The organism is Streptomyces olivoverticillatus, from assembly GCF_014203555.1.
Lineage (GTDB): Bacteria > Actinomycetota > Actinomycetes > Streptomycetales > Streptomycetaceae > Streptomyces > Streptomyces olivoverticillatus.
This window is the reverse complement of record NZ_JACHJH010000002.1, coordinates 387,477-445,147: the sequence shown is the minus strand read 5'-3', so window position 1 is coordinate 445,147 and position 57,671 is coordinate 387,477. Positions and strand designations below refer to the sequence as shown.

General features: G+C 71.9%; 45 protein-coding genes and 2 tRNA genes (2 of these 47 cut by a window edge). 27 read left to right on the top strand and 20 right to left on the bottom strand.

The annotated features are described in order from the left end of the window. The 5 genes from clpX to FHS39_RS07260 all read right to left on the bottom strand — a co-directional run. On the bottom strand, nucleotides 1-1,236 hold the 5' portion of the coding sequence (gene clpX, locus FHS39_RS07280) for an ATP-dependent Clp protease ATP-binding subunit ClpX (protein ID WP_086566545.1). It extends 51 nt beyond the left edge of the window; 1,236 of the gene's 1,287 nt are visible here — the first part of the coding sequence; it begins with the start codon at nucleotides 1,234-1,236; its stop codon lies off the left edge, out of view. A 186-nt stretch (nucleotides 1,237-1,422) separates the two neighbouring features. Continuing rightward, complete coding sequence (locus FHS39_RS07275) at nucleotides 1,423-2,091, bottom strand: ATP-dependent Clp protease proteolytic subunit (RefSeq protein ID WP_184347458.1); 669 nt, start codon at nucleotides 2,089-2,091, stop codon at nucleotides 1,423-1,425. 54 nt (nucleotides 2,092-2,145) lie between these two features. After that, a complete protein-coding gene (locus FHS39_RS07270; protein ID WP_184348741.1) occupies nucleotides 2,146-2,751 on the bottom strand; it encodes an ATP-dependent Clp protease proteolytic subunit in 606 nt (201 codons plus the stop codon). Between the two features lie 353 nt (nucleotides 2,752-3,104). Continuing rightward, nucleotides 3,105-4,478, bottom strand: a complete 1,374-nt coding sequence (tig, locus tag FHS39_RS07265) for a trigger factor (RefSeq protein ID WP_184347456.1) — start codon at nucleotides 4,476-4,478, stop codon at nucleotides 3,105-3,107. Nucleotides 4,479-4,679: 201 nt separating this feature from the next. Then, nucleotides 4,680-4,756, bottom strand: a tRNA-Pro gene (locus tag FHS39_RS07260). A 175-nt stretch (nucleotides 4,757-4,931) separates the two neighbouring features. Between FHS39_RS07260 and FHS39_RS07255 the strand changes: the two genes are divergently transcribed. Beyond that, a tRNA-Gly gene (locus tag FHS39_RS07255) sits at nucleotides 4,932-5,005 on the top strand. A 63-nt stretch (nucleotides 5,006-5,068) separates the two neighbouring features. Here the strand turns inward: FHS39_RS07255 and FHS39_RS07250 are convergent. Then, entirely contained in the window at nucleotides 5,069-5,263 is a 195-nt protein-coding gene (locus FHS39_RS07250) for a hypothetical protein (protein ID WP_184347454.1), read from the bottom strand. 266 nt (nucleotides 5,264-5,529) lie between these two features. Between FHS39_RS07250 and FHS39_RS07245 the strand changes: the two genes are divergently transcribed. After that, nucleotides 5,530-6,615: an acyltransferase family protein gene (locus FHS39_RS07245; protein ID WP_184347452.1), complete on the top strand. Its 1,086-nt coding sequence runs from the start codon at nucleotides 5,530-5,532 to the stop codon at nucleotides 6,613-6,615. 3 nt (nucleotides 6,616-6,618) lie between these two features. Here FHS39_RS07245 and FHS39_RS07240 read toward each other — a convergent pair whose 3' ends face one another. Both FHS39_RS07240 and FHS39_RS07235 read right to left on the bottom strand, forming a co-directional pair. After that, nucleotides 6,619-7,188 carry a hypothetical protein gene (locus tag FHS39_RS07240; protein ID WP_246469981.1) on the bottom strand — a complete coding sequence of 190 codons (570 nt, stop codon included), beginning with the start codon at nucleotides 7,186-7,188 and terminating at the stop codon, nucleotides 6,619-6,621. Between the two features lie 93 nt (nucleotides 7,189-7,281). Beyond that, entirely contained in the window at nucleotides 7,282-8,421 is a 1,140-nt protein-coding gene (locus FHS39_RS07235) for a PP2C family protein-serine/threonine phosphatase (protein ID WP_184347450.1), read from the bottom strand. Between the two features lie 148 nt (nucleotides 8,422-8,569). On the opposite strand from FHS39_RS07235, the gene FHS39_RS07230 reads away from it, so the two are divergent. After that, nucleotides 8,570-9,817: a GNAT family N-acetyltransferase gene (locus FHS39_RS07230; RefSeq protein WP_184347448.1), complete on the top strand. Its 1,248-nt coding sequence runs from the start codon at nucleotides 8,570-8,572 to the stop codon at nucleotides 9,815-9,817. Nucleotides 9,818-9,837: 20 nt separating this feature from the next. On the opposite strand, the gene FHS39_RS07225 is transcribed toward FHS39_RS07230, so the two are convergent. Continuing rightward, nucleotides 9,838-10,647, bottom strand: a complete 810-nt coding sequence (locus tag FHS39_RS07225; RefSeq protein ID WP_184347446.1) for an Fpg/Nei family DNA glycosylase — start codon at nucleotides 10,645-10,647, stop codon at nucleotides 9,838-9,840. An 85-nt stretch (nucleotides 10,648-10,732) separates the two neighbouring features. Continuing rightward, nucleotides 10,733-11,221: a ribose-5-phosphate isomerase gene (locus tag FHS39_RS07220; protein WP_184347444.1), complete on the bottom strand. Its 489-nt coding sequence runs from the start codon at nucleotides 11,219-11,221 to the stop codon at nucleotides 10,733-10,735. 167 nt (nucleotides 11,222-11,388) lie between these two features. On the opposite strand from FHS39_RS07220, the gene FHS39_RS07215 reads away from it, so the two are divergent. Then, on the top strand, nucleotides 11,389-12,822 hold the full coding sequence (locus FHS39_RS07215) for an amino acid permease (RefSeq protein ID WP_184347442.1): 1,434 nt from the start codon (nucleotides 11,389-11,391) through the stop codon (nucleotides 12,820-12,822). An 89-nt stretch (nucleotides 12,823-12,911) separates the two neighbouring features. Here FHS39_RS07215 and FHS39_RS07210 read toward each other — a convergent pair whose 3' ends face one another. Next, the gene (locus FHS39_RS07210; protein ID WP_184347440.1) at nucleotides 12,912-13,514 is read right to left on the bottom strand and encodes a biotin transporter BioY; all 603 of its coding nucleotides are present in this window, start codon (nucleotides 13,512-13,514) and stop codon (nucleotides 12,912-12,914) included. A 286-nt stretch (nucleotides 13,515-13,800) separates the two neighbouring features. Between FHS39_RS07210 and FHS39_RS07205 the strand changes: the two genes are divergently transcribed. The 3 genes from FHS39_RS07205 (at nucleotide 13,801) to FHS39_RS07195 (ending at nucleotide 17,650) form a co-directional block, all read left to right on the top strand. Next, nucleotides 13,801-15,198 (top strand): amino acid permease, encoded by a 1,398-nt coding sequence (locus FHS39_RS07205; protein WP_184347438.1) that lies wholly within the window; start codon nucleotides 13,801-13,803, stop codon nucleotides 15,196-15,198. Between the two features lie 230 nt (nucleotides 15,199-15,428). Next, nucleotides 15,429-16,844, top strand: coding sequence for an amino acid permease (locus FHS39_RS07200; protein WP_045934499.1), 1,416 nt, complete (start codon nucleotides 15,429-15,431; stop codon nucleotides 16,842-16,844). A gap of 164 nt (nucleotides 16,845-17,008) precedes the next feature. Further along, on the top strand, nucleotides 17,009-17,650 hold the full coding sequence (locus FHS39_RS07195) for a superoxide dismutase (protein ID WP_184347436.1): 642 nt from the start codon (nucleotides 17,009-17,011) through the stop codon (nucleotides 17,648-17,650). A 118-nt stretch (nucleotides 17,651-17,768) separates the two neighbouring features. Here the strand turns inward: FHS39_RS07195 and FHS39_RS07190 are convergent, their stop codons facing one another. Together FHS39_RS07190 and FHS39_RS07185 are read right to left on the bottom strand one after the other, a co-directional pair. Next, nucleotides 17,769-18,395 carry a hypothetical protein gene (locus tag FHS39_RS07190; RefSeq protein ID WP_184347434.1) on the bottom strand — a complete coding sequence of 209 codons (627 nt, stop codon included), beginning with the start codon at nucleotides 18,393-18,395 and terminating at the stop codon, nucleotides 17,769-17,771. Between the two features lie 92 nt (nucleotides 18,396-18,487). After that, nucleotides 18,488-19,126 (bottom strand): mycothiol-dependent nitroreductase Rv2466c family protein, encoded by a 639-nt coding sequence (locus tag FHS39_RS07185; protein ID WP_184347432.1) that lies wholly within the window; start codon nucleotides 19,124-19,126, stop codon nucleotides 18,488-18,490. A 129-nt stretch (nucleotides 19,127-19,255) separates the two neighbouring features. On the opposite strand from FHS39_RS07185, the gene pepN (FHS39_RS07180) reads away from it, so the two are divergent. Together pepN (FHS39_RS07180) and FHS39_RS07175 are read left to right on the top strand one after the other, a co-directional pair. Then, nucleotides 19,256-21,841 (top strand): aminopeptidase N, encoded by a 2,586-nt coding sequence (gene pepN / locus FHS39_RS07180; protein WP_184347424.1) that lies wholly within the window; start codon nucleotides 19,256-19,258, stop codon nucleotides 21,839-21,841. 120 nt (nucleotides 21,842-21,961) lie between these two features. Beyond that, on the top strand, nucleotides 21,962-23,005 hold the full coding sequence (locus FHS39_RS07175; protein ID WP_184347422.1) for a hypothetical protein: 1,044 nt from the start codon (nucleotides 21,962-21,964) through the stop codon (nucleotides 23,003-23,005). Between the two features lie 4 nt (nucleotides 23,006-23,009). Here the strand turns inward: FHS39_RS07175 and FHS39_RS07170 are convergent, their stop codons facing one another. Then, on the bottom strand, nucleotides 23,010-24,743 hold the full coding sequence (locus FHS39_RS07170) for a TIGR03767 family metallophosphoesterase (RefSeq protein WP_184347420.1): 1,734 nt from the start codon (nucleotides 24,741-24,743) through the stop codon (nucleotides 23,010-23,012). Between the two features lie 477 nt (nucleotides 24,744-25,220). Between FHS39_RS07170 and FHS39_RS07165 the strand changes: the two genes are divergently transcribed. From FHS39_RS07165 to pepN (FHS39_RS07155), 3 genes are all read left to right on the top strand, one after another. Then, nucleotides 25,221-27,926: a S8 family serine peptidase gene (locus FHS39_RS07165; RefSeq protein WP_425507746.1), complete on the top strand. Its 2,706-nt coding sequence runs from the start codon at nucleotides 25,221-25,223 to the stop codon at nucleotides 27,924-27,926. Between the two features lie 138 nt (nucleotides 27,927-28,064). After that, a complete protein-coding gene (locus FHS39_RS07160) occupies nucleotides 28,065-29,093 on the top strand; it encodes an aspartate-semialdehyde dehydrogenase (RefSeq protein WP_184347418.1) in 1,029 nt (342 codons plus the stop codon). Between the two features lie 173 nt (nucleotides 29,094-29,266). Further along, complete coding sequence (pepN, locus tag FHS39_RS07155; RefSeq protein ID WP_184347409.1) at nucleotides 29,267-31,873, top strand: aminopeptidase N; 2,607 nt, start codon at nucleotides 29,267-29,269, stop codon at nucleotides 31,871-31,873. Nucleotides 31,874-31,954: 81 nt separating this feature from the next. On the opposite strand, the gene FHS39_RS07150 is transcribed toward pepN (FHS39_RS07155), so the two are convergent. After that, the gene (locus FHS39_RS07150; protein ID WP_184347407.1) at nucleotides 31,955-32,932 is read right to left on the bottom strand and encodes an acyl-ACP desaturase; all 978 of its coding nucleotides are present in this window, start codon (nucleotides 32,930-32,932) and stop codon (nucleotides 31,955-31,957) included. 106 nt (nucleotides 32,933-33,038) lie between these two features. Then, nucleotides 33,039-33,428, bottom strand: coding sequence for a winged helix-turn-helix transcriptional regulator (locus tag FHS39_RS07145; protein WP_184347405.1), 390 nt, complete (start codon nucleotides 33,426-33,428; stop codon nucleotides 33,039-33,041). 117 nt (nucleotides 33,429-33,545) lie between these two features. On the opposite strand from FHS39_RS07145, the gene FHS39_RS07140 reads away from it, so the two are divergent. Then, nucleotides 33,546-34,481, top strand: coding sequence for an NADP-dependent oxidoreductase (locus tag FHS39_RS07140; RefSeq protein WP_184347403.1), 936 nt, complete (start codon nucleotides 33,546-33,548; stop codon nucleotides 34,479-34,481). Nucleotides 34,482-34,568: 87 nt separating this feature from the next. Here the strand turns inward: FHS39_RS07140 and FHS39_RS07135 are convergent, their stop codons facing one another. Continuing rightward, nucleotides 34,569-34,841, bottom strand: coding sequence for a hypothetical protein (locus FHS39_RS07135; protein ID WP_045933534.1), 273 nt, complete (start codon nucleotides 34,839-34,841; stop codon nucleotides 34,569-34,571). A gap of 47 nt (nucleotides 34,842-34,888) precedes the next feature. After that, nucleotides 34,889-36,949: a 4-alpha-glucanotransferase gene (gene malQ, locus FHS39_RS07130; RefSeq protein ID WP_184347401.1), complete on the bottom strand. Its 2,061-nt coding sequence runs from the start codon at nucleotides 36,947-36,949 to the stop codon at nucleotides 34,889-34,891. Between the two features lie 351 nt (nucleotides 36,950-37,300). Here malQ and FHS39_RS07125 point away from each other — a divergent pair, with 351 nt between their 5' ends. Next, nucleotides 37,301-40,300 carry a beta-N-acetylglucosaminidase domain-containing protein gene (locus FHS39_RS07125; protein ID WP_246470044.1) on the top strand — a complete coding sequence of 1,000 codons (3,000 nt, stop codon included), beginning with the start codon at nucleotides 37,301-37,303 and terminating at the stop codon, nucleotides 40,298-40,300. Between the two features lie 69 nt (nucleotides 40,301-40,369). On the opposite strand, the gene FHS39_RS07120 is transcribed toward FHS39_RS07125, so the two are convergent. After that, a complete protein-coding gene (locus FHS39_RS07120; protein WP_045933532.1) occupies nucleotides 40,370-40,906 on the bottom strand; it encodes an HNH endonuclease in 537 nt (178 codons plus the stop codon). Between the two features lie 259 nt (nucleotides 40,907-41,165). On the opposite strand from FHS39_RS07120, the gene FHS39_RS07115 reads away from it, so the two are divergent. Beyond that, entirely contained in the window at nucleotides 41,166-42,233 is a 1,068-nt protein-coding gene (locus FHS39_RS07115) for a mechanosensitive ion channel domain-containing protein (protein WP_184347391.1), read from the top strand. Between the two features lie 60 nt (nucleotides 42,234-42,293). Here FHS39_RS07115 and FHS39_RS07110 read toward each other — a convergent pair whose 3' ends face one another. Continuing rightward, nucleotides 42,294-42,809, bottom strand: coding sequence for an FBP domain-containing protein (locus FHS39_RS07110; protein WP_184347389.1), 516 nt, complete (start codon nucleotides 42,807-42,809; stop codon nucleotides 42,294-42,296). A 190-nt stretch (nucleotides 42,810-42,999) separates the two neighbouring features. Here FHS39_RS07110 and FHS39_RS07105 point away from each other — a divergent pair, with 190 nt between their 5' ends. The 12 genes from FHS39_RS07105 to FHS39_RS07050 form a co-directional block, all read left to right on the top strand. Beyond that, nucleotides 43,000-44,196 (top strand): ROK family protein, encoded by a 1,197-nt coding sequence (locus FHS39_RS07105; protein WP_246469980.1) that lies wholly within the window; start codon nucleotides 43,000-43,002, stop codon nucleotides 44,194-44,196. Nucleotides 44,197-44,299: 103 nt separating this feature from the next. Then, complete coding sequence (locus FHS39_RS07100) at nucleotides 44,300-45,625, top strand: family 4 glycosyl hydrolase (RefSeq protein ID WP_184347387.1); 1,326 nt, start codon at nucleotides 44,300-44,302, stop codon at nucleotides 45,623-45,625. After that, nucleotides 45,616-46,626 carry a BadF/BadG/BcrA/BcrD ATPase family protein gene (locus FHS39_RS07095; RefSeq protein ID WP_184347385.1) on the top strand — a complete coding sequence of 337 codons (1,011 nt, stop codon included), beginning with the start codon at nucleotides 45,616-45,618 and terminating at the stop codon, nucleotides 46,624-46,626. Before FHS39_RS07100 ends, FHS39_RS07095 begins: the two co-directional genes overlap by 10 nt. 378 nt (nucleotides 46,627-47,004) lie before the next feature. After that, the gene (gene melC1 / locus FHS39_RS07090; protein WP_045933526.1) at nucleotides 47,005-47,427 is read left to right on the top strand and encodes an apotyrosinase chaperone MelC1; all 423 of its coding nucleotides are present in this window, start codon (nucleotides 47,005-47,007) and stop codon (nucleotides 47,425-47,427) included. Between the two features lie 51 nt (nucleotides 47,428-47,478). Beyond that, the gene (melC2, locus tag FHS39_RS07085; RefSeq protein WP_184347383.1) at nucleotides 47,479-48,300 is read left to right on the top strand and encodes a tyrosinase MelC2; all 822 of its coding nucleotides are present in this window, start codon (nucleotides 47,479-47,481) and stop codon (nucleotides 48,298-48,300) included. Between the two features lie 254 nt (nucleotides 48,301-48,554). Then, nucleotides 48,555-49,931 (top strand): hypothetical protein, encoded by a 1,377-nt coding sequence (locus FHS39_RS07080; protein WP_184347381.1) that lies wholly within the window; start codon nucleotides 48,555-48,557, stop codon nucleotides 49,929-49,931. Between the two features lie 38 nt (nucleotides 49,932-49,969). After that, nucleotides 49,970-50,917: a glutamate ABC transporter substrate-binding protein gene (locus FHS39_RS07075; protein ID WP_425507745.1), complete on the top strand. Its 948-nt coding sequence runs from the start codon at nucleotides 49,970-49,972 to the stop codon at nucleotides 50,915-50,917. A 51-nt stretch (nucleotides 50,918-50,968) separates the two neighbouring features. Then, nucleotides 50,969-52,291 (top strand): coiled-coil domain-containing protein, encoded by a 1,323-nt coding sequence (locus tag FHS39_RS07070; RefSeq protein WP_184347377.1) that lies wholly within the window; start codon nucleotides 50,969-50,971, stop codon nucleotides 52,289-52,291. Further along, a complete protein-coding gene (locus FHS39_RS07065) occupies nucleotides 52,288-54,822 on the top strand; it encodes a serine/threonine-protein kinase (RefSeq protein WP_184347375.1) in 2,535 nt (844 codons plus the stop codon). Before FHS39_RS07070 ends, FHS39_RS07065 begins: the two co-directional genes overlap by 4 nt. A gap of 3 nt (nucleotides 54,823-54,825) precedes the next feature. After that, nucleotides 54,826-55,977, top strand: a complete 1,152-nt coding sequence (locus FHS39_RS07060; protein WP_184347373.1) for a protein phosphatase 2C domain-containing protein — start codon at nucleotides 54,826-54,828, stop codon at nucleotides 55,975-55,977. Between the two features lie 111 nt (nucleotides 55,978-56,088). Beyond that, nucleotides 56,089-57,447 carry a vWA domain-containing protein gene (locus FHS39_RS07055; RefSeq protein ID WP_184347370.1) on the top strand — a complete coding sequence of 453 codons (1,359 nt, stop codon included), beginning with the start codon at nucleotides 56,089-56,091 and terminating at the stop codon, nucleotides 57,445-57,447. A gap of 23 nt (nucleotides 57,448-57,470) precedes the next feature. Beyond that, nucleotides 57,471-57,671 carry the 5' end (the start) of an FHA domain-containing protein gene (locus FHS39_RS07050; RefSeq protein WP_184347368.1) on the top strand. It continues 768 nt past the right edge of the window, so the window shows 201 of its 969 coding nt (coding positions 1-201); the start codon lies at nucleotides 57,471-57,473; its stop codon lies beyond the right edge, outside the window.

The following is a 57,671-nucleotide window of genomic DNA, read 5'->3' as shown; positions in this document are numbered from 1 at the left end:
GACGAGGGTGGGGTTCACATTCGACTGGACGACGTCCGCCGTGATGACGACGCGGGCCACGTCCTTGCGGGACGGCACCTCGTACATCACGGACATCAGGACCTCTTCCATGATGGCGCGCAGGCCGCGCGCGCCCGTGCCGCGCAGGATCGCCTGGTCGGCGATGGCCTCCAGGGCGGGGCGGTCGAAGTCGAGCTCGACACCGTCGAGTTCGAACAGCCGCTGGTACTGCTTCACCAGGGCGTTACGCGGCTCGACCAGGATCTGCAGCAGCGCCTCGCGGTCGAGGTTGTGGACGCTGGTGATGACGGGGAGGCGGCCGATGAACTCGGGGATCATGCCGAACTTGACCAGGTCCTCCGGCATGACCTCCTGGAACTGGTCGCTCGCCTCGATCTCGCGCTTGGAGCGGATCGTCGCGCCGAAGCCGATGCCCTTCGCGCCCGCCCGGGACTCGATGATCTTCTCCAGGCCGGAGAAGGCGCCGCCCACGATGAACAGGACGTTCGTCGTGTCGATCTGGATGAACTCCTGGTGCGGGTGCTTGCGGCCGCCCTGGGGCGGGACGGAGGCCGTGGTGCCCTCGAGGATCTTGAGCAGGGCCTGCTGGACGCCCTCGCCCGACACGTCCCGTGTGATCGACGGATTTTCGCTCTTACGGGCGACCTTGTCGATCTCGTCGATGTAGATGATCCCGGTCTCGGCCTTCTTGACGTCGTAGTCGGCGGCCTGGATCAGCTTGAGCAGGATGTTCTCGACGTCCTCGCCGACGTAGCCGGCCTCGGTCAGCGCCGTGGCGTCCGCGATGGCGAAGGGGACGTTCAGCATGCGGGCCAGCGTCTGGGCCAGCAGCGTCTTGCCGGAGCCCGTGGGGCCGAGCAGCAGGATGTTGGACTTGGCCAGCTCGATGCCGTCGTCGCGGTTGTGGCCGCCGTTCTCACCGGCCTGGACGCGCTTGTAGTGGTTGTACACGGCGACGGAGAGCGCCTTCTTGGCTGCCTCCTGGCCGACCACATAGCCCTCGAGGAACTCGTAGATCTCCCGGGGCTTGGGGAGCTCTTCCCAGCGGACCTCGGAGGTCTCCGCCAGCTCTTCCTCGATGATCTCGTTGCAGAGGTCGATGCACTCGTCGCAGATGTACACACCAGGACCCGCGATGAGCTTCTTCACCTGCTTCTGGCTCTTGCCGCAGAACGAGCACTTGAGCAGGTCGCCGCCGTCACCGATGCGTGCCACGAGGTGCTTCCCCTTCGCCTGGGATCCGCCTTGCTCTGCGAACCCGGGTGCTTGCCTATCGACGGTACCTTGCCGTGCCCCCCGCGCGGGCCCCCCTTGGCCCTACTCGGCCAAGGAGGGACCGCCGGCGTGCGCGGTGGCCGGGACCGGCCGGGGGCAGGCCCCGGACCGGTCGGAAGACCGGTCTCAGACCGCTACGGACGACTTGCGCGTGGAGACGATCTGGTCGACCAGACCGTACGCCAGCGCGTCCTCGGCGGTGAGGATCTTGTCACGCTCGATGTCGTCGCGGATCTTCTCGATCGGCTGGGTGGAGTGCTTGGCCAGCATCTCCTCCAGCTGCGTGCGCATCCGCATGATCTCCTTGGCGGCGATCTCCAGGTCGGAGAGCTGCTCGCGGCCCGTCTGGCTGGAGGGCTGGTGGATCAGCACACGGGCGTTGGGCAGGGCCATCCGCTTGCCGGGCGTGCCGGCCGCCAGCAGGATGGCCGCGGCGGAGGCCGCCTGGCCCATGCAGACCGTCTGGATGTCCGGCTTCACGAACTGCATCGTGTCGTAGATCGCGGTCAGCGCGGTGAACGAGCCGCCGGGCGAGTTGATGTAGATCGAGATGTCCCGGTCGGGGTCCATCGACTCCAGGCACAGCAGCTGCGCCATGACGTCGTTGGCGGAGGCGTCGTCGATCTGGACGCCGAGGAAGATCACGCGCTCTTCGAAGAGCTTCGCGTACGGGTCGTACTCGCGCACGCCCTGCGAGGTGCGCTCGACGAAGCGCGGCACCACGTAGCGGGCTTCGGCCTGGGGGCCGGTGTAGAGGCCGCTGGGGGACGAGATGTTCATGCGGGTGTTCACCATCCTGATGGCGGTCGGTGGGCTGGAATGCGGCTGGCTGACGGTGCTGCCGGGGTCTTAGGCCCCGGTGCCGCCACCGCCCGGAACGCCGGAGGCGTGCGTGATGATCTCGTCGATGATCCCGTACTCCTTGGCCTCCTCCGCGGTGAACCAGCGGTCACGGTCACCGTCGCGGATGATCGTCTCCACGGACTGGCCGGTGTGCTCGGCGGTGATCTTCGCCATGCGCTCCTTGGTGCGGAGCAGCTGCTCGGCCTGGATCTTGATGTCCGAGGCGGTGCCACCGAGGCCCGCAGAGCCCTGGTGCATGAGGATGTCGGTGTTGGGCAGCGCGAAGCGCTTGCCCGCGGTGCCGCCGGTCAGCAGGAACTGGCCCATCGAGGCGGCGAGGCCCATGCCGATGGTGACCACGTCGTTCGGGATGTACTGCATGGTGTCGTAGACCGCCATGCCGGCCGTCACCGAACCGCCGGGGCTGTTGATGTAGAGGTAGATGTCCTTGTCCGGGTCGGCGGCCAGGAGGAGCATCTGCGCGGTGATCTTGTTGGCGATCTCGTCGTCGACCTGCTGGCCCAGGAAGATGATCCGCTCCCCGAGCAGCCGGTTGTAGACCTGGTCGCCGAGGCCACCACCGATGGCGATCTCACCGGCGGCGGAAGGCATCAGATTCGTCACGTATCCACCTGCTCGTCTCTGACGGCAACGGGCCGTCTCCGCGTCTTCTCTGGGGACCGGGGCCGGCAAGGCCGGAACCTCTTCCGGCACGCTGCCAAGTCTTCCCCTGCCCTCGTATCTACGGACCCTAACGCGCTGGTAGGCAGGCGCCATCCCGCATCAGGAACTGTTCGCTCTGAGCGCAGGTTCGGCCACCCTCCCCAGTGGCCCCGGGGACGCGGCGGGCCCGGCCGGGGACCGCCGCCGGGAAAGCGGCGGGGGTTCTCCGTCCGGGCCCGTGCGTCAGGGCTCCGTACGGGCCGCGTACGGATTTCCGTACGGGGCCCGCGTCAGGGTGAGGCTCAGGCCTCGGTGGTGCCCTCTTCGGCGGCCTCGACCGTCTCCACGGCGGTCTCGGTCTCGTCCTCGTCCTCGAGGTCGACGACCTCGCCGTTGGAGTCCTTGACCGTGGCGGCCTCGACGACCGTCGCGAGCGCCTTGCCGCGGGCGACCTCACCGACGAGCATCGGGACCTGGCCCTGCTCGACGACGGCCTGCGCGAACTGGTCGGGGCTCATGCCGGAGGACTGGGCACGGCGCATGAGGTGCTCGGTGAGCTCCTCCTGGCCGACCGAGACCTTCTCCTTGTTGACGATCTCGTCGAGGACGAACTGGGTCTTGATGCCCTTCTCGGCCTGCTCCTTGAGCTCGGCGTCGAACTCCTCGGCGGACTTGCCCTGCATCTCGAGGTACTTCTCGAGGGTCATGCCGATCTGGCCGAGCTGGTGGTGCTCGAGGTTGTGCTTGCGGGTGTTGACCTCGTCCTCGAGCAGCTTCTCGGGCATCGGGACCTCGACCAGCTTGAGCAGCTCGTCCAGGACCTTCTCCTGAGCCTGGGTGGCCTGGTCGAACTTCTTCATCCGCGCGAGGCGCTTGCGGCTGTCCGCCTTGAGCTCCTCGAGGGTGTCGAACTCGCTGGCCATCTGGGCGAAGTCGTCGTCCAGCTCGGGCAGTTCGCGGGCCTTGACGGCCTTGACGACGACCTTGATCTCGGCGTCCTTGCCCTCGGCGGAGCCGCCCTTGAGCTGCGAGGTGAAGGTGGCGGTGGCACCGGCCTCCAGGCCCGTCACGGCGTCGTCGATGCCGTCCAGCAGCTGGCCGGAGCCGATGGTGTAGTCGACGTCGGACGCGACGCCGTCCTCCAGGACCTCGCCCTCGACCTTGGCCTCGAGGTCGACGGTGACGATGTCACCCTCGGCCGCGGCGCGCTCGACCGGAGCGGTGGTGGCGAAGCGCTCGCGCAGCTGCTCGACCGACTTCTCGACGTCCTCGTCGGTGACCTCGGTGGCGTCGACGGTGACCTCGATGCCGGAGTAGTCCGGGATCTCCAGGGCCGGGCGGATGTCGACCTCGGCGGTGAAGGCCAGCAGCTCGCCGTCCTTCAGCTCGGTGATGTCGACCTCGGGCTGGCCCAGCGGGTTGAGCTCGGCCTCGTTGACGGCCTCGGTGTAGAACTTCGGAAGCGCGTCGTTGACGGCCTCCTCGAGGACCGCACCGCGGCCGAACCGCTGGTCGATGACACGGGCCGGGATCTTGCCCTGGCGGAAGCCCTTCACCGTGACCTGCTGGTTGATCTTCTTGTACGCCGCGTCGAGGCTGGCCTTGAGCTCCTCGAAGGGCACCTCGACAGTGAGCCGAACCCGAGTCGGGTTCAGGGTCTCCACGGCGCTCTTCACGGTTCGGTCTCCTTGGGGCTGACTTTGGGTTTCTGCTGTTCAGCGGATGCTGACGTCCAGCGGACCGCGCCCGGTACGAAGACACACAGACGCGCAGCTTGCATAGTAACCGCAAGCAGGATGAGCCCCACAACGTGACCTTGGTGGTCGACGGGTGGTCGTGCGATGTGACCGTGATGAATGACCGTGACGGCCGAGTGATGGTCGGGGTGGCCGGATTCGAACCGACGACCTTCCGCTCCCAAAGCGGACGCGCTACCAAGCTGCGCCACACCCCGTAAGTGCGAGACGTAGGGTACATGCCCGCAGGGGTCCCGGCTGCCGGTTTCACCGGGTCGCATCACCGCCGGAGGGGTGGTGTGCGGGCCGGGCGGGAGGGGATGTGCGGCGCACCGCCTTGACCCGCTACGATGCACAGCGTGCCGCACCGCCATCACGGCGTCGTAGGCGCACGCGGGCGTAGCTCAATGGTAGAGCCCCAGTCTTCCAAACTGGCTACGCGGGTTCGATTCCCGTCGCCCGCTCCACGCTTTCCCCTGATGACGCCTCCGGCCCTGGCCGGAGGCGTTTTCCGTTCCCCGGGCAGCGCTTCAGAACTTGATGGTGTTGATGGTCTCGGCGATCGAGTTGAGGAATCTCTGGATCGAGGGCGCCATGCCCGTGGAGGCGAGGAAGAAGCCGAAGAGTATGGCGACGATCGCCGGCCCCGCCTTGATGTTGTTGCTGCGGATCATCACCACGAGGATGATCGCCAAGAGCAGCACCACGGACAGCGAAATGGCCACAACTGATCACACCTTCGGTCGGAAACACCTGGCCGGCCCGGGGCCATGCCCTCCGCACGCCCCCCTCTCGGCAACCATCGTGCCATCAACTCGTGCGCCAAGGACATGCCGTGACGATTCATCGGGGTATTACCAGGGGTTCGACTGCTTGATCCTCACCCCAAAACCACGCGTACGGGCCAATAATCGGACCGCACTTCGGGCACGCCGACGCCCGGGCCGCGGAGGGTTTTACCGGTTCCGCTTCCGCGGCTAGGGTGCCTCGAATGTCCCCCACCGCCACACCTGCTTCGGTGGCCCCCGTTTCCCGGCCCGCAGCGGCCGAGACCCCCGCCCCCGCGGGGCGCGACCCCTTCTTCGACAACGCCAAGTACCTGGCGATCGTCCTGGTCGCCCTCGGTCATGCGTGGGAGCCGCTGACCCACACCAGCCGTGCGGCGATGGCGCTGTACATGACGGTGTACACCTTCCACATGCCGGCCTTCATCCTGATATCCGGCTACTTCTCGCGCGGCTTCGATATGAGCCTGCCCAAGGTGAAACGCCTGGTCACCGGGGTCGTCGTGCCGTATCTGGTGTTCGAGGTGGCGTATACGTACTTCCAGCACTGGGCGGACCGGGGCTCGCCGCCGGAGGCGATCTCGCTGACCAACCCCTGGTACCTCAACTGGTTCCTGGCGGCCCTGTTCATCTGGCGGATCACCACGCCCCTGTGGCAGGCGGTCCGCTGGCCGGTGCCGCTCGCCTTCGTGATCGCGGTGCTGGCCGCGCTTTCCCCGGAGATCGGCAGCGACTTCGACCTCCAGCGGGTCCTGCAGTTCCTGCCGTACTTCGTGATCGGCCTGAACCTCAAGCGCTCGCACTTCGAGCTGGTGCGCCGGCGCTGGGTGCGGGTCGCGGCCGTACCGGTCTTCGCCTGCGCCGTCGCGGTCGCCTACGCGCTGGCACCGACCCTGGACACCGGCTGGCTCTACCGCAACAGCAGCGTCAAGGACCTGCACCACGCGGCCTGGACCGCCCCGGTGATGACCCTGGCGCTCTTCGCCTGTTCGGCGGTGCTGACCGCGTGCTTCCTGGCCTGGGTGCCGCGCCGCGCGACGTGGTTCACGGCGCTGGGCGCGGGCACCCTGTACGGCTACCTGCTGCACGGCTTCCTGATCAAGCTGTCGCGCTGGTGGGAGTGGTACGACGCGTACGCCTGGGTCCGCAAGCCGGTGGGCGAGGTGGTGGTGACCCTGATCGCCGCAACGGTGATCACGGTGCTGTGCACCGCCCCGGTGCGGCGGGTGTTCCGCTGCGTGATGGAGCCGCGGATGGAGTGGGCCTTCAAGCAAGCAGCTGCCAAGAAGTGACCGCTACGAGCCCCGGGCGATCTGGATCGCTATGAAGATCAGCCAGAGCACGGGGACCAGCGCGCCGAAGACCGCCGGGCGCTTGCGCAGCGGGATCCCCGGGTCCAGCTGCGGGCCCGGCTGGCCGGGGACCGGCGGCGGCAACTTGTTGATCCTGGCGCGGATGAAGAGGTTCCAGATCAGCGTCAGCGGCGTGATGACGACCAGCGAAACCGGGCTCCACCAGCCCTGCCACAGCGTCTTGCCGCTCATCTCGCGGACCACGGCGGTGCCGCAGTTGCGGCAGAACGGGCCCTTCATGCTCAGGAACCGCATCATCACGAGGATGCCCTGGTGCCCGCGCACGGTCACGTCGGCCGCGGGGAAGCCACCGCACAGCCGGCAGTAGGCCTGCGGCGGGTGCGCCTGGAAGTGCTGCTGGGGCTGCTGCTGTCCCGGGAACGGCTGCTGCGGGAAGGACTGCTGCTGTCCCCCGAACGGCTGCTGCTGGCCCGGGAAGGGCTGCTGGTACTGCTGGCCCGGGAATGGCTGCTGGCCCGGGAACGGCTGAGGCTGCTGCGGCGGAGTCGCCACGAATTCCCCCGAATCACACCTTGACAAAACGAAAACTGATGCGAGCTCGGCGCGCACCGGCCGCCATTCCTATCACGACGTGCTGAGGGGCGGTCAGTCCCGGCAGATGAGCAGCAGGGCCCGGTCGTCGTTGACGTCCTTGGCCACGGCCTCGATCAGGTGCCAGGCCGCGCCGTGGAAGCCGGAGGTCACATAGCGGTCGGCCTCGCCGGTGAGCCGGTCCATGCCTTCGGTGAGCTCGCGTTCGGAGGTCTCGACCAGGCCGTCGGTGAAGAGCATGAGGACGTCGCCGCGGCGCAGGGTGCCCTTGACCGGCTCGAACTCCGCGCCGTCGTAGACGCCGAGGAGCGGCCCGTAGGCGCACTTCTCCTCCCAGCGCCCGGTGCCCGCGCTGAGGTGGAGGCCGGGCACGTGTCCGGCGGAGAGCAGTTCGTAGTCGCCGGTGTCGAGGTCGAGGACGAGGTGGACGGAGGTCGCGAAGCCCTCGTCCCAGTCCTGGCGCAGCAGGTAGCCGTTGGCGGCGGGGAGGAAGTCCTGGGGCGGGAGGGAGCCGAGCAGGCCGCCGAAGGCGCCGGAGAGCAGCAGGGCGCGGGAGGCGGCGTCCATGCCTTTGCCGGAGACGTCGGTGAGGACGACCTCCAGGGTGTTGCCGCCGTTGGTGCGGGCGGCGACGACGAAGTCGCCGGAGAAGGACTGGCCGCCGGCGGGGCGCAGCGCCATCTCGCGGTGCCAGCCACGCGGGAGTTTGGGCAGCTTGCTCTGGACGCGGATGCGTTCGCGCAGGTCGAAGAGCATCGTTCCGCCTCGCCGCCAGGGCACGCCGACGCGGCTGCGGAACTGCGCGATGAGCAGCCCGAGGAAGCCGACGGCGGCGACGACGAGGATGGTGCCGGGGGTGACGCGGTCGGCCCCGTAGACGTAGGGGTCGTCGAGGACGGCCGACTCCGTGACGAGGGCGGCGGCCGCGGCGGCGTAGAGGCCGAGGAGGCTGGCGGGGCGCAGCAGCAGGCCGCCGGCGACGATGGGCAGGACGAGGGCGGCGGGGGCGCACCATTCGGGCATGGTGACGGTGCCCCAGGCGAGGGCGGGGACCGAGAGCAGGAGCGCGGTGAGGGCGACCCAGTCGGAGCCGTCGCCCCTGAAGTAGTCGACTCCGGCCTTGCGCACGCTCGTGCGGGCCCGGTGCAGTGCTTTGCGCATCCGGGCCGTCGGGGTCTCAGCACCGCCAGTCATTGCATCGGGACCCTATCCACCCATTCGGCGGTGCGTCGATTCACGCCGCGCCGACACGGCTGCCACGAGGGCGCCGGCCGGACACCCGGAGAGCAACCATATGCGAAATTCGTTCGCTTGAGCGGGTATGTGCTGCTAGGCATGGGTTATGACGACGGAGCTGCGAGTACTGCGCCCGGCCGATTGGGACCTGTGGGTCGACAAGGTGGAGCTGGCCTTCGGCGGAGTGGCGGTGGCGCCCGAGGAGCGGGCGCTGTGGCGGAGGCTGACCCATCGCGAGCGCTCGCTGTGCGCCTGGGACGGGGATGAACTGGTGGGCACCTCCGGTGCGTTCTCGTTCCGGATGACGGTGCCGGGCGGCTCCCTGGTGCCGACGGCCGGCGTGACCATGGTGAGCGTGCAGCCCACGCACCGGCGGCAGGGCGTGCTGCGCTCGATGATGCGGCGCCAGCTGGAGGACATACGGGGCTGGGGCGAGCCGCTGGCCGGGCTGACGGCGTCGGAGCCGGCGATCTACGGCCGCTTCGGCTATGGCATCGCGACACACAACATTCACATGCGCATCGAGACGCACCGCGTTCAACTGTCCATGCCGTCCGGCGCAGAGGGCGCATACGCCACAGATGGCGTGCGGTTGCGCTTGTCGAAGCCCGAGGCCGCGCGCGCTGCGTGCGAGGCGGTGTACGCGCGCCGGGTCGCCACCCGGCCGGGCATGCTGGCCCGGCAGCCGGGCTGGGAGGAGTCGCCGCTGCTCGACCCGGAGGGCGGGCGCGACGGCGCCTCTCCGCTGCAGTGCGTGCTCGCGGAGGCCGGCGGCGAGACGGTGGGGTACGCGCGCTACGCCGTGCGTCCGGCGGGGGAGCCGGCCGGGCCGAAGGGCACGGTCGTGCTCCGGGATCTGGAGGCGCTGACCCCGGCCGCGTACGCCGCATTGTGGCGCTTCCTGTTCGACATCGGCCTGACGTCGTGGGTCGAGGCCCGGGGCCGGCCGGTCGACGATCCGCTGCTGCACCTGGTGAGCGACGTCCGGCGGTGCCGGGTGTCGGTGAGCGACAGGTTGCACCTGCGGCTGGTGGACGTGGGCGGGGCGCTGGCGGCGCGTACGTACTTGGCGCCGGTCGACGTGGTGTTCGAGGTCGAGGACGCATTCTGCCCGTGGAACGCGGGGCGGTGGCGGCTGACCGGTGACGCCAAGGGCGCCTCCTGTGAGCGCACCCGGGACGCCGCCGACCTGGCGCTGTCCGTACGGGAGTTGGGCTCCGCCTATCTGGGCGGGACGTCACTGGCCTCGCTGGGCCGGGCCGGGCGGGTGCGGGAGGCGCGCGAGGGCGCGCTGGCCGAGGCGTCGGTGGCCTTCGGGTCGGCCGTGGCGCCGTGGATGCCGCACGGCTTCTAGCGGCTTCTCGTCGTCCGAGGTCAGCGGCGCTGGCAGTCCGGGCACCAGAAGAGGTTGCGGGCGGCGAGGTCCGCGGTGCGGATCTCGCCGTGGCAGATGTGGCACGGCATTCCGGCGCGGCGGTAGACGTACACCTCACCGCCGTGGTCGTCCACGCGCGGCGGGCGGCCCATGGCCTCGGGGGTGTGCTCGGGGCGGACGGTGTCGATCCGGTTGTTCCGCACGCCCTCGCGCATCAGGGCCGCGAGGTCGGACCAGATCGCCTCCCATTCGCGCCGGGTGAGGTCGCGGCCGAGGCGGTAGGGGTCGATGCCGTGCCGGAAGAGGACCTCCGCGCGGTAGACGTTGCCGACGCCCGCGACGATCTTCTGGTCCATCAGCAGGGCGGCCACGGTGGTGCGGCTGCGGGAGATGCGCTGCCAGGCCCCTTCCCCGTCGTCGCCCTCGCGCAGCGGATCCGGGCCCAGCCGGTCGTGTATCGCCTGCTTCTCCCCGTCGGTCAGCAGGGCGCAGGTGGTGGGGCCGCGGAGGTCGGCGTAGGCGTCCGGGGTCGCCAGGCGCAGCCGCACGGTCTCGGTGGGGGGCGGGGCGTGGCCGGTGCCGAAGGTGTACTTGCCGAAGAGGCCGAGGTGGATATGGACCCAGCCGCTCGCGGCGAAGCCGAGGAAGAGGTGCTTGCCGTGGGCTTCGGCGGTGTCCAGTTCCTGGCCGCTGACGAGGGCGGCGCCGTCGCTGAACTTGCCCTGAGGGCTGGTGGCCTGCACGGTCCGGCCCGCGAAGAGCTTTCGGTGGTCCACGGCGAGGCGGTGGATCGTATGCCCTTCGGGCACGGGGGCGTCCTCCAGAGACAAAGGTGCGGCCGGGGTCCGCCGCCCGCCCGCGCGCGGGGCGCACGGGCGGGCGGCGGAATCCGCGTCAGTCCTGCTGCGGGTGGTGGGCCGGGATCTCCGGGAGCTCGCCGGTGCGCTCGTAGCGGCTGAGCATCTCGATGCGGCGCGTGTGACGCTCCTCACCCGAGTACGGCGTGGCGAGGAAGATCTCGACGAACTTCGTCGCCTCGTCCTGCGAGTGCATCCGGCCGCCGATGCTGATGACGTTCGCGTTGTTGTGCTCGCGGCCGAGCGCCGCCGTCTGCTCGCTCCAGGCCAGCACGGCACGGACACCCTTGACCTTGTTCGCGGCGATCTGCTCGCCGTTGCCCGAGCCGCCGATCACGATGCCCAGGGCCTCGGGGTCCGCGGCGGTCTTCTCGGCCGCACGGAGGCAGAAGGGCGGGTAGTCGTCCTGGGCGTCGTAGATGTGGGGACCACAGTCGACGGGGTCATGACCCTGGGCCTTGAGCCACTCGACGAGGTGGTTCTTGAGTTCGAAACCGGCATGGTCGGAGCCGAGGTACACGCGCATGCGTCCGAGTGTGGCACGACCTCGTTACCGGATTTGCCACCGGGCCGCACGCACAAGGAGTGAATACAACGATACGGATTCGGGTCTTCCGAAACTTGCCTTCGAAAAGTTCTAATGCGGTGGCTCGTAACCCGAGAACCAAAGGAACAACCCGAAGGAACGTGCACATGAGCGCGACACCGCCGACCATGACGAAGGCGTCCACCGGCGACCCCGGCACCGCCGGAGACGAGGCCGGGCTCAAGGCCGGGCTCAAGAACCGGCACCTGTCCATGATCGCCATTGGCGGTGTCATCGGAGCGGGCCTCTTCGTGGGTTCCGCCTCCGGCATCGCCGCCGCCGGCCCCGGCATCCTGATCTCCTACGCGCTCGTCGGCGCGATGGTCGTCTTCGTGATGCGGATGCTGGGCGAGATGGCCGCCGCCAACCCCACCTCCGGCTCCTTCTCCGCCTACGCGGACCGGGCGCTGGGCCGCTGGGCCGGCTTCACCATCGGCTGGCTGTACTGGTTCTTCTGGGTCGTGGTGCTCGCCGTCGAGGCGACCGCCGGCGCCAAGATCCTGCACGGCTGGGTGCCGGCCGTCCCGCAGTGGGGCTGGGCCCTGATCGTCATGCTGGTCCTGACCGCCACCAACCTGGCCTCGGTCAGCTCCTACGGCGAGTTCGAGTTCTGGTTCGCGGGCATCAAGGTCGTCGCGATCGCCGCGTTCGTCGTCATCGGCCTGCTCGCCGTCTTCGGCGTCCTCCCGGGCTCGAAGAACCCCGGCAGCGGCTTCGACCTGCTCACCTCGCACGGCGGCTTCCTGCCCAACGGGCCGGGCGCCATCCTCACCGGTGTGCTGATGGTCGTCTTCTCCTTCATGGGCAGCGAGATCGTCACCCTCGCCGCCGGTGAGTCCGAGGACCCGCAGCGCGCGGTCACCAAGGCCACCAACAGCGTCATCTGGCGCATCGGCGTCTTCTACCTGGGCTCGATCCTGGTCGTGGTCTCCCTGCTCCCGTGGGACTCCAAGGAGATAGCCGACAAGGGCAGCTACGTGGCGGCGCTCGACTCGATCGGCATCCCGCACGCCGGCCAGTTCATGAACGTCATCGTGCTCACCGCCGTGCTGTCCTGCCTGAACTCCGGCCTCTACACCGCCTCCCGGATGGCCTTCTCGCTCGGCCAGCGCGGCGACGCGCCGAAGGCCTTCGCCCGCACCAGCGGCAACGGCGTCCCGCGCATCGCGATCCTGGGCTCGGTCGTCTTCGGCTTCCTGTCGGTCATCTTCAACTACGTCTGGCCCGACACCGTCTTCAAGTTCCTGCTGAACGCCTCGGGCGCGGTCGCGCTCTTCGTCTGGCTGGCCATCTGCATCACGCAGCTGAAGATGCGCGGCATCATCCTGCGCGAGACGCCGGAGAAGCTCATCGTGCGGATGTGGCTCTTCCCGTACCTCACCTGGGCCACCATCGCCATGATCACCTTCGTGCTCGGCTACATGGTCTACGACGGCGGCGACAACCGCGAGCAGGTGCTGCTCTCGGTCCTGGTCGGCGTCATCGTCCTGGCCATCGGCCTGGTGCGGGACCGCAGCCGCAAGGCGCTCCAGCAGCAGTAGTCGTACCTGCGCCAAAGGGCCGGGCCCGCAACCCCCGTGACGGGGGTTGCGGGCCCGGCCCTTTGCTCTTGCGTACGTGCGCAGTGCGCTCAGCCGCGGCGGCCGAGCAGCTTCCAGGCGCTGGGCAGCAGGCCCATCGCCAGCGCGGCCTTGAGCGCGTCGCCGACGAGGAAGGGCGTCAGGCCCGCCGCTACGGCCTGGGAGAGCGACATGTGGGTGGCCAGGGCCAGGTACGGCACGCCGACGGCGTAGACGACCGTGGAGCCCAGCGCCATGGTCCCGGCGGTGCGCAGCACCGAGCGGTCGGCGCCGCGGCGGGCCAGGGCGCCCACGACCGTGGCGGCCAGCAGCATGCCCAGCACATAGCCGAAGGACGGGAAGGCGGCGCCGGAGCGGGCCTCGGCGAACCACGGCATCCCGACGACGCCGGCGAGGGCGTACAGGGCCATGGAGAGGAAGCCGCGGCGGGCGCCCAGGGCGGTGCCCACGAGCAGCACGGCGAAGGTCTGGCCGCTGACCGGGACCGGGGAGCCCGGGATGGGCACGGCGATCTGCGCGGTGATGCCGGTCAGCACGGCGCCGCCCAGGACCAGGGCGGCGTCGCGGACGCGGGCCCGGCCCGCAGACGAAGCCGGGAGCAAATCGGCGAGGACCGTTCCGGTCCGGGGAACTGAGGCAACTGCGGTGGCCATCGGTACTCCGCGAAGTGAGGACAAGTAAGAACAGAGCGACGTTAGCCGAGCGTCACGCGGTGAGCACGGGGCAGCAGTGACAAACGCGCGGCGCCGGCCTTGGCGGGTTCCGAGCGAGCATGCGCGGATGCGAACGATTGGCGCCCGCGAAACGTGATGCTGGTCACGACAGGACCGATGCGGCTTGGCCAGGAGCCCCCGCCCGGGGGACTCTGGACCCCAGTCTGCGCCTTTGCGCCTTTGCGCGCCCTTGCGCGCTTCGCACGGATCCGAGAGAACGAGCTCCATGCACGACACTGAATCCGCCACCGGACCCCTGGCCGCCGGCGAGAAGGAACCGCTGTCCGCCGGGCTCAAGCAGCGGCACCTGACCATGCTCGGCCTCGGCGGTGTGATCGGCGCCGGGCTGTTCGTCGGCTCGGGCGCCGGCATCGCGGTCGCCGGGCCCGGCATCATCGTCTCGTACCTGATCGCGGGCGCGCTCGCGATGCTGGTTATGCGGATGCTGGGCGAGCTGTCGGCGGCGATGCCCGCCTCCGGCGCCTTCTCGGTGCACGCCGAGCGCGCCCTGGGCCGCTGGGCCGGCTTCACCGTGGGCTGGCTGTACTGGTTCCTGCTGGTGGTCGTCCTCGCCGTGGAGGCGACCGGCGCCGCGCAGATCGCACACGGCTGGCTGCCGTCGGTGCCGCAGTGGGCCTGGGTGCTGCTGTTCATGGTCGTCTTCACCAGTGCCAACCTGGCGGCGGTGAAGAACTTCGGCGAGTTCGAGTTCTGGTTCGCCGCGCTGAAGGTCGGCGCGATCGTCCTCTTCCTCGGCCTCGGCCTGCTGGCCGTCTTCGGGGCGCTGCCCGACACCCAGGCCGTGGGCCTGGCCAACCTCACCGGCCAGGGCGGCTTCCTGCCCAACGGCTGGAGCGGCGTGATCTCCGGCGTGCTGGCCGTGGTCTTCGCCTTCGGCGGCCTGGAGGTCGTCACCATCGCGGCCGCCGAGTCGGACGACCCGGCACGCGCGGTCGGCCGGGCGGTGCGCAGCGCCGTGTGGCGCATCCTCTTCTTCTACGTGGGCTCGATGGCCGTCATCGTGACGCTGCTGCCGTGGACGTCGATGAAGCCCGGCCAGAGCCCGTACGTGGCCGTGCTGGACCACCTCGGGGTGCCCGCGGCCGGGCAGATCATGAACATCGTGGTGTTCGTGGCGCTGCTGTCCGCGCTCAACGCCAACCTCTACGGCTCCTCGCGGATGGTGTTCTCGCTCGCCGAGCGCGGCGAGGCGCCGCGCACGCTGCTCAAGGTCTCCGGCGGCGGGGTGCCGCGACGGGCGGTGCTGGCATCCGTGGCCTTCGGTTTCGCCTCGGTCATACTCAATCTGGAGTGGCCGGATTCGATCTTCCGCTATCTGCTCAACGCGGTGGGCGCGGTCCTGCTGTTCGTCTGGGGCCTGATCGCCGCCTCCCAGCTGCGGCTGCGGCGGCGGATCGAGCGCGAGATGCCCGAGCGGCTGACCCTCAAGATGTGGTGCTTCCCCTACCTGACCTGGGCCGCGCTGGCCGGCATGGGCGGGGTGCTGGTGCTGATGCTGACCGACTCCGAGGCCCGGCCGCAGCTGCTGTGGTCGGCCGCGGCGACGGGCGCGGTGCTCGCGGTCGCGGGGCTGCGCGAACTCCGGCTGCGCCGGGCCAAGTAAGCCGGCCGGTCATTCGCCGGGCAGGTCATTCAGCAGGCCGGGGCATTCGCCAAGCAGGTCCTTCACCAAGAAAATGCCTCGGTTCTGCCGAATCGTCAGTTACTCGCGGTCACCTGGACGTCTGAATATCGGACACCTGTGTGACAGGTGTTGTCCTGAGCGAACATGACCCCCACACTGAGGCAACTTTTCAGCTTCTCGGCTCTCACCTCACGGGGACGTACACGACCATGACTCGGACTTCTGCGACCTCCGCGCCCGAGCGCGAGGTCACCGACGCGGCTCCAGGCGGCGACGGCAATCTGTCGCACGGCCTCAAGCAGCGCCATCTGTCGATGATCGCCCTCGGCGGCGTGATCGGCGCCGGCCTCTTCGTGGGCTCGGGCGCCGGCATCGCCGCCGCGGGCCCCGGGATCGTCCTCGCTTATGCGATATCCGGGCTCCTGGTGATGCTCGTGATGCGCATGCTGGGCGAGATGGCGGCGGCCAACCCCGCCTCCGGCACCTTCTCCGTGCACGCCGAGCGGGCCATCGGCCCGTGGGCGGGCTTCACGGTCGGGTGGATGTTCTGGGTGGAGCTGTGCGTGGGCATCGCCGTGGAGGCGATCGGCGCGGCCTCCATCATGGTCTCCTGGTTCCCCTCCACACAGTCGTGGATGTGGGTCCTGGTCTTCATGGCCCTCTTCTGCGGCACCAACCTGGCGGCCGTCGGGAACTTCGGCGAGTTCGAGTTCTGGTTCGCCGCGCTGAAGATCGCCGCGATCGGCGCCTTCCTGGTGCTGGGCGTGCTCGCCGTCCTCGGCCTGCTGCCGGGCACCTCGGCCCCGGGCTCCGACAACCTCACCGGCCACGGCGGCTTCCTGCCCAACGGTGCCAACGGCCTGGTCGTCGGCCTGCTGGCCTCGGTCTTCGCCTACGGCGGCCTGGAGACGGTGACCATCGCCGCGGCCGAGTCCGAGCAGCCGGTCAAGGGCGTCGCCAAGGCCGTGCGCACCGCGATGTGGCGGATCGCGCTGTTCTACGTCGGCTCGATGCTCGTCATCGTCACCGTGATCCCCTGGAACGACGCCTCGATCCTCAAGCACGGCCCCTACGTCGCCGTCCTGGACTACCTGGACATCCCGGCCGCCGGGCAGATCATGAACGTGATCGTGCTGATCGCCCTGCTGTCCGCGATGAACGCCAACATCTACGGCGCCTCCCGGATGTCGTACTCCCTGGTGGCGCGCGGCGAGGGCCCGAAGTTCCTCGGCAAGGTCAGCGGCGGCGTGCCCCGGCTGACGGTGCTGGCCTCCTCCGCCTTCGGCTTCTTCGCGGTGCTGCTCAGCTACTGGTGGCCGAACACGGTCTTCAAGTGGCTGCTGTACATGACGGGCGCGGCCGTCCTGGTGGTGTGGGGCTTCATCGCCGTCACCCAGATGCGGATGCGGCGGCAGCTGGAGCGCGAGGCGCCGGAGAAGCTCGTCGTGCGGATGTGGTGCTTCCCGGTGCTGACCTGGGTGGCCCTGGCCGGGGTCGTCGGGGTGCTGGCGCTGATGCTGCGCGAGCAGGACACCCGGGTGCAGCTGTACTTCACGGCCGGGCTGACGGGCGCGCTGGCGCTCACCGGCTACATACGCCAGCGGATGCGGGCCGACAAGGCCTGACGCACCGCCACCGGCTCTTCATCGAGGCGGGGTGGGTCCCGAGTCCCGGGACCCACCCCGCCTCCGTCTTTGGGCGGAGTTCCGCCCCGCTCCTGCTTGCCGATCTCTCTTGCTGGTAGCGTCTACCTGCAAGTTCATTGCAATAAGCAGTCGGAGGGCTCGGCATGGCCATCTACACACTTCCTGAACTCCCGTACGACTACTCGGCGCTGGCCCCCGTCATCAGCCCCGAGATCATCGAGCTGCACCACGACAAGCACCACGCCGCTTACGTCAAGGGCGCCAACGACACGCTGGAGCAGCTCGCCGAGGCCCGCGACAAGGACCAGTGGGGCGCCGTCAACGGCCTGGAGAAGAGCCTGGCCTTCCACCTCTCCGGCCACATCCTGCACAGCATCTACTGGCAGAACATGACCGGCGACGGCGGCGGCGAGCCCCTGGAGAAGGACGGCGTGGGCGAGCTCGCGGACGCCGTCGCCGAGTCCTTCGGCTCCTTCGCCAAGTTCAAGGCCCAGCTCTCCAAGGCCTCGGCCACCACCCAGGGCTCCGGCTGGGGTGTGCTCGCCTACGAGCCGCTCAGCGGCCGCCTGATCGTCGAGCAGGTCTACGACCACCAGGGCAACGTGGGCCAGGGCTCCGTGCCGATCCTGGTCTTCGACGCCTGGGAGCACGCCTTCTACCTGCAGTACAAGAACCAGAAGGTGGACTTCATCGAGGCCATGTGGAAGGTCGTCAACTGGCAGGACGTCGCTGCCCGTTACGCCGCCGCCAAGGCGAAGGGCAACAGCATCCTGCTGGCGCCGTAACACCCCGCAGGCCGCCTGCTCGTGATCGTCTTCTCACCCTTCACGCGGCAGGCCGAAGAGGCCCCCGCGCGTTCGGATCGCGCGGGGGCCTCTTCCTCAGCCTCGCACGCCGAGGCCGTCAGGCGTGTCCGAACGCCTCTCCCGTCACGGTGAACTCCTTCGCGAGCCCCGTTTCGTGCAGCCGGGCGAACGGAGTGAACGGAATTCCGCATTCCGAGCCACCGCGGTCGAAGTTCCACGCCTTCTGCACGGCGAAGCGGTAGTCCACGACCGTGCCGCCGGCGGCGTCCACCCGGACGGTGCCCGTCAACCGGAATTCGGCGCAGCGCAGGGCGAGCCACCAGTCGGCGCTCACCCCGCGGGTGATCAGCACATCGCGCCAGCCGCTGTCTCCGGGGTAGGCGGCGGGCGTGCGCGGGCCGGCCCGCCAGCGGGCCAGCGCCTCGGCCCGCCACCGCTCCAGCTGGGCGTCGGCCGCCGACCGTACGACCGACAGGGCCAGCAGCGCCTCGCCGTCCACCCGGTAGGGCGCACCGCTGCCCCGCAGGTAGTGCCGCAGCATGCCCGCCGCCCGCCGCAGCCCCAGCAGGGCCCACAGCGGCGGCAGCGCCCGGCAGACGGCGAGCGTCAGCAGGTCGTACGGGCGTACGGGCAGCTCCGCGTAAGCGGCGTTGCCACAGGGCGGCTCGGCCTCGGCCCAGCCGCCGTCACGGCCGAGCGGCCGGGAGAGGTCGGTCTGGCCCATACCGGGACATTAATGAATCTTCCGCCGGAGCGCTCGCCGACTGCTTCTCCCGGGGGCAACCCCCGGACCCCCGGCCGAGCCCTTGGGAGCGCTCAGTCGAAAACAGGACCCTGCGTCCGAGTCCTCTTGATCTCGTAGAACCCCGGCGTGCCGGCGACCAGCAGGGTGCCGTCCCACAGGCGGCCCGCGGCCTCGCCCTTGGGTGCGGGGGTGACGACCGGGCCGAAGAAGGCGACCTCCGCGCCGTCCGGGCCGGGGACGGAGATGATCGGGGTGCCGACGTCCTCGCCGACCTTCTCGATGCCCTCCTTGTGCGAGGCCCGCAGGGCGCCGTCGAAGGCGTCGGTGTAGGCGGCGTCCGCCAGCCGGGCCGGCAGGCCGGCGTCTTCCAGGGCGGCGACGATCGTCTCCCGCTCGGTGCGGGGCAGGCCCTGATTGTGGAAGCGGGTGCCGAGCGCCTCGTAGAGGCGGCCGAGCACCTCGTCGCCGAACTCCTCGGCGGCCGCGATGCACACCCGCACCGGCCACCAGATCTCGGTGGTCATCGCCGCCCGGTAGTCCTCGGGCAGCTCGTCGAGCTTGTGCTCGTTGAGCACGCCCAGGCTCATGACGTGCCAGCGGACGTCGACCGGGCGCACCTTCTCCACCTCGGTCATCCAGCGGGAGGTCATCCACGCCCAGGGGCAGGCGGGGTCGAACCAGAAGTCTGCGGTCACTCTCTCCGTGGTCACGCGTGTCTCCTTGTAAGGGCTGGCAAGTAAGAGGTCCAACAACCGCACCCCGTGCCATGATTCCTGGTGTTCGACACCAGAGTCGAAAAGATCCGAATCGACGATCCGAACTGACGAGGGAGCCGCGTCGTGCCCGGTGAGAACCTGACCCGTGAAGAAGCCCGCCTCCGGGCGAGGCTGCTGAGCGTGGACGCCTACGACGTGGCACTGGACCTGCGGTCGGCCGTGGGCGCGGGCGACACCTTCCGCTCGGTGACCGCCATCCGCTTCCGCTGCGCCGAGCCGGGTGTGGGCAGCTTCGCGGACCTGGTGGCCCCCTCGGTGTCCTCGGTCACGCTCAACGGCCGCGAGCTGGACCCGCAGACGGTCTACGACGGCTCACGGATCGCCCTGGACGGCCTGGCCGCCGAGAACGTCCTGGTGGTCGAGGCCCACTGCGCGTACAGCCGCACCGGCGAGGGCCTGCACCGCTTCGTCGACCCCGAGGACGGCGAGGTCTATCTCTACACGCACTACGAGCCCGCCGACTGCCGCCGGGTCTTCGCCAATTTCGAGCAGCCCGACCTCAAGGCGCCCTTCGCCTTCTCGGTGACCGCGCCCGCCGGGTGGACGGTCATCTCCAACGGCGAGCAGGACGGCGAGGCCGAGCCGGTCCCCGGCGACGACACGGCGACCACCCGGCGCTTCGTCCCCACCAAGCCGATCGCCACGTACATCACGGCCGTCGTCGCGGGCCCGTACCACGTCGTGCGCGACCACTACAGCCGCAAGCTGCCCGACGGCACCGCGCTGGAGATCCCGCTGAGCGCGCTGTGCCGCAAGGGCCTGGCCCGGCACTTCGACGCCGACGAGATCCTCACCGTCACCAAGCAGGGGCTGGACTTCTTCCACGACCACTTCGACTTCCCCTACCCCTTCGGCAAGTACGACCAGTCGTTCGTGCCGGAGTACAACATCGGGGCCATGGAGAACCCGGGCTGCGTGACCTTCCGGGAGGAGTACGTCTTCCGCGGCAGGACGACGAGGTCGTCCTACGAGCGGCGGGCCAACACCATCCTGCACGAGATGGCCCACATGTGGTTCGGCGATCTGGTGACCATGGAGTGGTGGGACGACCTGTGGCTCAAGGAGTCGTTCGCCGACTTCATGGGCTCCTTCTCCCTGGTGGAGGCCACCCGGTTCACCAACGGCTGGGTCACCTTCGCCAACCAGCGCAAGGCCTGGGCCTACCGCGCCGACCAGTTGCCCTCCACCCACCCGGTCACGGCGGACATCCACGACCTGGAGGACGCCAAGCTCAACTTCGACGGCATCACCTACGCCAAGGGCGCCTCGGTGCTCAAGCAGCTGGTGGCCTACGTGGGCCAGGACGCCTTCCTCGAGGGCGCCCGCCGCTACTTCAAGCGCCACGCCTACGGCAACACCCGCCTGAGCGACCTGCTGGCGGTCCTGGAGGAGGTCTCGGACCGGGACATGACCGCCTGGTCGCGGTCCTGGCTGCAGACGGCCGGCGTCAACTCGCTGACCCCGCAGGCCACCTACGGCGCGGACGGCCGCATTGCCGAGCTCGCCGTCCTGCAGGAGGCCGCCGAGTCGCACCCCGAACTGCGCCCGCACCGCGTGGCCGTGGGCCTGTACCGCCGCGAGGCCGACGGGACGCTGGTGCGCTACGCCCGCGCCGAGGCCGACGTCAGCGGCCCGCGCACGGTGATCGCCGAACTGGCGGGGGCCGAGCGGCCGGAGCTGATCCTGGTCAACGACGACGACCTCACCTACTGCAAGATCCGCTTCGACGAGGGGTCGCTGGCCACCCTGCGCAACCACCTCGGCGACCTCACCGACCCGCTGGCCCGCGCCCTGTGCTGGTCGGCGCTGTGGAACCTCACCCGCGACGGCCTGATGCCCGCCCGCGACTACCTGGAGCTGGTGCAGCGCTTCGCGCGCGCCGAATCCGACATCGGTGTCCTGCAGATGCTCCAGACCTGGGCCACGAGCGCGCTCGTGTACTACGCGGCCCCGGCCCGGCGCGAGCAGGCCGCCCGTGAGCTGGCCGGCAGCGCGCTGCGCGAGCTGCGGCTGGCGGAGCCGGGCAGCGGCCACCAGCTGGCGTGGGCCCGCTTCTTCGCCCAGCTCGCGACCGCCGAGTCGGATCTGCAGCTGCTGCGCGGGCTGCTCGACGGCACGGCGAGGATCGACGGACTGGAGGTCGACCAGGAGCTGCGCTGGGCGTTCCTGACCACGCTCACGGCCCAGGGCGCGGCCGACGAGTCGGCGCTCACCGCCGAGCTGGCCCGCGACCACACCGCCTCCGGCAAGCGGCACCAGGTGCGCTGCCTGGCGGCCCGCCCGCTGCCGGACGTCAAGGAGGCGGCGTGGGCGTCGGTCGTCAACACCGACGCGCTCTCCAACGCCCTGACCGAGGCCACCATCGCGGGCTTCGGCCAGCCGGGGCAGCGGGCGCTGCTCGCTCCGTTCGCGCCGCGGTACTTCGAGGCGATCGAGCGCGTGTGGCGCAAGCGGTCCATCGAGACGGCCATGGCGATCGTCCGCGGGCTCTTCCCGGCCCTGCAGGACGACCCGCGGACCCTGGAGGCCACCGACGCCTGGCTGCGGGACCACCCCGACGCCGCGCCCGCGCTGCGGCGGCTGGTCGCGGAGGCGCGGGACGACCTGTCGCGGGCGCTCCGCGCACAGGCCCGCGACGCGGCGGCCTGACCGCCAAAGCGAGCCCCTTCGAACCTCGAACACCCTTGCTTTGAGGTGGGGTTGTCCTGATTTGCCGACGGGGCTGTAACAGCGGTTAGGGGGCGGGCGGGGAGCGGGAATGGCCGGGTCATGAACCCGAACACCCCCCTCTCTCCCCGCCCCCTCTACCACCTCTCCGACGTCCGCCAACGCGTCCTGACGGCCCGGCAGCTGCGCGAGCACGGCGTCTCCGCCGCCACCGCCGGGGAACGCTGCCGGCCCGAAGGGCCCTGGCAGCAGCTGCTGCCAGGGGTCTTCCTCCTCCACACCGGGCCCGTCACCGGCGAGGAGCGGCTGCACGCCGCGCTGATGTACACCATCCCGCGCGCCAGGATCCCGGCCCAGCCCGGCCCGGCCTGCGCCCCGCGCGGCGACGCCCCCACCCCCTACGGCGAGGCGATGATCACCGGCCCGGCGGCGCTGGCCCTGCACCGCTTCACCTGCGTGCCCTCGCTGCTCGCCCTCGACCGGATCGACGTGCTGGTGCCGCGCACCCGGCGGCTGCGCCCGACCGGGTTCGTACGGCTGGTACGGGCACACACCGTGCCCCGGCCGAAGCTGCTGACGGGCGTGCCGGTGGCGCCGGCTGCCCGTGCCGTCGCGGACACGGTGTCCCTGCTGGTGGACCCCGCCAAGGTGCGCGAGCTGCTGACCGAGGCGGTGCGCGGCGGGCACTGCGAGGTGAGCGCGGTGGTGCGGGAGCTGGGCCGGGCCCGGCTGCTGACCCGGCCGCACGTGGTGGAGGCCGTGGACGCACTGCTGGCCGAGGGCCGGGCCCTGGCCGAGGGGATGCTCTACGACATGGTGCGCGAGCGCGCGCTGCCCGACCCGCTGTGGAACGTCGAACTCCGGCTGCGCGGCGGCCCGTCGCTGGGCGCGGTGGACGCCTACTGGCCCGACCACTCGGTGGCGCTGGAGATCGACACCCGGACGCCGCGCCAGGAGGCGGAGCCGCTGTGGTCCGGCTCCTCGCGCAAGCGCGAGCACTTGGAGCGGCTGGGCGTCATGGTGGTGCGCACCACCCCCAAGCGGCTGGCCGAGAGTACGGAGCAGCAGGCTGCGGTGGTCCGTACCGCCCTGATGGCGTCGGCCGACCGCGAACCCGCCGCCTACCTTGTCGTCCTGCCACGCTGAGCCGTCAGCGGCGTTTGAGGAGCAGCTCCGTGTTGCGGTCGGTCTCGGTGCCCGAGAGCGTGGTGTCCGAGCCGGGGGAGTTGAAGGCCAGCTCGCGGTAGAGGGAGGCCAGCCCGGTCTGGGAGAGGTCGTGGAAGTCCGTGCGGTAGGGCGCGGCGGATTCGACGAGGGTGGTGAAGAGGGAGATCGTGCCGTCGTGGTTGTCGGTGATCTCGATGACGCGGGCGAGCTGCGGGTAGTCGATGTGCGAGGCGGTGGCGATCTCCCAGAACGTGCCGCGCGGCCGGATGCGGTTGCGGTGGCTGTGCCCGTTGATCCAGGCCAGGACGTTGTTGTGGCGCTGGAGCAGGGCGATCACCTCGTCGCCGCCGTGGCGCTTGTCGCGCGGGCTCGCGGGGTCGGGCGTGGTGTTGTCCATGCTCCAGCTCGGGTGGTGGCTGAAGACCAGGGCGTACTCGTCCTTGTGCTGCTTGAGGACGCCGTCCAGCCAGTTGAGCTGGGTGGTGCCGAGAGAGCCCTGGTAGTGGCCGCCGGGGTCGGTGGAGTCGAGGCTGATGCCGATGACCTTCTCGGAGACGCGGAAGGTGTAGTAGAGGTTGCCCGAGTCGAGGTTGGCGCGGGTGTAGCCGTGGCCGACGGGGCCGTGCCCGGTGTGCTGGGGGTCGAGGTGGGCCGCCACGTACTGGCGCGCGGTCAGCGGCACCCGGCGCGGGTCCGGGGTGACCGAGCGCATCTCCTTCTTGTGCGCCTTGAGCAGCGCTTCGATGCGCTTGCCCTTGGGGTCGACGCCGTTGGCCTCGCCCTCCATGAGCCACTTGGCCTCTTTGGCGGGGATGGTCTGCAGCTTGCGGCCGCCGACGGCGAAGTCGCCGATGAAGGTGCCCGCGGCCGGATAGCAGCCGCCGGAGAGGCCGTCGTGGTTGCCGAAGGTGGAGTACCAGGGGATGTTCAGGCCGGGGCTGTTGACGCGGCGTGTGATGGCGTCGAGATAGCCGTTGATGCGGGGGTAGCCGAGCTGCTTGTCCTGGTCGCGCAGGGAGCTGTCGGGGTGCCAGAAGAGTTTCAGGCCGCTGTTCTGGACGCCCTCGTAGTGCTGCGGGTCGCCGGTGTTGGGGTTGAGCCGGCCGCCGCTGAGGGCGGTGAGGAACCAGTCCAGCTCGATCTTCGCGTTCTCGTCGCCGTTGTCGCCGGTGGTCATGACGAAGCCGAGCGGGGCGCCGGTGGCCGGGCCGCGGCGCAGCTTGTTGACGCGCTCCACGAGCGCGACCACGCCGGGCAGCGTGAGCGCCTCGTGGGGGCGCCAGGCTCCGGCGTCTCCGGCGCGGAAGAACTCGTAGCGCAGCGGGTGCTGTACGTCCGTCAGGTGCAGGTCGGTGAACTGCACGAAGGAGGCGAGCGTGGTGCGCTTGCCCTCGCGGCCGTTGCGGGCCTCGGCCAGGTCGGCGCGGACGATGCGGGGCCAGCCGGGGCCGTCGCCGAGCCGCCGGTAGCCGCCGCTGCCGCGGGGGGCGGCGACGGATGCCAGCGTGGTGCCCGCGCCCGTGGGGGCCGCGGCGGAGGCGGCGGCCGGCGGGGCGGGGCTAGTCGCCGGGGCAGGTCCGGGGTCGGCGACGGCCGAGCCGTCGTCCGCGCCCACGGCGAGGCCCAGCCCGGTGGCCGTGGTGACGGCCCCCGCGGCGGCCAGGAACGTACGGCGGTCGAGCTGCGAGGCTGCGGTTCTGCGCGGTCTGCGGTGCATGGCGGTCTCCCCGAGTGCGAACGCGAAGGCAGGCGATCTGGCGGGCGGGCTGCGGCCCCGGTCAGTGAGGATCGTTGGCAGCGCGGGTGACCTGGGCGTGAACATGACCGCAACGGCCGCCGCCGATCACCTCACATCGATCTTGGCTACTGCGAACTGACATACACCACTCGTCCCCTGGTGTGCTGACGCTCATTCAGCGTTCACCCGCCTGGGAAGGGCTGCGCCGGTGCTGGGGCGGCTGGTGTAGTCCGTTTGTCCTACACCTCCTGAGCTGCGGGAACAACCATGACCGCTTCACGGCCTCCGTCCTGCTTCATCCCGTGTGGCGCGTGGCGGGTTTACGCCATCCTTACTTTCCTTCCCTGACAACTCTCCCCAAACCTCCGTCACTTCCATAAAAGTGATCGCTCATCCGGCTCCGAAATCCGGACCTGCCGTTCGGCAGCCGTTCACTTCTTCCACCCAGGGATGTTCATGACCACCCCCGCATCCGAGAACACCGCGCCGGCCGACGGCGCGAGACGCGTGGCGCGAATAGCCGTCGCGGCCGGTCTGGTCGCCGCGCTGACCACCGCCGGCGCCGTGCCGGCCTTCGCCCACGACGACCCCTGGACCGTCGCTGCCGGCCGGGGACCCGCCAAGTCGGCCCCCGCCAAGCTCGGTTCGCAGGACGCCGCCCTGCTGGCCAAGGCCAAGGCCCGGGGCGACTCCACGGTCACCATGATGATCGCCACCGCTCCCGGCAAGACCGGCCAGGTCGAGAAGAAGCTGGAAGGCATCGCCGGCGCCTCGGTGGGCCAGGCCTACGACAAGCTCGGCTACGTCCGGGCCACCGTGCCCACCGTGCAGGCCGACACCGCCATCGACGAGGCGAAGAAGCTCTCCTCGGTGCACGGCATCGACCTCAAGCAGGAGATCAAGCTCCCGGACCCGACGCCGCGCGGCGACGTCGCCCAAGGCGCGGCGAAGCCCGCCAAGTCCCGCAAGTACCCGGGCCCGGACGGGAAGACGCCCGCCAAGAACCCCTACCAGCCCGCCTTCGAGACGGGCGCGGTCGGCTTCGTCGAGGACCACCCCAAGGCCGACGGCCGCGGCGTGACCATCGGAGTGCTCGACTCCGGCGTGGACGTCGCGCACCCCGCGCTGCAGAAGACCACCACCGGCGAGCGCAAGATCGTCGACTGGGTCACCGCCACCGACCCGCTCACCGACGACGACGGCACCTGGCTGCCGATGACCACGGACGTCTCGGGCCCCAGCTTCTCCTTCAACGGCCGCACCTACACGGCGCCGGGCAACGGCTCGTACCAGGTCGCGCTCTTCCGCGAGGACGTCACCGCGGGCGGCGACATGAAGGGCGACCTCAACCGGGACGGCGACACCACCGACTCCTGGGCGGTCCTCTACGACAAGGCCAAGGGCACCGTCCGCGTCGACCTCGACGACGACGGCAACTTCACGGACGACGAGGAGATGAAGCCGTACAAGGACGGCTTCCAGATCGGGTACTTCGGCAAGGACGACCCCAAGACCCCGATCGCCGAGCGCATCCCCTTCACGGTGCAGATCCGCAAGGACGTGCCGATGGACCCGAAGGGCGCCTCCTGGGCCGGCAAGAAGGCCGACTTCGTCAACATCGGCGTCATCGAGTCCGAGCACGGCACGCACGTGGCGGGCATCACCGCCGCCAACGGGCTGTTCGGCGGCAGGATGAACGGCGCGGCCCCCGGCGCGAAGATCGTCTCCTCCCGGGCCTGCACCTGGAGCGGCGGCTGCACCAACGTGGCGCTGACCGAGGGCATGATCGACCTCGTCGTCAACCACGGTGTCGACATCGTCAACATGTCGATCGGCGGGCTGCCCGCGCTCAACGACGGCAACAACGCCCGCTCCGAGCTCTACACCCGCCTGATCGACACCTACGGCGTCCAGCTCGTCATCTCGGCGGGCAACAGCGGCCCCGGCGCCAACACCATCGGCGACCCGGGCCTGGCCGACAAGGTCGTCAGCGTGGGCGCCTCCGTCTCCAAGGAGACCTGGGCCGCCAACTACGGCTCCGAGGTGAGCACCAAGTACGCGATGATGCCCTTCTCCTCTCGCGGCCCGCGCGAGGACGGCGGCTTCACCCCGACGATCACCGCGCCGGGCGCGTCGATCAACACCATCCCGACCTGGGAGCCGGGCGCGCCGGTCGCCGAGGCGGGCTACGAGCTGCCGCCCGGCTACGGCATGCTGCAGGGCACCTCGATGGCCTCCCCGCAGGCCGCGGGCGCCTCGGCGCTGCTGATCTCGGCCGCCAAGCAGAAGCACATGAAGCTCACCCCGGCCGATCTGCGCACGGCGCTGACCTCCACGGCCAGGCAGATCAAGGGCGCCCAGGCGTACGAGCAGGGCTCCGGCCTGATCGACATCCAGGACGCCTGGGAGTCGCTGCGCGACCACGCCACCGCGCACGACTACACGGTCGACGCGCCGGTTTCCACGGCGCTGTCCTCCAAGCTGAAGACGCCCGGCCACGGCACCGGCATCTACGACCGCGAGGGCGGCCTCAAGGCGGGCGAGACCCGGACCTACGACGTCGTGATCACCCGCACCTCGGGCCCGGACAAGCCGGTGTGGCACGAGCTGAAGTGGAAGAACAACGACGGCACGTTCAAGCTCGCCGGTGACGACGAGGTGAAGCTGCCGCTGAACAAGCCGGTGACCGTCAAGGTGAAGGCCAAGGCCAAGGCCGCGGGCATCCACAGCGCGATCCTCACCGTCGACGACGACCGCACCGAGGGCATCGACAAGCAGATCCTGGCTACCGTGATCGTGGCCGAGCCGCTGGCGAAGCCGTCGTACGCGGTCAAGAAGTCGGCCTCGGTGCAGCGCAACGCGACGACGTCGTACTTCGTGACGGTCCCCAAGGGCGCGAAGTCGCTGGAGGTCGCGATGAGCGGCCTGGCCTCGGGCAGCCAGACCCGGTTCATCGCCATCAACTCCTACGGCGTCCCGGTCGACCCGACCTCCACGCCCAACTGCTACCCGAACTACCCCAACCCGGCCAACACCTGCCGCCCGGACCAGCGTTCGTACGCGAACCCGCTGCCCGGCGTCTGGGAGATCGAGGTCGAGTCCCGCCGCACCTCACCGCTGCTGGACAACCCGTACACGCTGGGGGTCACCGCCCAGCAGTGACCGGACGATCACGGTGCGTGGGGCGGGCGCGGCGACGCGTCCGCCCCTCGGACGTCCCACGGCAATGGATTGGACTTTTGGGCCGGGTCTCCCCGCATGATGGGAGAGGTAGCACCAGATCAGCCAAGAGGAGCCCTCGTGAGGATCGGAATCGTCGGAGCCACCGGTCAGGTCGGCGGAGTCATGCGCAAGATCCTCGCCGAGCGAGCCTTCCCGGCGACGGAGCTGCGGCTCTTCGCCTCGGCGCGTTCCGCCGGCTCCACGCTGCCCTGGGGCGACACCGAGATCACCGTCGAGGACGCGGCCACGGCCGACTACTCCGGGCTGGACATCGTGCTCTTCTCGGCCGGCGGCGCCACCTCCAAGGCGCTCGCCGAGAAGGTCGCCGCCCAGGGCGCCGTCGTGATCGACAACTCCTCCGCCTGGCGCCGCGACCCCCAGGTGCCGCTGGTGGTCTCCGAGGTCAACCCGCACGCGATCGCGGACCGCCCCAAGGGCATCATCGCCAACCCGAACTGCACCACGATGGCCGCCATGCCGGTCCTCAAGCCGCTGCACGAGGAGGCCGGGCTGACCGCGCTGGTCGCCACCACCTACCAGGCGGTCTCCGGCTCCGGCCTGGCCGGCGTGGCCGAGCTGGACGGCCAGGTGCGCAAGGTCGCCGACCGGGCCGCCGAGCTCACCCACGACGGCGAGGCCGTCGACTTCCCCCAGCCGGGTGTCTACAAGCGCCCCATCGCCTTCAACGTGCTGCCGCTGGCCGGCGCGATCGTCGAGGACGGCAGCTTCGAGACCGACGAGGAGCAGAAGCTCCGCAACGAGTCCCGCAAGATCCTGGGGATCCCGGAGCTCAAGGTCTCCGGCACCTGTGTCCGCGTGCCCGTCTACTCCGGCCACTCGCTGCAGGTCAACGCCCGCTTCGAGCGTCCGATCAGCGTCGAGCGCGCCTACGAACTGCTGGCCGGCGCGCCCGGCGTCGAGCTCTCGGAGATCCCCACCCCGCTCCAGGCGGCGGGCAAGGACGCCTCCTACGTCGGCCGCATCCGCGTCGACGAGACCGTCGAGCACGGCCTCGCGCTGTTCCTCTCCAACGACAACCTCCGCAAGGGCGCCGCGCTCAACGCCGTCCAGATCGCGGAGCTGGTCGCGGCGGAGCTGCGCGGCTGACACCACCGCCGGGCGGACCCCCGCCCGGCACCGCCGGACACCGGGCCGGGCACCCAAGGGTGCCCGGCCGTGGCGTTTCCACACCCCTCCTCCGCCGTCAGCGTACGAACCACCACTCAGCGCGACGGCGTGGAAGGATGACCGGAAAGCCGCGATGTTAAGGAGATGCACTGGTGCCCGGAACGAATCTGACCCGCGAAGAGGCCCAGCAGCGGGCGCGGCTGCTCACCGTCGACTCCTACGAGATCGAGCTCGACCTGTCCGGCGCGCAGGAGGGCGGCACGTACCGGTCGGTGACCACCGTGCGCTTCGACGCCGCCGAGGCCGGCGCCGCCTCCTTCATCGACCTGGTCGCACCCGCCGTCCACGAGGTGGTGCTCAACGGCACCTCGCTCGACGCGGCCGAGGTGTTCCAGGACAGCCGGATCGCGCTGCCGGCCCTGGCCGCCGGGCGCAACGAGCTGCGGGTCGTCGCCGACTGCGCGTACACCAACACCGGCGAGGGCCTGCACCGCTTCGTCGACCCGGTCGACCAGCAGGCCTACCTGTACACACAGTTCGAGGTGCCGGACGCGCGCCGCGTCTTCGCCTCCTTCGAGCAGCTGGACCTCAAGGCCACCTTCCAGTTCACCGTGAAGGCCCCCGAGGGCTGGACCGTCATCTCCAACTCGCCGACGCCCGAGCGCCCGGCGGACCGGGGGCACCCCCAGACGGAGTCTGGGGGAGTCTGGCGCTTCGAGCCGACGCCGCGCATCTCCACCTACATCACGGCCCTGATCGCCGGTCCCTACCACGCGGTGCACAGCACCTACGAGAACAAGGCGACCGGGCAGAGCGTCCCCCTGGGCATCTACTGCCGTCCCTCGCTCGCCGAGTTCCTCGACGCGGACGCGATCTTCGAGGTCACCCGGCAGGGCTTCGACTGGTTCCAGGAGAAGTTCGACTACGCCTACCCCTTCGCCAAGTACGACCAGCTCTTCGTGCCCGAGTTCAACGCGGGCGCCATGGAGAACGCCGGCGCGGTCACCATTCGCGACCAGTACGTCTTCCGCTCGAAGGTGACGGACGCCGCGTACGAGCTGCGCGCGGAGACCATCCTCCACGAGCTGGCCCACATGTGGTTCGGCGACCTGGTCACCATGGAGTGGTGGAACGACCTGTGGCTGAACGAGTCGTTCGCCACCTACACCTCCATCGCCTGCCAGGCCTACGCACCGGGCTCGAAGTGGCCGCACTCCTGGACCACCTTCGCCAACTCCATGAAGACCTGGGCGTACCGGCAGGACCAGCTGCCGTCCACGCACCCGATCATGGCCGAGATCCGCGACCTGGACGACGTGCTCGTCAACTTCGACGGCATCACCTATGCCAAGGGCGCGTCCGTCCTCAAGCAGCTCGTCGCCTACGTCGGCATGGAGGAGTTCTTCTCCGGCGTGCAGGCGTACTTCAAGGAGCACGCCTTCGGCAACACCCGCCTGTCCGACCTGCTGGGCGCGCTGGAGAAGACCTCCGGCCGTGACCTCAAGGCCTGGTCCAAGGCGTGGCTGGAGACGGCCGGGATCAACGTCCTGCGCCCCGAGATCACCACGGACGCGGCCGGCGTCATCACCTCCTTCGCCGTCAAGCAGCAGGCCCCGGCGCTGCCCGCCGGCGCCAAGGGGGAGCCGACGCTCCGCCCGCACCGCATCGCGATCGGCCTCTACGAGCACGAGAGCGGCAAGCTGGTCCGCAAGGACCGCATCGAGCTGGATGTCGACGGCGAGCTGACCGAGGTCCCGCAGCTGGTGGGCCGCGCCCGCCCGGCTGTGGTGCTGCTCAACGACGACGACCTGTCGTACGCCAAGGTCCGCCTGGACGCCGAGTCCCTCGCCACCGTCACCCAGCACCTGGGCGACTTCGCCGAGTCCCTGCCGCGCGCCCTGTGCTGGGCCTCCGCCTGGGACATGACCCGCGACGGCGAGCTGGCCACCCGCGACTACCTGGACCTGGTGCTCTCCGGCATCGCCAAGGAGTCCGACATCGGCGTGGTGCAGTCGCTGCACCGCCAGGTCAAGCTCGCCCTCGACCTCTACGCCGCCCCCACCTGGCGCGAGACGGGCCTGGCGAAGTGGACGGAGGCCGCGCTGGAGGGCCTGCACTCGGCCGTGCCGGGCAGCGACCACCAGCTGGCCTGGGCGCGCGCCTTCGCCGCGACCGCCCGCACCGACGCCCAGCTCGACCTGCTGGCCGCGCTGCTCGACGGCACCAAGATCATCGAGGGTCTGGCGGTCGACACCGAGCTGCGCTGGGACCTGCTCGGGCGACTGGCGGCCACCGGCCGTGCGGACGAGAAGGCCATCGCCGCCGAGCTGGAGCGCGACAAGACCTCCGCGGGCGAGCAGCACGCCGCCTGGGCACGGGCCGCGCGTCCGACGGCCGAGGCGAAGGCCAAGGCGTGGGCGTCGGTCGTCGAGTCCGACAAGCTGCCCAACGCGGTGCAGGAGTCGGTCATCGGCGGCTTCCAGCAGAGCGACCAGCGCGAGCTCCTCGCCGCCTACAGCGAGAAGTACTTCGCGATGGTCAAGGACGTCTGGGACCGGCGCAGCCACGAGATGGCCCAGCAGATCGCGGTGGGGCTCTACCCCTCCCTGCTGGTCTCCCAGGAGACCCTGGACGCCACGGACGCCTGGCTGGCCTCCGCCGAGCCGAGCGCGGCGCTGCGCCGACTGGTCACGGAGTGCCGCTCGGGCGTCGAGCGCGCCCTCAAGGCGCAGGCCGCGGACGCGGCCGCCACGTCCTGACGCGGCAGCCTGACACGGCACATACAGCGAGGGCGCCCCGGGCCTGCTCGGCCCGGGGCGCCCTCGCGCATGTTCAGCTACTCAGCCCTGCTGTGCGGCCCGCGCCGCCTTGCGGGCCAGCAGCGCCTCGCGCCGCTCGTCGAACTTCACGGCCTGCTCGTCGAGGCCGGCCATGAACAGGCCGAGCTCCTCCTGGGCCTGCAGGCCCTCCGGGCCGAGCCCGCCGATCTCCAGGACCTTGAGGAAGCGCAGCACCGGCTGGAGCACGTCGTCGTGGTGGATGCGCAGGTTGTAGATCCCGCCGATCGCCATCTGGGCGGCTGCCCGCTCGAAGCCGGGGATGCCGTGGCCGGGCATCCGGAAGCCGACGACGACGTCGCGCACCGCGCTCATGGTCTGGTCGGGCGCGAGCTCGAAGGCCTTCCCCAGCAGGTTCCGGTAGAAGACCATGTGCAGGTTCTCGTCGGTGGCGATCCGGGCGAGCATCCGGTCGCACACCGGGTCGCCGGAGTGGTGTCCGGTGTTGCGGTGCGAGATGCGGGTGGCCAGCTCCTGGAAGGCGACGTAGGCGACCGAGTGCAGCATGCTGTGCCGGTTGTCGGACTCGAAGCCCTCGCTCATGTGCTCCATCCGGAAGCGCTCCAGCGCCACCGGGTCGACCGCCCGCGAGGTGAGCAGGTAGTCGCGCATGACGATGCCGTGCCGCCCCTCCTCGGCGGTCCAGCGGTGCACCCAGGTGCCCCACGCGCCGTCTCGGCCGAAGAGCGAGGCGATCTCGTGGTGGTAGCTGGGGAGGTTGTCCTCGGTCAGCAGGTTGACGACGAGGGCGGTACGGCCGATGTCGGTGACCTTGGACTGCTCGGGGGACCACGCTTCGCCGCCCATGACGCCGTCGAAGTTCCTGCCGTCGCTCCAGGGCACGTACTCGTGCGGCATCCATTCCTTGGCGACCTTCAGGTGCCGGTTGAGCTCGGTTTCGACGACCTCTTCCAGCGCATACAGCAGCCGGCTGTCGCTCCACACGGCCCGGGCGTGGTGACGGAGGGGGGCGATGGTCACAGACAGCTCCTGGCGGGGACGATCTTACTTACGGATCCGTAGGTTACGACACCGTAGGTTAAGGGTGCCGTAAACGGCAAACGGGGGACCCCGGAGCCGGGGTCCGTCAGCCGGCCGCGGCGCCCGCGTCGTAGCCCGCCCGGGCCACAAGGACGTCGTCCATGTGATCCTCGGCCCATGTCTTGATCGCCCGCATCAGGGGCAGCAGGCTCTCGCCGAGCGGGGTGAGGGCGTAGTCGACCCGGACGGGCACCGAGGGGGTGACGGTCCGCGCGATGAGGCCGTCGCGTTCGAGGTTGCGCAGCGTCTGGGTGAGCATCTTCTGGCTGACGCTCACCAGGGTGCGGGCGAGGTCACCGTAGCGGCGCGGGCCGTCGGCCAGGGCGTTGACGACGAGGCTGACCCACTTGTCGCCGATGCGGGCGAGGAGCTGCCGTGCGGGGCACTCGGCGAGATAGGCGTCATAGGCGGCGCGGGCATCGGCGTCCGTGGGCATGACATGGCTTCCCTTCGCGTTCGGTACGCACTTTGAAGTGCCTACTTCCCTGTGGAGAGTAGCTCTCTTTAAGGTCGCAGGGGACGGGAAAACAAGCAACCGACAAGGGAGTTGGCCATGCGCGCGGTGGTGGTGCGGTCGTTCGGCGGACCGGAGGCCCTGGAGACGGTGGAGGTGCCGGTACCGACGACGGGCGCCGGGCAGGTGCGGATCCGCGTCGAGGCGGCCGCCGTCAACCCGGTGGACGCGGTGACCCGGTCCGGGCAGTTGGCCGCGGCGGGGCTGATGGCGCCCCGTGACGTCACCGGCATCGGCTGGGACGTCGCCGGGGTCGTCGACAAAGCCGGCGCGGGGGTCACGGCGTTCGTCCCCGGCGACCGGGTGACCGGCCTGCGGGACCGGCTCGACGTCAGCCTCGGCACCTACGCCGAGTACGTGGTCCTGGACGCCGCCGCCGTCGCACCGGCCCCCTCGGGCGTGCTCCCGGCCGAGGCCGCCACGCTGCCGCTCGGCGGCCTCACCGCCCTGCAGGCCCTGGACGCCCTCGCCCTGGAGCCGGGGTCGACGCTGCTGGTCACGGGTGCCGCGGGCGCGGTGGGCGGCTTCACCGTGGAGCTGGCCGCGCAGCGCGGCATCCATGTGGTGGCGTCCGCGGGCACGGGCGACGAGGACTTCGTCCGCACGGTGGGGGCACGGTGGTTCGTCCCCCGCTCGGACGGCCTGGCCGACCGGGTCCGCGAGCTCGTCCCGCAGGGCGTGGACGCGGTGGCCGACGCCGCCGTGACCGGGGTGCGCGCGCTGGGGGCGGTGCGGAACCGGGGGGCTTTCGTCTCGGTCGTCGCCGGGGCCGCGCCCTTCCCCCTGCGGGGGATCTCGGTGACCGAACACTGGGTCGCCGCCGACGGTGCGGGGCTCGCCCGCCTCTCGGACCTCGCCGGAAGCGGGCGGCTGACCCTGCGCGTCGCGGACACGATGCCGCTGGCGGAGGCCGCCCGCGCGCACCGGCGACTGGCCGAGGGCGGCATGCGGGGGCGGCTGGTCCTCGTGCCGTGATCAGCGGCCGGGCACGCACGACGCCCGGTGCTCCCGGGCCACGGGGGGCCGGGAGCACCGGGCGGAAACCCTAAGGATGCGTCGGGGTCAGCGCGTCGTGCGCGGGTAGTGCGTGTCGTGGGTGTGGGCGTTGTCCGAGTGCTTGGCCAGCACCATGGTCAGGCCCGCGATGACGAGGAAGAGGACGAGGGGCGCGGCCACGTAGAGGCCGAGCGTGTTGATCGCGCTCAGGCCCGGGCCCGGGTCGTCGCCGTCGTCGCGGGTGAGCGCGAACGCGGGGGACGACATCAGCAGCATCAGCAGCGTGCCTGCGGAGACGGCACCGGCACGCACGGCGTTCTTGTTGACCTTATTGCTCACGGCCCCAACGTATAGGACGGCCGTGAGGCCCGCGCGCCCGGGGTGGCCTATCGGCGGCCGCCGGACCTGATCATCTCGTCCATCAGGGCGTGCAGCCGGGGCGAGGCGGCCAGCTCCTCCAGCGACAGCGGGCGCCCGTCGGGCCCGGCGACGGGCAGCCGCCAGTTCGGGTACTGGTCCCAGGTGCCCGGCAGGTTCTGCGGGCGGCGGTCGCCCACCGCGTCCGGCAGCCAGATGCCGACCATCCGCGCGGGGGTGCGCAGCAGGAAGCGGTGGACGGCCTTGACCGCCGCCTCCTCATCGGCCGGCCCCTCCGGCAGCAGCCCCAGCCGCCCGAACAGCGCCAGCCACTCCGCCATCCCGGTGGCGTCCTCGCGCTGCTCGACCGCGAGCGGCCGGGTGAGCAGGCCGAGCCGGTGCCGCAGCTCGACGTGGTCGCCGGTGAGCCGGGCGGCCGTGCTCGGCAGGTCGTGGGTGGTGGAGGTGGCCAGGCAGCCGGGGCGCCAGCGCTCGGGCTCCAGCGGCGCGGGGCGGCGGGCGCCCCCTGCGTAATCCCGCTCGAACCACAGCACCGAGGTGCCCAGCACGCCCCGCTCGGCCAGCGCCTCCCGCACCCCGGGCTCGACTGTGCCCAGGTCCTCCCCTATGACGGCCGCGCCCGCCCGGTGCGCCTCCAGGGCCAGGACGCCCAGCATCGCCTCGGCGGCGTAGCGCACGTACGTACCGCGCCGGGGATCGAGGCCCTGCGGCACCCACCACAGCCGGAACAGCCCCATCACATGGTCGATGCGCAGCGCCCCCGCGTGCCGCAGCAGGCCGCGCAGCAGCTCGCGGAAGGGGGCGTAGCCGGTGGCGGCCAGGGCGTCGGGGCGCCAGGGCGGCAGGCCCCAGTCCTGGCCGAGGGAGTTGAAGGCGTCGGGGGGCGCGCCGACGGACATCCCGGCGGCGAAGGCGTCCTGCTGTGCCCAGGCGTCCGAGCCCGAGGGGTGCACGCCGACGGCCAGGTCGTGGACGAGGCCGATCCGCATCCCCGCCTCCCGGGCGGCCCGCTGGGCGGCGGCCAGCTGCCCGTCGGTGAGCCAGGCGAGCCAGCAGTGGAAGTCGACGCGGTCGAGGAGCTCGCCGCGGGCGCGGGCGGTGCGCGAGGAGCGGGGGTCCTTCAGGCCGCCCGGCCAGGAGCGCCAGTCGGGGCCGTGCACTTCGGCCAGGGCGCACCAGGTGGAGTGGTCGTCGAGGGCCTGGCCCGCCTCGGCGAGGAAGTCGCAGTAGGCGGCGCGGCGGCCGGGGGTCTGCGGGCATGCCCGGACGAGCTCCAGCGCCCGGCGTTTGAGATCCCACACCGCGTCCCGGTCGATGTGCCGGCCTTGGCGCAGCACGGCGTCGCGCAGGGCGGCGGCGCGGGCGAGCAGCAGGCCGGCCTCCTCACGGGCGGGGCCGGTGAGGTAGGCGAATTCGGGGATCTCCTCGACGCGCAGGTGCACCGGGTCGGGGAAGCGGCGGGAGGAGGGGCGGTAGGGCGAGGGGTCGGTGGGCCGGCCGGGCACGGCCGCGTGCAGGGGGTTGACCTGGACGAAGTCCGAGCCGAAGGCGCGGCCCGACCAGGCGGCGAGCTCGGCGAGGTCGCCGAGGTCGCCCATGCCCCAGGAGCGGGCCGACAGCAGGGAGTAGAGCTGGACGAGGAAGCCGTGGCCGCGCTCGGGGGGTGCGGGCAGCCGCTGCGGGGCGACGATCAGCGGCGTGCCGGCGGACCGTCCGTCGGGGGCCTGGGCGCGCAGCACATGGGTGCCCAGCGGGAGGGGCTCGCCGCCGTCCCAGGCGAGGGAGCGGCCGTCCTCGGTGTCGACGCGCAGCACCGTGCCCTCGGGCAGGCCGGGCGGCGGCTGCTTGCCGCTCTCGCACAGGACGACCGTGGGGGGCAGCAGCCGCCCCCGCTGGGCCAGTTCGTGCGCTTCGAGGGCGTCGCGGACGGCCCTGGGGGTGGAGGCGTCGACGCCGAGGGCGGCGAGGACGGTGACGACGGTGTCCTCGGGGACTTGGACGGTGCGGCCGGGCGCGGGCTCGTAGGAAGTGGCGACACCGTGCAGCTCGGCAAGGCGCGCTCTGCCCATCCAGACCTCCGTGGCCGTCCGTCGACTGCTCGCTCCGTGCCGGATGCCTCTGCCCTACCCACCGGGGGCATGCGTCGACACATTACGTTCCCTGATGTCGATTTGACGTCCCTTTGGTGGACTTCCCGGTCACTTCCGCATCGCCGCCGGACGCCGACGCGCCGGGCATTACCGGCAGTTCGGTCACCTGCGTTGACACGCCCTGCGCCTGGTGATGGGCTCGTCGCCCACGGCGTGACGGCTAGGGGCGAGGAGAAGGCGGTGCGGTTCCCGGGCAACGACCCCTCGTACGGACCCGGTACGGGCGACGGCGGGGCGCGGCCGTCCGGCCGTGCCGTCGGCACCGGCCGCCTGGGCACCGGCCGCCCCCGGCGGGCGGGCGTGACCGTGCTGGCCGCGGCCCTCCTCGGCGGACTGCTGGGCAGCGCCACCGACGCCCTCGCCGATCCCCGCCCGGCCGATGCCGCGGCCGCCGCCGGCAGCCCCGACCGCGAGGGCTCCGCCGCCCTGCCGCCCGTGTGGCCGCGCCCCCAGCAGGCGCAGGGCCAGGGAGCGGACGCCCAGATCAGCGGCGAGGTCACCTTGATGGCCGACGCCGGCACCGATCCGTACGCGATCGACGCGCTCCGCGAGGTGCTGCGGTCCGCCGGAGCCCGTACCGTCGTCGACGCCGAGCCCGGCGGCACTCCCCCGCCCCGCGGCCTGATCGTCTACGCGGGCGGGCGCGCCGCCGAGGACGCCCTGCGCGCTCTGGGCGCGGCGCCGGTGTCCGACCTGCCGACGGGCGGCTACCGGCTGGCCACCGGGCAGCTGGACGGCCGTCCCGTCGTGGCGCTGGCGGGCGTCGGACCGGACGGGCTCTTCCACGCGGCGCAGACCCTGCGGCAGCTGGCGGTCGAGCGGGGCGGCGGCCGCGCCTTCGCCGGCGCGCTGATCCGCGACTGGCCCGGCACGGCCGTCCGCGGGCTGACCGAGGGCTTCTACGGGCAGCCCTGGTCCCAGCAGCAGCGGCTGGCGCAGCTGGACTTCATGGGCCGCACCAAGCAGAACCGCTATCTCTACGCGCCCGGCGACGACCCCTACCGGCTGGCGCGCTGGCGCGACCCCTATCCGGCCGGGCAGCGCGCGGACTTCCGGGCGCTGGCCGAGCGCGCCCGCCGCAACCACGTGACGCTGGGCTGGGCGCTCTCGCCGGGTCAGGCGATGTGCTTCTCCTCCGCCGCCGACATGCGGGCGCTCAAGCGCAAGGTGGACGCCATGTGGGCGCTGGGAGTGCGCGCCTTCCAGCTGCAGTTCCAGGACGTGAGCTACAGCGAGTGGCACTGCGACGCGGACGCCGACGCGTTCGGCTCCGGGCCCAAGGCGGCGGCCAAGGCGCAGGCGAAGGTGGCGGGCGAACTCGCCCGGCACCTGGCGCAGAAGGGCGATGAGGCGGCCCCGCTGTCGCTGCTGCCCACCGAGTACTACCAGGACGGGCGCACCGCCTTCCGGCGCGCCCTGGCCGAGGCGCTCGACCCGCGGGTGGAGGTGGCGTGGACGGGCGTGGGGGTGGTGCCGAAGACCATCACGGGCGGCGAACTGGCCGACGCCCGGGCCGCCTTCGGGCACCCGCTGATGACGATGGACAACTACCCGGTCAACGACTTCGCGCAGGACCGTATCTTCCTCGGCCCGTACACCGGCCGCGAACCGGCGGTGGCCACCGGTTCCAGCGCGCTGCTCGCCAATGCCTCCGCCCAGCCCGTCGCCTCCCGCATCCCGCTGTTCACCGCCGCCGATTACGCCTGGAACCCGCGCGGTTACCGCCCCGACGAGTCCTGGCAGGCGGCCGTCGACGACCTGGCCGGGCCGGAGGCGGGCACCCGGGAGGCGCTGCGCGCCCTCGCCGGGAACGACGCCTCGTCCGTGCTGGGCGGCGAGGAGTCGGCGTATCTGCGCCCGCTGCTGGAGGGGTTCTGGACGGCCCTGTCGGGCACGGACGCGGCCAGGACGGACGAGGCCGCCGACCGGCTGCGCGCCGCCTTCCGCACCATGGCCGGGGTGCCGGGCACGCTCTCCGGCACCTTCGGCGGGGAGATCCGGCCCTGGCTGGACCAGCTGGCCCGGTACGGCGAGGCGGGCACGCGGGCCGTGGACATGCTCACCGCCCAGGCGCACGGCGACGGCGCGGGGGCGTGGCGCGCCCAGCTCGACGTGCAGCGGCTGCGGCAGCGCATCGCCGCGAACCGGGCGACCGTCGGCGCCGGGGTGCTGGGCCCCTTCCTGGACCGGGCGCTGGCCGCGGCGAACGGCTGGACCGGCGTCGACCGGCCGCTGCGCACCGCGGGCCGGGCCACCGACGGCGCCCCCGCCACGGCGGTGACCCCGCAGCCGGACGCCCCGCTGACCGCGCGGCTGCCCGAGCCCCACCCGCTGACCGCCGTCACCGTGCTCACCGACCCCGCGCCCGGGGTCCGCGGCACGGTCGAGGTGCGGGACGCCGCCGGCGGCGGCTGGCGGCCGCTCGGCCCGCTGTCGGACACCGGCTGGACCCAGGTCGCGGGCAAGGGCGTGCGGGCCGAGGCGCTGCGGGTGGTCTGGGACGGGGGCACGCCGCCGCCCGTGCACGAGATCGCCCCGTGGTTCGCCGACACGCCCACGGCCGACTTCGAGCTCACGCACGGTGACACGGACACGGAGGCCGGCGGGAAGCCCGCGGTGGTCGAGGCCCGGATGATCAACCGGCGGCCGGAGACGGTCCGCGAGCGGCTCACCGTCAAGGCCCCGCAGGGCGTCACCGTCAAGGCCCCGGAGGAGCTGACCGTGGCCCGCGGCGGCGTCGCCACGGCCCCCGTCGAGATCTCGGTGCCCGCGGGCTCCCCGGCGCGGACCTTCACGGTGACCGTGGGCCTGGCGGGGCAGGAGCGGTCGGTGACCGTCCGGGCGTATCCGCAGACCGGCGGGGAGGAGCTGGCGCACGGGGCGAAGGCGTCCTCCTCGGGGGACGAGACGGCCCGTTTCCCGGCCTCGGCAGCCGTCGACGGCGACCCGAAGACCCGCTGGTCCTCGCCGCCCAAGGATGACGCCTGGTGGCAGCTGGAGCTGGCCAGGCCGGTGCGGCTGGGGCGGCTGGTGCTGCACTGGCAGGACGCCTACCCCGCGCGCTACCGGATCCAGGTCTCGCCCGACGGGCGCACCTGGCGGGATGCGGCGGTCGTCGCCAAGGGCAAGGGCGGGGTGGAGTCGGTGCGCATGGACGCCCCCGACGCGCGCTTCGTGCGCGTCCAGGGAGAGAAGCGGGCGACGGCGTTCGGCTATTCGCTGTGGGAGGTCGAGGCGTACGCGGTGCAGGAGGCGGGCGGCACGCACTGAGACCGGGCCACCGCCGCTCGCCGCACTCCGTCACCTGCGGCGGGCGGATACGACGATGGCCCGGTCGTCTCAGGCGGAAATGCCGTCGATCCGGGCCATCGCGTCTTCCGCGCCGTATGCCTCCAGGTAAGGCAGCCAGCGCGGGTCCCTATGGCCCGTGCCGATGATGCGCCACGCCAGCCCGGACGGCGGTGCGGGCTGGTGACGCAGCCTCCAGCCCAGCTCGGAGACGTGCCGGTCGGCCTTGACGTGATTGCAGCGGCGGCAGGCCGCCACCACGTTTTCCCAGGCGTGCTGGCCGCCGCGACTGCGCGGAACGACGTGATCGACGCTGGTTGCGACGCCACCGCAGTACGCGCAGCGCCCGCCGTCACGGGCGAAGAGCGCTCGGCGGGTGAGCGGGACGGGGCCACGAAAGGGCACCCGCACGAAGCGCTTCAGCCGGACGACGCTGGGTGCGGGGACGGTGCAGGACGCGCTGTGCAGATAGGCGCCGGAGTCCTCGAGGCTGATGGCCTTCTCATTGAGGACGAGTATGAGCGCGCGGCGGAGCGGTACGACGCCGAGCGGCTCGTACGACGCGTTGAGGACCAGGACATGCGGCACGGGTGCCTCCTTGTACGCCGGCGGCGCGTGGCTCGCGCCGGGACGATCTCATGCAAGTGTCCCCTGGCCCCCGCCACCGGCGCCACCATCACCGGGTAACGGGTCACAGGTGTTTTGGAGCACACCCGGGCGTTCCACGCGCAAGACCTGTCCCATCTCGAACACAACACCGGAGCGGCCGCCCTGCCCCGTTAGTGTGGTGGGTCTGCCCCGCGCCGCTCCTCGCCGCGGGTCTGTCCCACACCGGAGGGTTCCTGCAGTGTTCTGGTCCGCTGCCCTGGCCGCAGACACGACGACGCCCCGCCCCTCGTCCCTGGACGAGGCGCAACGGACGGCGGGCGACGCCGCGGGCTGGGTCGAAGAGAACTGGTCCATCTGGCTCAGCAACAGCCTGCGCATCATCTTGATCCTCGTGATCGCCATCGCGATGCGCTCCCTGGTCCGCCGCGGCATCACCAGGCTGATAGCGCGGATGAACCGCACCGCCCAGGCGGTCGACGGCACGGCGCTGGGCAGCCTGCTCGTCAACGCCGAGCGGCGCCGTCAGCGCTCGGAGGCCATCGGCTCGGTGCTGCGCAGCGTCGCCTCGTTCCTGATCATGGGCACGGCGGCGCTGACCGTCCTGTCCGTCCTCAAGATCAACCTTGCTCCGCTGCTGGCCAGCGCCGGTGTGGCGGGTGTCGCCATCGGTTTCGGCGCACGGAATCTCGTCACCGACTTCCTCTCCGGCGTCTTCATGATCCTGGAGGACCAGTACGGCGTCGGCGACGAGGTCGACGCGGGCGTGGCCACCGGCACGGTCATCGAGGTCGGGCTGCGCGTCACCAAGCTGCGCGGGGCGAACGGCGCCATCTGGTACGTGCGCAACGGCGAGGTCAAGCGGATCGGCAACCTCAGCCAGGGCTGGGCCACGGCCGAGGTCGACGTCACCCTGCGCTACGACGAGGACCTGGAGCGGGCCCGCACCGTCATGGCCGAGGCGGGCGAGGAGATGGCCAAGACTGCGCCCTGGGACGAGAAGCTGCGCGAGCCGGTCCAGGTGATGGGGCTGGACTCCTTCACGCTGGACTCCGTGGTCGTACGGGTCCAGGCCCAGACCGCGCCCGGCCAGTCGGCGGGCGTGGCGCGCGAGCTGCGCTGGCGGATCAAGCAGGCGCTGGACTCGGCGGGCATCCGGATGGGCGCCCCGCCGACCGCCCTCGGCCAGGAGACCCCGGCGCCCGACCCCATGGCGGCCGTGGCGGCACCCTCGGCCCTGAACAACCCCACCTCGCCGCAGTCCCAGGCCACGGTCCCGATACCGCCGGGCGCAACCCTCGGCAAGTGACCTGTGGACGGCCCTCTCGCCCTTCGGCGAGGGGGCCGTTGGCCTTCATGCCGTTCGCCGTCACGCCGTGACGGGGCGCTCCTGGAAGACCTTGTCCAGGAAGAGGCCGAGGTTCGTGCGCATCCGCTCCAGCCGCTCCTCGACCGAGAGCGACTCCTTGTACCGGGGCGCGAGCGCGGGCACCTTCTTGCCGCGCACGTACAGCGGGCAGGCCAGGTCCGTGCACATGTACGCGCCGACCGTGTTGCCCTCGCGGCCGGCGGCGCCGACCCTGCGGGCGGCCAGCAGCGAGACGCCCGAGCCGACGTGCCCGGTCAGGCAGAGGGCGCACAACGTGGTCTTGGCCATGCTCCTGGGGCCGCCCTGCGGCACGCGCAGGGTGATGCCCACGAGCTCGCCGGCCCGTTCGGTGACGAGGTAACCGCGGTCGGGGGCCCCGGGGTCGCGCCAGCCCAGGAAGTCCAGATCGGCCCAGGGGAGTTCGGCCAGTCCCCGCGGCAGGCTGATCCTGCGGGCCTCGCCCTTCGAGCAGTTGACGAAGGAGGCGCGTATGTCGTTTTCGCCGAGTGGTTCCATGGGGCGTGAAGCTAACACCGGGAGGCATCGGGCGTCGCGGGATTTTCCCCTCCCGGTCCGACCCTCTTGACCACCGCTCCGGCACGCACCTACCGTCCTGTGCACCGACTGGTAGGAAACTTTCCTTACAACTTCCCTTACGGCTTTCCTTACAGCCGTCGAATCGGCGGGCAAGGGCGGTGCACGGACCATGGCGGGGACCCCGGGAACACCGCGCGTGCTGCGGGCCATGAACGACCGCGCCGCGCTCGACCTCCTGCTCGCCCACGGGCCGCTCACCCGCACCCGCCTCGGCAGGCTCACCGGCCTCTCCAAGCCCACCGCCTCCCAGCTGCTGGCCCGCCTGGCGGCCGCCGGGCTCGTCCGCACCACCGGGAGCGAGACCGGACGTCCCGGGCCCAGCGCCCTGCTCTACGAGGTCGATCCGGGCATCGCCCACGTCGCCGCGCTCGCGGCCGACAGGACCGGCATCACCGCCACCGTCGCCGACATCACCGGCGCGGTCGCCGGGCGCCACCGCGTCGACGCCGACGCCACCGACGAGTCCGTGCGCCACCGCACCGCCGAACTGGTCGCCGAAGCCGTGGCCGGGGCGCTCGGCGCGGCCGGGCTCGGCCGGGACGCGCTGCACCGCACGGTCGTCGGCACCCCCGGCGCCCTCGACCCGCGCACCGGAGTGCTGCGCTACGCCCCGCACCTGCCCGGCTGGCACTCGCCCGCGCTGCGCGCCGAGCTGGCCGAGGCCGTGGGCACGCCCGTCGTCATCGAGAACGACGTCAACCTCGCGGCCGTGGCCGAGCACCACGGCGGCGCCGCCCGCGGCATCGACGACTTCGTGCTCTTCTGGGCCGACGAGGGCGTGGGCGCCGCCCTGGTGCTCGGCGGGCGGCTGCTGCGCGGCGCGACCGGCGGCGCGGGCGAGATCGGCTACATGCCGCTGCCCGGCGCCCCCTTGGCCCGCGGCGGGCCGGGCGCCACGACCGGGCCGGACGGCGGAGGCGGCTTCCAGATGCTGGCGGGCGCATCCGCCGTGGTCCGCCTTGCCCGTGCGCACGGCATCGCCGCCCGTACCGCGGCCGAGGCGCTGACGCGGGCCGCGGCCGCCCCGGGCCCGGGCGATGCGGTCCTCGGCGAGCTGGCGGAGCGCATCGCGACCGGCCTGGCCTCCGTCGTCGCCGTCGTCGACCCCGAACTGGTGGTGCTGGGCGGCGAGGTGTGCCGGGCGGGCGGCGAACGGCTGCGCGAGCTGGTCGAAGCGGAGCTGGGCGGGCTCGCCCTGCCCCGGCCCGAGCTGCGGCTCGGCACCGTCACCGGCTCCCCCGTCCTCACCGGCGCGCTGCACACCGCGCTCACCGCCGCCCGCGACACGGTCTTCGACACGACCTGACGCCGGCCCCGACCGCCCGACCCCGGCCACCGCACACCCACATCAGGGTGAAAAGCACCGCGAACACACCGACGCCACCACGAACCAGCGAAAGGGTGATTCCGTGCCGAACTCCCCCGGGGGACGCCCCCCGTCCGCCCGCAAGCTCACCGTGGTCGGCGGCGGCTCGACCTACACCCCCGAACTCGTCGACGGCATCGCCCGGCTGCGCACCGCCCTGCCGGTCGAGGAGCTGGTGCTCGTCGACCCGGACCCCGAGCGGCTGGAGCTCGTCGGCGGGCTCGCCCGGCGGATCCTCGCCCGCCAGGGGCACCCCGGCCGGATCTCCTGGACCGACGACCTCGACGCGGGCGCGGACGGCGCGGACGCCGTGCTGCTCCAGCTGCGCGTGGGCGGACAGGCGGCCCGGCAGCAGGACGAGACCTGGCCGCTGGAGTGCGGCTGCGTCGGGCAGGAGACGACGGGCGCAGGCGGGCTGGCCAAGGCGCTGCGCACGGTGCCGGTCGCGCTGGACATCGCCGAGCGCGTCCGGCGCCGCAACCCCGGCGCATGGCTGGTGGACTTCACCAACCCGGTCGGGATCGTCACCCGGGCCCTGCTGACGGCCGGGCACCGCGCGGTCGGGCTGTGCAACGTCGCCATCGGCTTCCAGCGCAGGTTCGCCCGGCTGCTGGGCGTCCGGCCGGACGAGGTGGAGCTGGAGCACGTGGGCCTGAACCACCTCACGTGGGAGCGCGCGGTGCGCGTCGGCGGCCGGGACGTGCTACCCGGCCTACTGGCGGAACACGGCGAGGCGATCGCGGCGGACCTGCGCATGCCGCGCGCGCTGCTGGACCGGCTGGGCGTGGTGCCCTCGTACTACCTGCGCTACTTCTACGGACACGACGAGGTGGTGGAGGAGTTGCGCACCAAACCGTCGCGCGCCGCCGAGGTGGCCGCGATGGAGCGCAAGCTGCTCGCGATGTACGGGGATCCGACGCTGGACGAGAAGCCGGAGCTGCTGGCCAAGCGGGGCGGCGCCTTCTACTCGGAGGCGGCCGTCGCGCTCACCTCCGCCCTGCTGCGCACGCACGGCCGGGACCTCGACGACCGCGTCGCCGACGCGGGCGGCGGGGTGCAGGTGGTGAACACCTTCAACAACGGCACCCTGCCGTTCCTCCCCGACGACGCGGTCGTCGAGGTCCCGGCGGTCGTCGACGCCAAGGGCGCGCACCCCCTGCCCGTACGCCCGCTGGAGCCGCTGTACGCCGGGCTGGTCGCCCATGTCACGGCCTACGAGCGTTTGGCGCTGGAGGCCGCGCTGAAAGGCGGCCGCAACCGGGTGTTCGAGGCGCTGCTGGCGCACCCGCTGATCGGTCAGACCGCCTACGCGGACAAGCTCACCGACGATCTCCTCGCCCACAACCGGGAGTACCTCCCGTGGGCCTGAGCGACGGCATTCTGCTCGCCATCGACGGGGGCAACAGCAAGACCGACGTGGCGCTGCTCGATGTCCGCGGCACCGTCCTCGGCTCGGCGCGCGGTGCGGGCTTCAGGCCGCAAGGCACGGGCGCGGGGCGGGCGGTGGCGGGGCTCGCGGCGCTCGTGGCGGAGGCGGCCGGGGCGGCGGGTCTGGCCGCGCCGCTCCGCCTGGCGCATGTGCAGGCTTGTCTGGCCAATGCGGACCTGCCCGCCGAGGAGGAGCAACTGGCCGCGGAGATCGCCGCGTACGAGTGGGCGCCCGGGGCCGCGGGCGTCACCGTCGTCAACGACACCTTCGCGCTGTTGCGGGCGGGCCTGTCCGATGCCGGGGAGCCGGCCGGCGTCGCGGTGGTGTGCGGTGCGGGCATCAACTGCTCGGGGCTGGCGCCGGGGGGCCGTACGGCGCGCTTCGCCGCCATCGGCCGGATCTCCGGCGACTGGGGAGGCGGCGCCTTCCTGGCCGAGGAGGCACTGTGGTGGGCGGCGCGGGCGGAGGACGGCCGGGGCGGGGCCACCGCGCTCGCGGACGCGCTGCCCGCGCACTTCGGCCTGGCCACCATGGCCGAGCTGATCGAGGCCCTGCACCGGGGCCTGATCGCGGCGGCACGGCGGCACGAACTGGCGCCCGTGCTCTTCGCGGTGGCCGCCTCCGGCGACGCGGTCGCCCGCGCGATCGTGACCCGGCAGGCGGAGGAGGTCGTCACCATGGCGGCGACCGCGCTGGCCCGGCTGGGCCTGCTCGGCTCCCGGGTGCCGGTGATCCTGGGCGGCGGCGTCCTGGCGGCCCGTCATCCGCTGCTGCACGGCCGGATCGTCGCGCTGCTGGCCGAGCGGGCCCCGCGGGCCGTACCGCTGGTCCTCACGGCTCCGCCGGTGCTGGGGGCGGCCCTGCTGGCCCTGGACCAGGCGGGGGTGCACAGCAGCGCCTACGCGCGCGTGCGGGCCGCGTTCGAGCCGTCCGGCGGCTGACGGCCCGGGCCCTGCCGCGGGCACTGTCACATTCTCTTCACGTCATGTTCACATCGTGAGAGCCGTCACCGATCGGTGCCCTACACCGAAAATCCTCCGGCCGCACGGCCGTTGAGGCGTCAGATTTCCTGACACCAATGTCAACAGCAGGATCGGTGAGAAACTCCTGTCATCGCACTGGTTGACCTTTCATACACCGAATGTCCGTATACGGGCCAACCATTTCTCCCGTCCTCCCCGCCCGTGCCAGCATCCGGGCGCACGGATTGATCACGAAATACGACAGACAACCGCCGCACTCCGCCCCAAAGGGATGCCGGGGAGCGCACGTGACGATCCGCGCCTCCGACATCACTGATCCCGAGGGGGGATACCTGCATGTCCAGCAACCTCACCCGCCGCTCCGTACTCAGGGGAACCGCGGTCGCCGTCGCCGGCGCGGCGCTGGCCGTCCCGGCCGCCGCAGCCGTCGCCAACTCCGCGGCCCCGGCCATGGACCACTCCGGTCACGAGGGCCATGAGGGTCACGACGGCCACTCCGGGCACGGCCCGCAGCCCTTCGACGAGACCTACCAGGGCCGGCACATCGTGGGGCAGCCCGCCATGGGCGGCCACATGGCCCACCACGGCGGCTTCGCCGTCACGATCGACGGCAAAGAGCTGCACGTGATGCAGAACGCCGACGGCACCTGGATCAGCGTCGTCAACCACTACCAGACCTTCGCCGACCCGCTGGCGCTCACCCGCGCCGCCGTCGACAAGCTCCGGGGCGCCGCGCTCGTCCCGATCGCCACCGCCTGACCGGCCCGCCGCCACCCCGCGAACCGACACCGAGACCAGAGGAAACGGACCATGGCAGTACGCAAGAACCAGGCGACCCTGACGGCCACCGAGAAGCGCAACTTCGTCAGCGCGCTGCTCGAACTCAAGAAGAGCGGGCGGTACGACGAATTCGTGCGCACCCACAACGAGTTCATCATGAGCGACTCGGACACCGGGGATCGCGTCGGCCACCGCTCGCCGTCCTTCCTCCCCTGGCACCGCCGCTTCCTCATCCAGTTCGAGCAGGAGCTCCAGAGAGTCGATTCTTCGGTGGCGCTCCCCTACTGGGACTGGACCGCCGACCGCACGACCACCGCCTCCATATGGGGACCCGACTTCCTCGGCGGCACCGGCCGCAGCCGCGACTCACAGGTGACGACCGGCCCGTTCGCATACGCCACCGGCAAGTGGAACATCAACGTCTCCGTCGACAGCCGCCCTTACCTCCAGCGCGAACTGGGCTCCGCCGTCCGCCAGCTGCCCACCCGGGCCGAGGTGGACTCCGTGCTGGCCATGACGACCTACGACATGGCCCCCTGGAACAGCGCCTCCGACGGCTTCCGCAACAACCTGGAGGGCTGGCGCGGGGTCAACCTCCACAACCGCGTCCACGTGTGGATAGGCGGCCAGATGGCCACCGGCGTCTCCCCCAACGACCCGGTGTTCTGGCTGCACCACTGTTTCATCGACAAGCTGTGGGCCGACTGGCAGCGGATGCACCCCACCTCGCCCTACCTGCCGGGCGGCAACACCGCCGACGTCGTGGACCTCAAGGACACCATGCGGCCCTGGAACAACGTGACTCCGGCCGACATGCTCGACCACACCGCGCACTACACCTACGACCGCTGACCCGCTTGTCGAAACCGCCGAGCGGAAGGGCCCGTCGCCTTTCCGTTCGGCCCTCGTACTCGGGAACCGGACAACCGCCCCACGCGTGAACAGCAGCAGAAGGCAGTCCGGACTCCAGCGGAAGATCCCGATCCGAACAAGATCGATGCAAGACCAGTGTGTTTGTCAGTCCCTGCGGCCATACTGCTGGCCGGGCACCTGTTCCCCCGCCGCTCGGGGCGACGGGCGCCGCCGGCGACCAAGGGGGAGGTCACGTGTCACAGCCACAGTCGGCAGGCCCGCCGGATCCGGGGGGACGGCGCACCGCGTGGCGCGAGGGGCTCGACCGGCTCAAGGCGGGGGCCACCACCGAACCGGGCAGACTCCGCATCATCGGCGCGGCGCTCGCCGCCCTGCTGGTGGGCTTCGGCGCGGTCACGGCCTGGCAGGTCGCCGACCGGGCCGCGGCGGCGGACGCCGTCGTCCGGCGCAGCCAGCCGCTGAGCGCCGACGCCGCGGACATCTACCGCTCGCTCGCCGACGCCGACACCACAGCCGCCGGGGGCTTCCTCGCGGGCGGCCAGGAGCCGCGCGCGGTCCGGCAGCGGTACGAGAAGGACATCACCCTCGCCTCCGAGCTGCTGACGAAGGCCGCCGCCGACACCGACGACACGGACCCGGCGGGCCGCGAGGTCGCCAAGCTCAACGAACAACTGCCCGTATACACCGGCCTGGTGGAGACCGCCCGCGCCAACAACCGGCAGGGCCTCCCGCTGGGCGGCGCCTATCTGCGCTACGCCAGCGACCGGATGCGCGAGGAGCTGCTGCCCGCCGCCCGGGCCCTCTACGAGACCGAGACGGGCCGTCTGGGCCACGACTACGACGACGCCGAGTCCTGGCCCTGGGCGGCGCTCGCCACCGGCGTCGTGGCCCTCGGCGCCCTCGGCTGGGCGCAGCGCCGCAACTACCTGCGGACCAACCGCGTCTTCAACCACGGCCTGCTGACCGCGACGGCCGGCGCCACGGTGGTGCTGCTGTGGCTGGTGGCGGCGCACGCCTGGTCGCGGGCGGACCTCACGGACTCCTTCGAGCACGGGGCCAAGCCGCTCCAGGTGCTCAACGAGGCCCGCATCACCTCCCTGCAGGCCCGCGGCGACGAGAACCTCACCCTGGTGGCGCGCGGCGCCGTGCTCACCGCGGCCGGCGAGGACGCGTACGAGACGAGCTACCGCAAGGGCATGAAGGAGCTCGTCGGCAGCGAGACGGCCGACCCGGCCAAGGGGACGCTGCTGGACCGGGCGCGGTCGCTGGCGGACGGCAGCGGCGGGCGGGAGCCGGTGGCCAAGGCGATCGAAGCCGTGCACGAGTGGCAGCAGCGGCACGCCGAGGCCCGCGCCGCCGACGACAGCGGGTACTACGACCAGGCGCTGCCGAAGGTGATCGGCGAGAAGGACAGCACGGGCGAGTACTTCGACCGGGTGGACACCGAGCTGCGCCGGGCGCTGGCGCACGAGCAGGACGACTTCCGGCACTCCGCGGACGACGGTCGCGGGGCGCTGACGGGGCTCGCGGCCGGGGCCGCCGTGCTGGCCGTGCTGGGGGCGGCGGGCGCGGTGCTCGGCATCGGGCGCAGGCTGTCGGAGTACCGGTGAGCGGCGGGAGGCAGGGGGTGCGGGGGATGCGAAGGCGGATGCGGGGGTCCGCAGTGGCGGGCGCCGCGGCGGCGGCCGTGTGCGCGTTGACGGTGGCGGTCGCGGTGGCGGTGCCCCCGGCCGGCGGCACCACGGGGCACCCGGCGGTCCGGCCCGCGGCGCGGGCGGACGCGGTGGCCGCGGACTGCACCGACCCGGAGGCCGGTCTGCGGCCGCAGACCGTGGACGGACCCGCTGTGCAGCGCATCAAGGACCGGGGGCGCCTGATCGCGGGCGTCGACCAGAACAGCTACCGCTGGGGGTACCGCGACCCGGCCAGCCGGGAGCTGAACGGCTTCGACATCGACCTGGTGCACGCCATCGCCAAGGCCCTGCTCGGCGACCCGGACAAGGTCTCCTTTCTCGCGATCCCCACCAACCAGCGCATACCCGCCGTGCAAAAGGGCAAGGTGGACATCATCGTGCGTACCATGACCATCAGTTGCGACCGGATCAAGCAAGTGGCGTTCTCCACGGCCTACTTCGAGACCGGGCAGCAGCTCCTCGCTCCGAAGGGGTCACCCATCACGGCGTATGACGACTCGCTGCGCGGCAAGGCGGTGTGTGCGGCCAAGGGGTCCACGGCCGAGGGCCAGCTCAAGAAGGACTCCCACGGGGCGTCCGTGCTGACGGTGCCCAACCAGCTGGACTGCCTGGTGCGGCTCCAGCTGGGGCAGGTGGATGCCGTGCTCACGGACAGCGCCCTGGCCGCCGGGCAGGCGGCCCAGGACCCGTCCGTGCGACTGGTCGGCAAACCGTTCACCACCGAGTCGTACGGCGTGGCGATGAACCTCAAGGACGAAGACCTGGTACGCCGGGTCAACGCAGTACTGGAGGACTACCGCCGCGGCGGCGACGGCAGCCCCTGGATGACCGCCTACCGCAAGTGGCTGGCGGCCGACCTCAAGGGCATCACCGCCCCGCCGGAACCGAAGTACCGGGACTGACGGGCCGAAGCAGACCGAGGACGCACCGGACAGCAGCAGGAGAGGGGATAGATGGCGGTCGCGGGGCCCACCGGGCCGGCCTTGAGCCGCGAGGAGGTGGACCGTGTGCTGACGAGACTCGGCGCGGAGCACGAGGCCGTGGAGTCCTCGCTGCTCGCCCTCCAGGACCATGCCGGGCGCCGCCTGCTGGAGGGCGCTGAGCTCGCCGGCGGCACGAAGAACCGATGGGCGGCCACCGAGCAGCTGATCACACAGCTGTGGGTGTGCTTCGACGCCTACACCGACGCACTGGAGGCGGCGCGCGAGCTCCGCGGACGCCACCGCTGGCCCACCCAGAGCGAGCTGGCCGAGCTCACGGACAGGCTGTGCGGCAGCTCCCTGATCCTGCCCTCCGGGGCACCGGGGGCCACCGCGCTCGTGCTCGGCGCCTCCGCCAAGCTCAGCGAGCGGCTGAGCCTGCACGAGCTCGTCGACCGGATGAACGCCTGGTACGCCCAGGCGCTGGATGTCGTCGTCGCCGCCGACGCCGTCTGGTCGGCGCTGCCCGCCCGGATCGACCTGCTCGCAGCCGAGCTTGGGCGCACCCGGCAGCTGGCCCACTCGGTGGGCGTCCGCCCCGGCGAGCACCCTTCCGGCGACGACCTGGAGCAGATCACCCAGGAGCTCGGCGCGCTGCGGTCCGAGGTGATATCGGATCCGCTCGCCTTCTGGACGGGCGCGCCGCCCGGCTCCGGGCACGGCGGCGGCCGCCCGGACACCAGTCGCTACGACCGCGCCGCCCGCGCCCTGGACGACGTGCGCCGCGAGGTCGAGGCCGTCCTGGACGTCCGCCAGGACGCGGAGCAGCGGCTGCTGCAGGTGCGTGACGTGCTCTCGCGCGCGGACCTCACACTGGGCGAGGCCCGGCAGGCCCGCGCCGAGGTGCTCTCGAAGATCGCGGCGTCCGAGGTGCCCGCGGTCTCGGGTCCGCCCACCGTGCTGTACGAGCAGCTGGACGCGGCGGCCGAGCACCGCAGACACGCCCGGTGGCACAGGCTCTCGCCGCTGCTGGAGGGCCTGGAGCAGCGCGCCGAGGAGGAGTTGCTGCGCGCCCGCGAGTCGCTGACGGCGGTGACGGCTCCGCTGGCCGTACGGGCCGAGCTGCGCGGCCGGCTGGACGCGTACAAGGCGAAGGCGTCCCGGCTGGGGCTGGCGGAGGACACTCTTCTCATCGAGCGCTACGACGTGGCGCGGCGCATGCTGTGGAGTGCGCCGTGCGATCTGGTGGCCGCGGATTCGGCCGTGCTGCGCTATCAGCAGGCGGTGGCACAGGCGCTTGCCCCGCCCGCAGAATCCGCGGCCCGGGGGATCGGCGATCGTAGGGGGGAATCATGACGGGCGGCACCTGCCAGCGGCCGGGCTGCGACGGTTCGTACGAGGACGTCGGCGGCGGTGAGCTGTACTGCGACACCTGTGGGCTCGCCCCGGTCGTCACGCCGGGCGGGGTGCTGTCCTCGCCCCCCACGGGCGTCACCCGTGCGGGTGGCGGCAGTTCCTCCGGGGGCTCTTCGGGCGGCGGCTCGCAGGGCGGCCGGGGAAGCGGCTCCTCGTCCCGGTCGTCGTCCTCGCGCTCGGCCTCCTCCCGGCGGTCCGTCTCGGGGCGGCTGTCGAGATCGCTGTCCAAGGGCTCCGAGGCCACCGCGGCCCGTTCGGTGTCGGTGCGCAGCCGGCACTCCGCCTCCTCGGGAGCCGGCCGCAGCAAGCTCGGCGCCGGCCTGGTCACCATGCCGGGCGTGCCCCGGCCCGACCCGAGTGCCGCGGTGCTCGCCGACCCGGAGGTGCCCGAGCGCAAGCGGTTCTGCAGCAAGTCCGACTGCGGAGCGCCGGTGGGGCGTTCCCGCGCCGACCGGCTCGGGCGCACGGAGGGCTTCTGCACCAACTGCGGCCACCCCTACTCCTTCGTGCCGAAGCTGCACCCGGGAGACCTGGTGCACGGCCAGTACGAGGTGGCCGGCTGTCTGGCGCACGGCGGTCTCGGCTGGATCTACCTGGCCAAGGACCGGGCGGTGGACGACCGCTGGGTGGTCCTCAAGGGCCTGCTCGACACGGGCGACGAGGACGCCACGAAGGCCGCGATCGCCGAGCGGGGCTTCCTCGCCGAGATCGAGCACTCCAACATCGTCCGCATCTACAACTTCGTCCAGCACCTCGACCAGCGCACGGGCAGCCTCGACGGCTACATCGTCATGGAGTACGTCGGCGGCAAGTCGCTCAAGGAGATCGCCAACGAGCGCCGGCTGCCGGACGGGCGGCGCGATCCGGTGCCGGTCGAGCAGGCGTGCGCGTACGGCATCGAGGCGTTGGAGGCGCTCGGCCATCTGCACAGCCGCGGCCTGCTCTACTGCGACTTCAAGATCGACAACGTCATCCAGCAGCAGGACCAGCTCAAGCTGATCGACATGGGCGCGGTCCGGCGGATGGAGGACAAGAAGAGCGCGCTCTACGGCACCGTGGGCTACCAGGCCCCCGAATGCGCCGACGTGGGCGCGTCGATCGCCTCCGACCTGTACACGGTGGCCCGCACCCTCGCCGTGCTCGCCTTCGACTTCCAGGGCTACACCACCGTCTTCGCGGACAGCCTGCCCGACCCCGAGAACATCGAGGTGTTCTCCCGCTACGAGTCCTTCTACCGGCTGCTGGTACGGGCCACCGACCCCGACCCCGGGCGGCGGTTCGCGTCCGCCGAGGAGATGGCGGACCAGCTGACGGGCGTGCTGCGCGAGGTCATGGCGCTGCAGACGGGCAAGCCGCGGCCCGCGCTGTCCACCCTCTTCGGGCCCGAGCTCCGGGTGGTCGACACGGCCCTGTTCGACGCGGTGACGGACGACGTCTCGGCGTTGGGCGTCCGGCCGGCGGGCGGCCGCAAGGGGCTCGTCCCCGCGCAGCCGACGGCGGCCGCCACGGGCCCTGCGCAGGCCGCCGCGGCCGTCGTCCGGCCGCTGGACGCCCGTGCCACCGCCCTGGCCCTGCCGCTGCCGCTGCCCGACCCGGCCGACCCCAACGCAGGCTTCCTCGCCGGCCTGCTCGCCTCCCAGCCGGCCGAGCTCTACACCGCGCTGCAGGCGGCGCCAACCGACTCGCCGGAGCTGCGGCTGCACCGGCTGCGCGCCCAGCTGGAGCTCGGCGAGGACGGTCCGGCGGCCCAGGTGATCGCCGGGCTGGAGGCCACCCGGCCCGACGACTGGCGCACCGTCTGGTACCGCGGCGTGCACGGGCTGGCCGTCGGCGACAACGAGACGGCGGCGCTCTCCTTCGACGCCGTCTACGACGCCTTCCCCGGCGAGCCCGCCCCGAAGCTGGCGCTCGGCGTGTGCGCCGAGGTGCTGGGGCAGCTCGACAACGCCGCGGAGTACTACCGTCTGGTGTGGACGACCGACCCGAGCTTCGTCGGCGCCGCGTTCGGGCTGGCCCGGGTGCGGCTGGCCGCGGGGGACCGGCCGGGCGCGGTCCAAGCGCTGGAATCCGTACCGGAGGCATCCATTCACTACACGGCGGCACGCGTCGCGGCGGTCCGGGCCCGGCTGCGGCAGCGCTCACCGCAGGAGGCGTTGCTGACGGACCTCCAGGCCGCGGCCCGGCAGATCGAGCGGCTCGCGGACTTCGGGCTGGATGCGGTGCGGCGCGAACAGCTGTCGGCCGAAGTGCTGGGCACCGCGCTGGACTGGGTGCTCTCCGGCAGCAAGGGCGCGCCGCCCGGCGCGTCCGGCGGCCCGGCGCCGCTGCTGGGCAGCGGGCTGGACGAGCGGGGCCTGCGGTTCGGGCTGGAGCGCTCGTACCGGGTGCTCGCGCGCCTCGCCCAGCGCGGTGAGGAACGGATCGAACTGGTGGAGCGGGCCAACCGTTACCGCCCCAGGACATGGGTGTGATCGATGTCGCAACTGCCCCCGCAACCGACGGCGTGTCCCGCCTGCCACGAGCCCCTGGAGCCCGCCGACAACTTCTGCGGCGGCTGCGGGGCGGACCTGTCCGCCGTACCGCTCGCACCCGGTGAAGCGGGCCCGGCCGGGGCGTGGCGGCAGCCGGAGCGGGGGGAGGACGGGGCGCATCGCACCGCCCCCGCCGCCGGGGTGCCCGCACAGCAGGCCCCCGGCGCGTGGCCCGGCAGAGGCTGCCGGGCCTGCCGGTCGGGCATGATCGACAAAGACGGGTACTGCGAACACTGCGGGCATGCACAGCCGCGCGAACGGGATCACATGGAGCACGAGTCGGCAGGCGTCGCCGCGGTCAGCGACCGCGGCCTGCGCCACCACCGCAACGAGGACGCGTTCGCCGCGTCCACCATCGAGGCCGCGGACGGCGGCTCGACCGTCGTCGCGGTCGTCAGCGACGGCGTGTCCTCCGCGGCCCGCCCCGACGAGGCATCGGCCGCCGCCGTGGCCGCCGCGCACGAGCTGCTGGCCGGCGCCCTGGCCCAGGGCACGGCCCCGCGCGAGGCCACCCACCAGGCCGTCCTGCGGGCCGCCGAGGCCGTCGCCGACCTGGCCACCCCCGGCCACGAGCCGCGCGAGCACGACCGGCCGCGCCAGGAGAACGCCCCCGCCTGCACCATCGTCAGCGCGGTCGTCACCGGCGACCTGCTGACCGTCGGCTGGGTCGGCGACAGCCGCGCCTACTGGGTGCCCGACGACCGCACCACCCAGCCCGCCCGGCTCACCGAGGACGACTCGTGGGCCGCCCAGATGGTGGCGGCCGGCCTGATGTCGGAGGCCGAGGCCTACGCGGACGAGCGCGCCCACGCCATCACCGGCTGGCTCGGCGCCGACGCCTACGAGGTCGTGCCGCACACCGCGTCCTACCACCCCGACCGGCCGGGCGTGGTGATCGTCTGCACCGACGGGCTGTGGAACTACGCCGAATCCGCCGAGCAGATGGCCGCCGTCGTACCGCCCGACGCCCGCACCCGGCCACTGCACTGCGCCCGCCGCTTGGTGAACCACGCTCTGGACGGAGGGGGCCACGACAACGTAACAGTGGCAGTACTGCCGTTCCCGGTCCGGCCCGAAGGGGCAGTATCGGCCTGACGGCCCGAGCGTCCACGGGGGGATCCACATGCGGTGTCGCGAACGGCACCGCATGGCCGTCCGCCCGCTGCTCGCCCGTATGACCACGAGGTGTACGAAGGAGCGGATCAGATGGCCAACTTCTCCAAACCGATGGTGCCCCGGTTCGCGGTGGAGGTGTATCAGAATGTCAACCTCCCCGAGGGGGGCCGGGAGGTCAACGCGATCGTCACGGTCACCTCCACCGGCGGGGGCACCACCGGGGAGACGCCACTGCCCTCGCTCTCGCCCGGGTCCGTCCCCCTCCCGGGTTACGACCCGGACGCCGCCGTCGTCATCATGGTCGACTGCTCGGGCTCCATGGACTACCCGCCCGCCAAGATGCGCAACGCCCGCGACGCCACGGCCGCCGCCGTCGACGCCCTGCGCGACGGCGTCGCCTTCGCCGTCGTCGCCGGCACCCACCAGGCACGCGAGGCCTACCCCGGCGGCGGGCGGCTCGCGATAGCCGATGCCACGACCCGCGCCCAGGCCAAGGAGGCGCTGCGCAAGCTCAGCGCGGGCGGCGGCACCGCCATCGGCACCTGGCTCCGCCTGGCCGACCGGCTGCTGTCCTCCTCCGACGCGGCGATACGCCACGGCATCCTGCTCACCGACGGCCGCAACGAACACGAGGAGCCGGACGCGCTGCGCGCCTCGCTGGACGCGTGCGCCGGCCGGTTCACCTGTGACGCGCGGGGGGTGGGCACCGACTGGGAGGTCAAGGAGGTCACGGGCATAGCCTCGGCGCTACTGGGCAGCGCCGACATCGTCGCCGATCCGGCCGGGCTCGCCGCGGACTTCACGCGGATGATGGAAGCCGTGATGGGCAAGGAGGTCGCGGACGTCGCGCTGCGGCTGTGGACCCCGCAGGGGGCCGAGGTGCTCTTCGTCAAGCAGGTCGCCCCCACGGTGGAGGAGCTGACCGACCGCCGCCGCGAGTCCGGGCCGCGCGCGGGCGACTACCCCACCGGCGCATGGGGCGACGAGTCCCGCGACTACCACGTGTGCGTACGCGTGCCCTACGCCCACGTGGGCCAGGAGATGCTCGCCGCCCGCGCCTCGCTCGTGCTGCCCACTCCCGACGGCTCGTCACCGCACGTGCTGGCGCAGGGGCTGATCCGGGCGGTGTGGACGGACGACCTCGAAGCGTCGACGGCCATCAATCCGCAGGTCGCGCACTACACCGGCCAGGCCGAGCTGGCCCAGGCCATCCAACAGGGCCTGGACTTGCGCAAGTCGGGGGACGTCGACGGGGCCACCGCGAAGCTGGGCCGGGCCGTGCAGCTGGCCAACCGCTCAGGGCACGAGGACACCGCGAAGCTGCTGGCCAAGGTCGTGGATGTCGTCGATGCGGCGAACGGTACTGTGCGCCTGAAGTCAAAGGTCACGGAAGAGGCGGAGATGACGCTGGAGACGCGCTCCACCAAGACCGTCCGCGTCAAGAAGTAACGCCAGAGGGGGAATCGACCGTCATGCCGACCTGCCCGAACGGCCACCAGTCGGGTGCCGAAGACTGGTGCGAGGTGTGCGGCCACCGGATGTCGGTGGCGGCCACGCCCATGGGGGCCGCGCCCCCGCCGCCCGTACCGCCCGCCCCGCCGGGCACCGGCGGCTACGGCTATCCCGCCGCAGGTGACCCCACCATGCAGGCGGAGCTGTGCCCGGAGTGCCGT

What these genes read in the sequence shown, in the direction of transcription:
- FHS39_RS07075 (WP_425507745.1), top strand. Translation starts at nt 49,970, where the DNA reads ATGCGGGGGTCCGCAGTGGCGGGCGCCGCGGCGGCGGCCGTGTGCGCG.
- FHS39_RS07235 (WP_184347450.1), bottom strand. Translation starts at nt 8,421, where the DNA reads ATGACTGGCGGTGCTGAGACCCCGACGGCCCGGATGCGCAAAGCACTG.
- melC2 (WP_184347383.1), top strand. Translation starts at nt 47,479, where the DNA reads ATGGCAGTACGCAAGAACCAGGCGACCCTGACGGCCACCGAGAAGCGC.
- FHS39_RS07205 (WP_184347438.1), top strand. Translation starts at nt 13,801, where the DNA reads ATGCACGACACTGAATCCGCCACCGGACCCCTGGCCGCCGGCGAGAAG.
- FHS39_RS07275 (WP_184347458.1), bottom strand. Translation starts at nt 2,091, where the DNA reads ATGGTGAACACCCGCATGAACATCTCGTCCCCCAGCGGCCTCTACACC.
- FHS39_RS07110 (WP_184347389.1), bottom strand. Translation starts at nt 42,809, where the DNA reads ATGGAACCACTCGGCGAAAACGACATACGCGCCTCCTTCGTCAACTGC.
- FHS39_RS07070 (WP_184347377.1), top strand. Translation starts at nt 50,969, where the DNA reads ATGGCGGTCGCGGGGCCCACCGGGCCGGCCTTGAGCCGCGAGGAGGTG.
- FHS39_RS07195 (WP_184347436.1), top strand. Translation starts at nt 17,009, where the DNA reads ATGGCCATCTACACACTTCCTGAACTCCCGTACGACTACTCGGCGCTG.
- FHS39_RS07140 (WP_184347403.1), top strand. Translation starts at nt 33,546, where the DNA reads ATGCGCGCGGTGGTGGTGCGGTCGTTCGGCGGACCGGAGGCCCTGGAG.
- FHS39_RS07190 (WP_184347434.1), bottom strand. Translation starts at nt 18,395, where the DNA reads ATGGGCCAGACCGACCTCTCCCGGCCGCTCGGCCGTGACGGCGGCTGG.
- FHS39_RS07270 (WP_184348741.1), bottom strand. Translation starts at nt 2,751, where the DNA reads ATGCCTTCCGCCGCCGGTGAGATCGCCATCGGTGGTGGCCTCGGCGAC.
- FHS39_RS07165 (WP_425507746.1), top strand. Translation starts at nt 25,221, where the DNA reads ATGACCACCCCCGCATCCGAGAACACCGCGCCGGCCGACGGCGCGAGA.
- FHS39_RS07145 (WP_184347405.1), bottom strand. Translation starts at nt 33,428, where the DNA reads ATGCCCACGGACGCCGATGCCCGCGCCGCCTATGACGCCTATCTCGCC.
- FHS39_RS07220 (WP_184347444.1), bottom strand. Translation starts at nt 11,221, where the DNA reads ATGCGCGTGTACCTCGGCTCCGACCATGCCGGTTTCGAACTCAAGAAC.
- FHS39_RS07065 (WP_184347375.1), top strand. Translation starts at nt 52,288, where the DNA reads ATGACGGGCGGCACCTGCCAGCGGCCGGGCTGCGACGGTTCGTACGAG.
- FHS39_RS07245 (WP_184347452.1), top strand. Translation starts at nt 5,530, where the DNA reads ATGTCCCCCACCGCCACACCTGCTTCGGTGGCCCCCGTTTCCCGGCCC.
- FHS39_RS07215 (WP_184347442.1), top strand. Translation starts at nt 11,389, where the DNA reads ATGAGCGCGACACCGCCGACCATGACGAAGGCGTCCACCGGCGACCCC.
- melC1 (WP_045933526.1), top strand. Translation starts at nt 47,005, where the DNA reads ATGTCCAGCAACCTCACCCGCCGCTCCGTACTCAGGGGAACCGCGGTC.
- FHS39_RS07170 (WP_184347420.1), bottom strand. Translation starts at nt 24,743, where the DNA reads ATGCACCGCAGACCGCGCAGAACCGCAGCCTCGCAGCTCGACCGCCGT.
- malQ (WP_184347401.1), bottom strand. Translation starts at nt 36,949, where the DNA reads ATGGGCAGAGCGCGCCTTGCCGAGCTGCACGGTGTCGCCACTTCCTAC.
- FHS39_RS07210 (WP_184347440.1), bottom strand. Translation starts at nt 13,514, where the DNA reads ATGGCCACCGCAGTTGCCTCAGTTCCCCGGACCGGAACGGTCCTCGCC.
- FHS39_RS07175 (WP_184347422.1), top strand. Translation starts at nt 21,962, where the DNA reads ATGAACCCGAACACCCCCCTCTCTCCCCGCCCCCTCTACCACCTCTCC.
- FHS39_RS07200 (WP_045934499.1), top strand. Translation starts at nt 15,429, where the DNA reads ATGACTCGGACTTCTGCGACCTCCGCGCCCGAGCGCGAGGTCACCGAC.
- FHS39_RS07055 (WP_184347370.1), top strand. Translation starts at nt 56,089, where the DNA reads ATGGCCAACTTCTCCAAACCGATGGTGCCCCGGTTCGCGGTGGAGGTG.
- FHS39_RS07230 (WP_184347448.1), top strand. Translation starts at nt 8,570, where the DNA reads ATGACGACGGAGCTGCGAGTACTGCGCCCGGCCGATTGGGACCTGTGG.
- FHS39_RS07105 (WP_246469980.1), top strand. Translation starts at nt 43,000, where the DNA reads ATGGCGGGGACCCCGGGAACACCGCGCGTGCTGCGGGCCATGAACGAC.
- FHS39_RS07060 (WP_184347373.1), top strand. Translation starts at nt 54,826, where the DNA reads ATGTCGCAACTGCCCCCGCAACCGACGGCGTGTCCCGCCTGCCACGAG.